Genomic DNA, 56,574 nt, shown 5'->3' with positions numbered 1-56,574 from the left:
CCAGAGCTGGCGCGAGATGCACCAGTCGTGCATGTTGTCGACCCAGTCGAAGTACCGCTTCGACATGTCCTCGGGGTGGATCTTGACCCGGCCGTCGCGGACGGCGTCACCGGCGGCCTTCGCCAGCGGCTCGACCTTGACCCACCACTGCATCGACAGGCGCGGCTCGATGGTGGTCTTGCAGCGCGAGCAGTGGCCGACGGAGTGGACGTACGGGCGCTTCTCGGCGACGATCCGGCCCTGCGAGCGCAGCGCGCCGACGACGGCGCTGCGCGCCTCGTACCGGTCCAGGCCCTGGAAGGGGCCGTGGACGGTGATGACACCGCGCTCGTCCATGATCGTCATGGACTCCAGGCCGTGGCGCTGGCCGATCGCGAAGTCGTTCGGGTCGTGGGCGGGGGTCACCTTGACGGCGCCGGTGCCGAACTCGGGGTCGACGTGCGTGTCGGCGACGACGGGGATGGTGCGGTCGGTCAGCGGCAGCTTGATGCGCTTGCCGACGAGGTGCTTGTACCGCTCGTCGTCCGGGTGGACGGCGACCGCGGTGTCACCGAGCATCGTCTCGGCGCGGGTGGTGGCGACGACGAGGGTCTCGTCGCCCTCGCCGTACTTGATGGAGACGAGCTCGCCGTCGTCCTCCTGGTACTCCACCTCGATGTCCGAGATGGCGGTGAGGCAGCGCGGGCACCAGTTGATGATGCGCTCGGCGCGGTAGATCAGCTCGTCGTCGTAGAGCCGCTTGAAGATGGTCTGGACGGCCTTGGACAGGCCCTCGTCCATGGTGAACCGCTCACGCGACCAGTCGACGCCGTCGCCGAGGCGGCGCATCTGGCCGAGGATCTTGCCGCCGTACTCTTCCTTCCACTGCCAGACGCGCTCGACGAACTCCTCGCGGCCCAGGTCGTGGCGGGACTTGCCCTCCTCGGCGAGCTGCTGCTCGACCTTGTTCTGGGTGGCGATACCGGCGTGGTCCATGCCGGGCAGCCACAGCGCCTCGTACCCCTGCATCCGCTTGCGGCGGGTGAGGGCGTCCATGAGCGTGTGCTGGAAGGCATGGCCCAGGTGGAGGCTGCCGGTGACGTTCGGCGGCGGGATGACGATGGTGTACGGGGGCTTGTCGCTCTTCGCGTCGGCCGTGAAGTAACCGCGCTCTACCCAGCGCTCGTACAGCTTCCCCTCTACCTCGGCCGGCGCGTACTGGGTCGGCAGTTCGGGAACGGATGCTGGCTGCTGCTGAGTGTTCTCGGTCACGGGCCCAGTTTAGAGGTGTCACAGGCCCGTACTGAAACGGGAATGTTCGGTAACGGTGTGACCCCCGCCGTCCCGCCACAACAGGGTTTCGGCCAGGATGTGAGGAACGCATAAGCATTCGGAGGGGGACCCCCTTAATGAGTTACAACCAGCCGGGCCCGTACGGCGGACAGCCCCAGCAGCCCGGACCGTACGGTCAGCCGGGCCCTTACGGTCAGCAGCCCCAGGCGCCCCAGCCCGGCTACGGCTACCCCCAGCAGGCCCCGCCCCCGCAAGCGCCCTATGGCCAGCCCCAGCAGCCGGGCCCCTACGGCCAGCCCCCGCAGCAGGCCCCCTACGGCGCCGGCCCCGGCGCCTACCCCCCGCCCCCGCCGCCGGCCCCGAAGAAGAAGACGGGCCTCGTCATCGGCGCGGTCGCGGTGGTCGCGGCGATCGGCGTGGGCGCGTACTTCGTGTTCGGCGGCGGCACGGGCGGCAACGGTGCCGTCGGGGACGACACCAAGGGGTACAAGCTGACGGCGCCGGCGTCCGTCGGTGAGTACAAGAAGGATGAGTCGTCGGACGGTTCGAGTTCGATGACCGACAAGGAGAAGAAGGAAGCCGAGGCCCTCGGGATCAAGAACCCGCAGGACGTCAGCGCCCAGTACAAGTCCGGCGACGAGAGCCAGCCGCTGGCGGCGAAGATGCTCAGCTTCGGCGGCGCCTGGGGCGAGATCTCCGACCCGGAGAAGGCGCTCGACGGTTACTTCACCATGATGGAGAAGGACAGCGCCGACGACGAGGACGTCGAGGTCCAGTTCACCGGTCCGGCCGAAGAGGTCAAGCCCGCCGGTTTCGAGGGCGCCCTCATGAAGTGCCGTCAGGCCAAGATGAGCTTCAAGGGGGACTCGGGCGGCGCCACGCCGAAGCCGTTCGAGCTGCCCGTCTGCATGTGGGCCGACTACAGCACCATGGGCACGGTCTCCCTGATCAGCATGCAGCAGGCGCTGGGCGGCACCGGTGCCGCCCCGTCGAAGGACGAGGTCGCCAAGCTCGCGGCCGAGCTCTACAAGACGGCGCGCACCAAGGCCTGACCCGCTGACACACAAGGGCGCCCGCCCGGTTCCTGGAACCGGGCGGGCGCCTTGTCGTTTCAACCCAGGTTCAGCGGCGATCCCTCACAGCCGCGCCGCCCCTGAATGTGCGGTCAAGGCAGACATGCAGCGGTCGCGTCTGTTGCCCTGACACCGACCGCCAGCAGCTTCGCCTGGCAGATCACATGGCTGCCAAGCCTGGAGTAGCTGCACCCATTCTTGATCCGCGGCCCGATCACGTAACGACCGGTGCTCTGCAGGTAGCTCTCGCATGAAGCAGGGCTGGCCTGCGCGGGCACGGCTGTCGCTATGGGGAGGAAGCCCGCCGCCACAGTGACACACGCCGCCATCAGAATTCGCCTCGTTCTCACGTGCTCCGCCCTCGGTTTCCACGGATTGATCTACAGCACGTCAGTCGAACACACGAACCGGGACGACTCCATAGGAGGTGATGGGAATGGCTTGATCCCATCCGATATTGGAAGGAACCAACACAAGGGCGCCCGGCCGGTTCTCGGAACCGGCCGGGCGCCCTTGTGCTGCGTGCGTACCGCTACGCGGACTTCTCGTGGCGGCCCGGGTCCTTGACGACGCGGGGGACCAGCGTGGGGTTGACGTTGTTGTGGACGACGTCCTCGGTGATGACGACGCGGGCCACGTCCTTGCGGGACGGGACCTCGTACATCACGGACATGAGGACCTCTTCCATGATGGCGCGCAGGCCACGCGCGCCCGTGCCGCGGAGGATCGCCTGGTCGGCGATGGCTTCCAGGGCGGGGCGATCGAAGTCCAGCTCCACACCGTCGAGTTCGAAGAGGCGCTGGTACTGCTTCACCAGCGCGTTGCGGGGCTCGACGAGGATCTTCAGCAGCGCCTCGCGGTCCAGGTTGTGGACCGAGGTGATGACCGGGAGGCGGCCGATGAACTCGGGGATCATCCCGAACTTCACCAGGTCCTCCGGCATGACCTCCTGGAACTGGTCGCTCGCCTCGATCTCGCGCTTGGAGCGGATCGTCGCGCCGAAGCCGATGCCCTTGGCGCCCGCCCGCGACTCGATGATCTTCTCCAGGCCGGCGAAGGCACCGCCCACGATGAACAGCACGTTCGTCGTGTCGATCTGGATGAACTCCTGGTGCGGGTGCTTGCGGCCGCCCTGGGGCGGGACCGAAGCCGTCGTGCCCTCCAGGATTTTGAGCAGGGCCTGCTGGACGCCCTCGCCCGACACGTCCCGGGTGATCGACGGGTTTTCGCTCTTACGGGCGACCTTGTCGATCTCGTCGATGTAGATGATGCCCGTCTCGGCCTTCTTGACGTCGTAGTCGGCGGCCTGGATGAGCTTCAGCAGGATGTTCTCGACGTCCTCGCCCACATACCCCGCCTCCGTGAGCGCCGTCGCGTCGGCGATGGCGAACGGGACGTTGAGCATACGGGCCAGGGTCTGGGCCAGCAGCGTCTTGCCGGAGCCGGTGGGGCCCAGCAACAGGATGTTGGACTTGGCGAGTTCGATCGCGTCGTCCCGGCCCTGCGCGCCGCCGTTCTCGCCGGCCTGGACGCGCTTGTAGTGGTTGTACACCGCGACGGAGAGGGCCTTCTTCGCGGGCTCCTGCCCGACGACGTACCCCTCCAGGAACTCGTAGATCTCGCGGGGCTTGGGGAGTTCCTCCCAGCGGACCTCGCTCGTCTCCGCGAGCTCCTCTTCGATGATCTCGTTGCAGAGGTCGATGCACTCGTCGCAGATGTACACACCGGGGCCTGCGATGAGCTTCTTCACCTGCTTCTGGCTCTTTCCGCAGAACGAGCACTTGAGCAGGTCGCCGCCATCACCGATGCGTGCCACGAGGTGCTTCCCCTTCGCCTGGGAGCGGCTTGGTTCAGCCGGCTCCTGGTGCCTCATATCCGACGGTACCTTGCCGGGCCCCTCGTTCGGGCCCCCCTTGGCACGGTTCACACCGTGCCAAGGGAAGGTCGGTCCGTCAGGCTGCCGCCGCTGCGGTGCTCTTGCGGGTGGAGACGATCTGGTCCACCAGGCCGTACGCCAGGGCGTCCTCGGCCGTGAGGATCTTGTCGCGCTCGATGTCGTCGCGGATCTTCTCGATCGGCTGCGTGGAGTGCTTGGCCAGCATCTCCTCGAGCTGCGTCCGCATGCGCAGGATCTCGTTGGCCGCGATCTCCAGGTCGGAGAGCTGCTCGCGGCCCGTACCGCCGGACGGCTGGTGGATCAGCACGCGGGCGTTGGGCAGGGCCATCCGCTTGCCGGGGGTGCCGGCGGCCAGCAGCACGGCCGCGGCGGAGGCCGCCTGGCCCATGCAGACCGTCTGGATGTCCGGCTTCACGAACTGCATCGTGTCGTAGATGGCGGTCAGCGCGGTGAAGGAGCCACCGGGGCTGTTGATGTAGATGGAGATGTCGCGGTCCGGGTCCATCGACTCCAGGCACAGGAGCTGTGCCATGACGTCGTTGGCGGAGGCGTCGTCGATCTGCACGCCGAGGAAGATCACGCGCTCCTCGAAGAGCTTCGCGTACGGGTCGTACTCGCGCACGCCCTGGGAGGTGCGCTCGACGAAGCGCGGGACGACGTACCTGTTGTCCACCTGCGGGCCGGTGTAGAGGCCGCTCGCGGAGAAGTTGCTCATGTGGGTGTTCACCATCCTGGTGGCGTTCGGCGGGCTGGGAGGCGAGGGGCGGGCAGGGGCGCTCAGGCGCCGGTGCCGCCACCGCCCGGAACGCCCGCGGCGGCAGACATGATGTCGTCGATCAGGCCGTACTCCTTGGCCTCCTCGGCGGTGAACCAGCGGTCGCGGTCACCGTCGCGGATGATCGTCTCCACGGTCTGGCCGGAGTGGCGCGCGGTGATCTCGGCCATGCGCTTCTTGGTGCGGAGGAGGTACTCGGCCTGGATCTTGATGTCCGAGGCGGTACCGCCGATGCCGGCGGAGCCCTGGTGCATCAGGATGTCGGTGTTCGGCAGCGCGAAACGCTTGCCGGCGGTGCCGCCGGTGAGCAGGAACTGGCCCATGGAGGCCGCCATGCCCATACCGATGGTGACGACGTCGTTCGGGATGTACTGCATGGTGTCGTAGATCGCCATGCCTGCCGTCACCGAGCCACCCGGGCTGTTGATGTACAGGTAAATGTCCTTGTCCGGGTCAGCGGCAAGGAGCAGCATCTGCGAGGTGATCTTGTTCGCGATCTCGTCGTCGACCTGCTGGCCGAGGAAGATGATCCGCTCGCCGAGCAGCCGGTTGTAGACATGGTCGCCGAGGCCACCACCGATGGACGGCTCACCCGCGGCGTAAGGCATCAGATTCGTCACGTATCCACCTGCTCGTCTCTGACGGCTCCGGCCGTCTCAGCGTCTTACGTACTGGGGGCGGGTACTCCCCTGCCCTCGTATTCATGGACCCTAACGCGCAGGTCGGACAACGCCATCCCGGTTCCCGAACTGTTCGCTGGGAGCGCAAGGTAGTTGGGCCGGGGAGGGACGATGCGGGCCGGCGAGGGCCGGGCCGGGCCCGTACGGCGACGGGCCCGACCGCACGCGGGTGCGGATCGGGCCCGTCGGACCGTTCATGCCGGGGCCGGGGCTCAGGCCTCGGTCTTGTCCTCGGCCTTGTCCTCGGACTCCTCGGCGGAGGCCTCGACCGTCTCGGCGGTCTCGTCCTCGTCGTCGTCGAGCTCGACCGGCTCACCGTTGGTGTCGACGACCTTGGCGGCCTCGACGACGACCGCGAGGGCCTTGCCGCGGGCGACCTCGCCGACGAGCATCGGCACCTGGCCACCCTCGACGACGGCCTTGGCGAACTGGTCGGGGCTCATGCCGGAGGAGGCGGCGCGCCGCATGAGGTGCTCGGTGAGCTCCTCCTGGTTGACGTTGAGCTTCTCCTTGTTGACCAGCTCGTCCAGGATGAACTGGGTCTTGATGCCCTTGATCGCCTGCTCGCGGGTCTCGGCGTCGAACTCCTCGACCGTCTTGCCCTGGAGCTCCAGGTACTTCTCCAGGGTCAGCCCCATCTGGCCGAGCTGGTGGTGCTCCAGGTTGTGCTTGCGGGTGTTGACCTCGTCCTCGAGGAGCTTCTCGGGGATCGGCACCTCGGCCAGCTTCAGCAGCTCGTCCAGGACGCGCTCCTGGGCCTGGGTGGCCTGGTCGTACTGCTTCATGTTCTCGAGGCGCTTGCGGCTGTCGGCCTTCAGCTCCTCCAGGGTGTCGAACTCGGACGCCATCTGGGCGAAGTCGTCGTCGAGCTCGGGGAGCTCACGGGCGGCGACCTGGGTGACCTTGACGGTGACCTCGGCCTCCTTGCCCTCGGCGGAGCCGCCCTTCAGCTCGGAGGTGAAGGTGGCCTCGCCACCGGCCTCCAGGCCGGTCACGGCCTCGTCGATGCCGTCGAGGAGCTCACCGGAGCCGATCGTGTACTGCACGCCGCTCGCGACACCGTCCGGGAGGACCTCGCCGTCGACCTTGGCCTCCAGGTCGATCGTCACGACGTCGCCCTCGGCGGCGGCGCGCTCGACCGGGTTGGTGGAGGCGAAGCGGTCGCGGAGCTGCTCCACGGACTTCTCGACGTCCTCGTCGGTGACCTCGACGGCGTCGACGGTGACCTCGATGCCGGAGTAGTCCGGGATCTCGATCGTCGGGCGGATGTCGACCTCGGCGGTGAAGGCCAGCAGCTCGCCGTCCTTCAGCTCGGTGATGTCGACCTCGGGCTGGCCCAGCGGGTTGACCTCGGCCTCGTTGACGGCCTCGGTGTAGAACTTCGGGAGGGCGTCGTTGACGGCCTCCTCCAGCACCGCACCACGGCCGAACCGCTGGTCGATGACACGAGCCGGGATCTTGCCCTTGCGGAAGCCCTTGACCGTGACCTGCTGGTTGATCTTCTTGTACGCCGCGTCGAGGCTGTCCTTGAGCTCCTCGAAGGGCACCTCGACAGTGAGCCGAACCCGGGTCGGGTTCAGGGTCTCCACGGCGCTCTTCACGGTTCGGTCTCCTTGGTGGCTGATTCTTGGATTCTGCCGGGCCGCTGGTCGGCGGTTCCGGCGGATTCGGCCCGGTCAGAGAGACACACGGGCACGCAGCTTGCATAGTAACCGCAAGCGGGATGAGGCCCACAATGTGATCTTGGTTGCGCACGTGGTCCGGCGCGTCTGGTGTGGTCGGGGTGGCGGGATTTGAACCCACGGCCTTCCGCTCCCAAAGCGGACGCGCTACCAAGCTGCGCCACACCCCGTCGGTGCGACACGTAGGGTACATGCCCCACGGCGGTGCGTCGGCACCTTTAAGGGGTGTGCGACGACCCGGCCCGACCCGCTAACATGACGTTGCGTTCGTGCCGCGGTCCTGTGACCCGCGGTGCGTTGCTTGCGGGCGTAGCTCAATGGTAGAGCCCTAGTCTTCCAAACTAGCTACGCGGGTTCGATTCCCGTCGCCCGCTCCATCCGGCCACGGCCCGGGCGAGAGGTCCCTCTCCCCGGGCCGTGTCGCGTTCTCGGCCCATGGCCGCCCCGACTCTCCCGCACCCGCGCTCCACACCGTCGCCCTCGACGAGGCTCAGAAACTGATCTGGTTGATCGTGGCCGCGATCGAGTCGAGGAAGCGCTGTATGGACGGCGCCATTCCGGACGAGGCGAGGAAGAAGCCGAAAAGCACGGCGACCACCGCGGGGCCCGCCTTGAGGGAGCCACCGCGGATCAACACCACGAGGATGATCGCCAACAGCAGCACCACGGACAGTGAAATGGCCACAACTGATCACACACCCTCGGTCGGTCCGCCTTGCCGGCCCGGGGGTGCGCGGCCCGGCGCCCCCCGTTCGCTCCATCGTGCCACCAACATCCCCACGATTGAGGCCCGCTGACACATCGTTCACACCACCGTCGCCGCACGGTACGTGGGAGCCGTGCGCCGGGTGGGCGGCGGACCGAAAAACACACTTCGAATTCAATGTGATTGGTTTCGGGCCGCACACATGTTGGTCACAGGAAATTCGCAGCGTGCCCGGTGAGTAATTCTCTGTGGCGGAAAGCGTAACGATATGCCCCATTTAAGGGGGATTAATTGGGGCATAGGGTGCGGTTGCGGGTGGTGTCAGATACGAATGTGCGGGTCTTCCAGCGGGTTTTACGAATTGGCGGAGGCGTGGTTAGGGTGCCTCAAATGTTCCAGGCTTCGCATGGAAATCAGCAGGCCCTGCTCCCGCCGGTGCGGGAGCCCGAGACCACCGCGAGCGCCCCCGCACCGGCGGCGGACAGACCGGGCCGGGACGCGTTCTTCGACAACGCCAAGTACCTGGCGATCGTGCTCGTGGCCATGGCGCACGCGTGGGAGCCCGTCATGGACGGCAGCCGGGCGACCAGGGCGCTCTACATGTTCGTCTACACGTTCCACATGCCGGCGTTCATCCTGATCTCCGGCTACTTCTCGCGGAGCTTCACCGGGCGGCCCCACCAGCTCAAGCGCCTGGTCACCGGGCTGGTCGTGCCGTACCTCGTCTTCGAGGTGGCCTACTCGCTCTACCGGCGCTGGGCGGGCGGCACCCCGGACCAGGCCATCAGCCTGACCGACCCGATCTACCTCACCTGGTTCCTGATCGCGCTGTTCGTCTGGCGGCTGACCACGCCCCTGTGGCGCACCATCCGCCACCCGCTGCCCGTCGCCCTGGTCATCGCCGCGCTCGGCTCGCTCACCCCCGGCATCGGCCAGGACCTGGACCTCCAGCGGATCCTCCAGTTCCTGCCGTTCTTCGTCCTGGGCCTGTCGCTGAGGCCCGAGCACTTCGAGCTGGTGCGCCGCCGCTCGGCCCGGCTGCTGGCCGTGCCCGTCGCCCTGGGCGCCCTGGCCTTCACGTACTGGATCGCACCCGACATCCGGATGAGCTGGTTCTACCGCTCCACCAGCGCCGAGGAGCTGGACGCGCCCTGGTGGGCGGGGCCGGTCATGACCTTCGCGCTGTTCGGCTGCGCCCTGGTGCTCACCGCGGCCTTCCTCGCCTGGGTGCCGCGCCGGCGGACCTGGTTCACCGTCCTCGGGGCGGGGACCATCTGCGGGTACCTGCTGCACGGGTTCCTGGTGAAGGCCATGGAGTACTGGGCGCTCGTCCCGGCGTACGACCTGGACACGCCCCTCGGCCGGGTGGTCGTCACGCTGGTGGCCGCCGTCGCGGTGACCGCGATGTGCACCCCGCCGGTGCGGCGGGCGCTGCGGTGGGTGACCGAGCCGAAGATGGAGTGGGCCTTCCGGCGGGACGCGACCGAGCGGCTCAGTCGCCGCTGAGGCCCAGCAGGGCGCGCGTCCTCGCGTACTTGGCGGTCAGCCGGGCCCGGGTCGCCTCGTCCAGGACGGCGAGGCGGTCCGGGTCGGCGTTGTGCGCGAGGTCGGCCTCCTTGACCAGGCGGGCGCCCGGCACGGCCAGGACGCGGGCGGTGTACGCCGCGAGGTCCTCGCCCGGCCGCTTGCTGAGCGCCAGCACCATGTCCTTCACCGCCCGCGGGAGCGCGGCGCCCCGGAGCCACTCCTCGGACAGCCGGTCGTCCTCGACGGCGTCGTGCAGCCAGGCCGCGGCGATCTGCTCGTCGCTGCCGCCCCGGGCGCGTACTCCGTCCGCCACCGCCTGGAGGTGCTCGGCGTACGGGCGGCCCGCCTTGTCGGTCTGGCCGGCATGGGCCTTCCGGGCGATGGCCTCGACCTCATCGAGCGTCAGATACGTCACGATTCCCCTTACGCGTCCCGAGTGATCAGCAACAGCGCCCGGTCGTCGTTGACGTCCTTCGCGCACGCCTCGATCAGGTGCCACGCCGAGCCCTGGAAGCCGGACGCCACATAGCGGTCGGCCTCGCCCGTCAGGCGGTCGATGCCCTCGGCGATGTCCCGGTCCGCCGCCTCCACCAGGCCGTCGGTGAACAGCATCAGGACGTCCCCGGGCCGCAGCGAACCCTTGACCGGATGGAATTCGGCCCCGTCGTACACGCCCAGCAGGGGGCCCTCGCCCGCCTTCTCCTCCCACCGGCCGCTGCCCGCGTGGAGCTGGAGCGCCGGGAGGTGGCCCGCCGACAGCAGCTCGTAGTCGCCGGACTCCAGGTCCAGCACCAGGTGGATCGAGGTCGCGAAGCCCTCGTCCCAGTCCTGCCGCAGCAGGTAGCCGTTGGCCGCCGGCAGGAAGCCGTGCGGCGGCAGCGAACCGAGCAGCCCGCCGAACGCGCCGGACAGCAGCAGGGCACGGGAGCCCGCGTCCATGCCCTTGCCGGACACGTCCGTCAGGACGACCTCCAGGGTGCGGCCGCCGTTGGTGCGGGCCGCGACCACGAAGTCGCCCGAGAAGGACTGACCGCCCGCCGGGCGCAGCGCCATCTCGTGGTGCCAGCCCTTCGGCAGCCTGGGCAGGGCGCTCTGGACCCGGATGCGTTCGCGCAGGTCGAACAGCATCGTTCCGCCGCGCCGCCACGGCACGCCGACCCGGGCCCGGAACTGGGCGATCAGCAGCCCGAACAGCCCGCAGGCGGCCACCACGAGCACCGTGCCGGGCGTGACCCGGGCCGCGCCCTCGGTGTAGGGGCCGAGCACGGCGGACTCGACGATCAGGGCGCCCGCGGCCGCCGCGTACAGGCCCAGCAGGCTCGCCGGGCGCAGCAGCAGGCCGCCGGCGACGATCGGCAGGACGAGCGCGGCGGGCGCCGCCCACACGGGGGTGGCGATGGTCAGCAGCGTGATCGCCGGGATGGTGAGCAGCAGCCCCGCCAGGGCGATCCAGTCGGAGCCGTCGCCGCGGAAGTAGTCCACGCCGGATTTGCGCAGCGCGACTTTGACCCGGCGCGCGGACTTCCGCATCCGGGCCAGGTACGCGTCCACTCGTGCGCTACGGGCCATTGGCCTGGACCCTATCCACCCGGTGGGGCCCCGTGCAGGGGGACCCCTGTGACATTGCGTTCGAAATTGGGTCGCCGCGGTGGCATGGCCCTGGTACCCATGGCATATGACGACAGACTTACGCGTGCTCCGGCCGGCCGAATGGGACCACTGGTACGGGCAGTTGGAGCTCGCCTTCGGCGGCGTGGCGGAGGCCCCGCAGGAGCGGGAGCTGTGGGAGGCGCTCACCGAGTACGACCGCTCGATCGGCGTCTGGGACGGGGACGTGTGCGTCGGTACGGCCGGGGCGTTCACGTTCCGGCTGTCGGTGCCGGGGGGCGGGCTGGTGCCCGCGGCGGGCGTGACGATGGTGAGCGTGGCGTCGACGCACCGGCGGCGCGGCATCCTCACGTCGATGATGCGGCGCCAGCTCGACGACGTATTCGCCTGGGGTGAGCCGCTGGCCGTGCTGACGGCGTCGGAACCCGCCATTTACGGTCGGTTCGGGTACGGCATCGCCACCGGGCAGTTGCGCGCGGAGATCGACACGAATCGGGTGCGTCTGTCCGTTCCGCCGGGGACGGATGACGTAGCGCTGCGGATCGTCGCGCCCGCGGAGGCGAGCGCCGCGTGCGAGGCCGTGTACGCGCGGCTGGTCCCGGAGCGGCCGGGCATGCTCGCCCGCCGCCCCGGCTGGGAGCGGCTCCCGCTGATCGACCCGCCCGGGGACCGGGGCGGCGGGTCGCCGCTCCAGTGCGTGCTGGCGGAGCGGAACGGCGAAGTCGTCGGCTTCGCGCTGTACAGCACCAAGCCGGACTGGGAGGCGGCGGGGCCGAAGGGGACGGTGCGGCTGCGGCACATGGGCGCGCTGGACGCGGCGGCGTACGCGGCGGTGTGGCGGTTCCTGTGCGGGATCGACCTGATGTCGACGGTGCAGGTGCACAACCGTCCGGTGGACGACCCGTGGCAGCACCTGGTCTCCGACGTCCGGCGCTGCGCGGTCCGCGTGCAGGACGGGCTGCACCTACGCCTGGTGAACCTGCCCGTGGCTCTGGAGGCGCGGACGTACCAGGCGCCGGTGGACGTGGTCCTGGAGGTGGACGACGCCTTCTGCCCGTGGAACACCGGGCGGTGGCGGCTGTCGGGCGACCCCAAGGGCGCGACGTGCTCCCGCACGGACGACGCGCCGGACCTCTCCTTGTCGGTACGGGAGCTGGGCGCGGCGTACCTGGGCGGTGCGTCCCTGACGTCCCTGGCCGGCGCCGGCCTGGTGCGCGAGCTGCGCCAGGGCGCCCTGGCCGAGGCCTCCCTCGCCTTCGGCTCGCCGGTCGCGCCCTGGCTGCCTCACGGCTTCTGACAGGTGGGGCACCAGAAGAGGTTGCGGGCGGCGAGACCGGCGGTGCGGATCTCGCCGCCACAGATGTGGCAGGGCATGTTGGCCCGGCGGTAGACGTACACCTCGCCGCCGTGGTCGTCCACGCGGGGCGGGCGGCCCATGGCCTCCGGGGTGTGCTCGGGCCGTACGGTGTCGATGCGGTTGTTCCGCACGCCCTCGCGCATCAGCACCACGAGGTCGTCCCAGATGGCGTTCCACTCTCCCCGGGTGAGGTCCTTGCCCGCGCGATAGGGGTCGATGCCGTGCCGGAAGAGGACCTCGGCGCGGTAGACGTTGCCGACGCCCGCGATGACCTTCTGGTCCATCAGCAGGGCGGCGATGGTGGTGCGGCTCCTGGAGATCCGCCGCCACGCCTTCTCGGGGTCGTCGCCGTTCCGCAGCGGGTCCGGCCCGAGCCGCTCGTGTATCGCCGCCTTCTCCGGCTCGGTGATCAGGGCGCAGGTGGTGGGCCCGCGCAGGTCCGCGTAGTGCGCGTGGTTGACCAGGCGCAGCCGTACGGTCTCGGTGGGCGGCGGCGCGGGGGTGGTACCGAAGCCGAGCTTGCCGAAGAGCCCGAGGTGGATGTGGACCCAGCCGGTGTCCTTGAACCCGAGGAACAGGTGCTTGCCGTGGGCGTCGACGCCGTCCAGTACGCGGCCGTCGAGGAGGGCGGCGCTGTCGGAGAACTTGCCCTGGGGGCTGGTGACGCGGACGTCCCACCCGGCGAAGCGGGTGAGGTGGTCCTCGGCGAGGCGGTGGATCGTATGCCCTTCGGGCATGGGTGTGCGTCTCCTACGGTGTTCGTCGGCGAACCGGCCCTTACCCGGCGTCCGGCCGGAGGGGCCGTGCAGGGTCGCCCCCGCAGAGGTTGGCGGCTCCGTAACGGCTCCCTCTACTGGCACCCAAGGCCGCCGGCCTCGAGGAGGCGAGCCCGGAGGGGCCCCGCCCCCACCCACCGGGGGTGGCCGCCCGATCCACCGGGCCCGCACCCGGGGCACCGGGAACAGGCACCGCCCCAGTCCGTTGTGCCCACCCTCCCCCAAGCTCTCGGCTTCGCTCGAGCAGGGGGGACCCCCATCGCCCTGCGGAACGACTGCCCACAACGGAAGCCCGCCGGAGGCACCCCACAACGGAGAGGGAACGCGCACCCCGGCGGGGCGACTGCCCACAGGCGGAGGGGCCGCGCCCCAGCGGCGGACGCGCGTCCCGGCGGCGGAGCCGCGCCCCAGCCGCGGACGCGCGTCCCGGGCGCGGAGGCGCGTCCCGGCGGCGGGGCCGGTGGGTTAGTCCTGCTGGGGGTGGTGCGCGGGGATCGGGGGGAGCTCGCCGGTGGTCTCGTAGGCGGAGAGCATCTCGATGCGGCGCGTGTGACGCTCCTCACCCGAGTACGGGGTGTTGAGGAAGGTCTCCACGAACTTCGTCGACTCCTCCACGGAGTGCATCCGCCCGCCGATCGCCACCACGTTCGCGTTGTTGTGCTCGCGGCCCAGCGCCGCCGTCTGCTCACTCCAGGCCAGCGCCGCCCGCACGCCCTTCACCTTGTTCGCGGCGATCTGCTCGCCGTTGCCCGAGCCGCCGATGACGATGCCCAGGCTGTCCGGGTCGGCGGCGGTCTTCTCCGCGGCGCGCAGGCAGAACGGCGGGTAGTCGTCCTGGGCGTCGTAGATGTGGGGGCCGCAGTCGACGGGCTCGTGGCCGTGGGCCTTGAGCCACTCGACGAGGTGGTTCTTGAGTTCGAAGCCGGCATGGTCGGAACCGAGGTACACGCGCATGGGCACGAGTGTGGCACGTCCCACGTCACGCGCGCCGCCCGGGGCCCTCCGCGCGGGCCCCACCGGGCCGCCGCATCACGATCCGGAATCGGAGGGTTCCGGGCTCTCCCCTCGCCGGGTTTCAATGCACGGGCTCGTGACCCGAGTGCACCCCAGACGTAAGGATTCGTCCATGACCACGCAGTCGACCCTGCATAAGGAAGGCGGAACCACCGGAGAACCCGGTACTCCGCAGTCTTCCGACGGTCTCAAGGCGGGGCTCAAGAACCGCCACCTTTCCATGATCGCCATCGGCGGAGTGATCGGCGCCGGCCTGTTCGTCGGGTCCTCCGGCGGCATCGCCAAGGCCGGTCCCGCCATCCTCATCTCGTACATGCTCGTCGGCGCGATGGTCGTGTTCGTGATGCGGATGCTCGGCGAGATGGCTGCCGCGAGCCCGAACTCCGGCTCCTTCTCGGCGTACGCCGACCGCGCGCTCGGCCGCTGGGCGGGCTTCTCGATCGGCTGGCTGTACTGGTTCTTCTGGGTGGTGGTGCTGGCGGTCGAGGCGACCGCGGGCGCGGTGATCCTGGAGGGCTGGATACCGGCCGTGCCGCAGTGGGCCTGGGCCCTGATCGTGATGGTGGTCCTGACGGCCACGAACCTCGCCTCCGTCTCCTCGTACGGCGAGTTCGAGTTCTGGTTCGCGGGCATCAAGGTCGTCGCCATCGGCGCCTTCGTGGTCATCGGTCTGCTGGCCGTGTTCGGCTTCCTGCCCGGCTCCGACAACCCCGGTGCGGGCCTCGCCCACCTCACGGACGCGGGCGGCTTCTTCCCGAACGGCGCCGGCGCCATCCTCACCGGCGTGCTGATGGTCGTCTTCTCCTTCATGGGCAGCGAGATCGTCACGCTCGCCGCCGGTGAGTCGGAGGACCCGCGCCGCGCGGTCACCAAGGCCACCAACAGCGTGATCTGGCGCATCGCCGTCTTCTACCTGGGCTCCATCTTCGTCGTCCTGACGCTGCTGCCCTGGAACGACAAGTCGATCGTCGAGAAGGGCTCGTACGTCGCCGCCCTGGACTCCATCGGCATCGCGCACGCGGGCCAGATCATGAACGTGATCGTGCTGACGGCCGTGCTGTCCTGCCTGAACTCGGGCCTGTACACCGCCTCCCGCATGGCGTTCTCGCTGGGCGAGCGCGGTGACGCGCCGAAGGCCTTCGCCAAGGCCAACGCCAAGGGCGTGCCGACGGCGGCCATCCTGGCCTCGGTCGCGTTCGGGTTCATCGCCGTGTACTTCAACTACGCGTTCAAGGACACGGTCTTCGACTTCCTGCTGAGCTCCTCCGGCGCCGTCGCCCTGTTCGTCTGGCTGGTGATCTGCTTCACCCAGCTCCGGATGCGCGGCATCCTGCTGCGCGAGGTGCCCGAGAAGGTGACGGTGAAGATGTGGCTCTTCCCGTACCTGACGTGGGCGACCGCCGCGATGATCACCTTCGTGCTGGCCTACATGGTCTACGACAAGGACAACCGCGAGGTCGTGCTGTCCTCGGTCGCCGTCGCGGTCGTCGTCGTGACCATCGGCGTCGTGCTCGACCAGGCCCGCAAGAGGCAGATCAATACCTGACGGGTTCTGTCAGGTATCGGCGAAAGGCTCTCCGCACACCACCGAGTGGACGGAGAGCCTTTCCCATGATCACGTACCGCCCCGGGGACGCGGGGTACGACGCCGAGTCCGCCGGGTTCCAGACCGGCTTCGCCCACCGTCCCGACCTGGTCGTCGCCGCCACGGACGCCGAGGACGTCCGCCGGGCCGTGGCGTACGCCGCCGGGCGCGGCCTGCCGGTCGGCGTCCAGGCCACCGGGCACGGGCTGCCCGGCGGCGCGGAGGGCGGCGTTCTCCTCTCCACGCGCCGCATGGACGGCGTGACGATCGACCCGGCGGCGCGCACCGCCCGGGTCGAGGCGGGCGTCCGCTGGGGGCAGGTCGTCGAGGCGGCCGCGCCGTACGGGCTGGCGCCGCTGAACGGGTCCGCGCCGGGCGTGGGAGCCGTCTCGTACACGCTGGGCGGCGGACTGGGCCTGCTGGCGCGGGAGTTCGGGTACGCCGCCGACCACGTGCGGGCGGTGGAGGTCGTGACGGCCGACGGGCGGCTGCGTCAGGTCACGGCGGAGTCGGAGCCCGAGCTGCTGTGGGCGCTGCTCGGCGGCGGGCACGCCCTGGGCGTCGTCACCGCCATGGAGGTGGGCCTGGTGCCGGTGGCACGCCTGTACGGCGGGTCGCTGATGTTCGAGGGCGGGCTGGTCGGCGAGGCGGTGCGGACGTACCTGGAGTGGACGCGGACCGTGCCGGACACGCTGACCTCCTCCGTGAGCGTCATGGTCTTCCCCGACGCGCCGTTCGTACCGGAGCGTCTGCGCGGCCGCTACACCGCCTCCGTCCGCGTCGCGTACACCGGGAGCGCGGCGGAGGGCGAGCGGCTGGTGGCGCCGCTGCGCGCGATCGGGCCGTCGGTGCAGGACACGCTGCGGGAGATGCCGTACACCGAGTCGGCGACGATCCACAGCGACCCCGAGCAGCCGCACGCGTACTACGGCGACAACGTGATGGCGCGCGAGCTGTCCCCCGCCGACGCCCGGCGCCTGCTGGCGCTCACAGGGCCCGAGTCCCCGGTGTGGACGGTGACGCAGATCCGGCACCTGGGCGGGGCGCTGGCCGAGGAGCGCCCGAACGCGGTGCCCCACCGGGAGGCGCGCTTCCTGGTGCAGGTGCTGTCGGGGCTGGACGGTACGGAGGTGCGGGCGGTGCGTGACCGGTACGAGGAGGTCTTCGCGGCCCTGGCTCACGTGACGACGGGCCGCTCGCTCAACTTCTGCTTCGGCGGCGGCGACCGGCCGGGGCTGTACGGCCCGGAAACGGCGAAGAGGCTCGCCCGGGTCAAGGAGCACTATGACCCGGCGAACCTCTTCAGCAGGAACTACGTCAGTGGCGAGGACTACGTCAGTCCTGGCCCTTCCGGCCGATGACCTTCCACGCCGTGGGCAGCGCGCCCATGGCCAGCGCCGCCTTGAGCGCGTCGCCGATCAGGAACGGCACCAGGCCCGCGGCTACCGCCTGCGGCAGCGACATGCCGGTCGCGAGGGCCAGGTACGGGACGCCGACCGCGTAGATGATCAGGGAGCCGAGCGCCATGGTGCCCGCCATGCGCAGCACCGAGCGGTCGGCGCCGCGCCGCGCGAGGGCGCCGACGACGGTGGCGGCGAGCAGCATGCCGAGGATGTAGCCGAAGGAGGGCATGGCGTACCCGGACGACGCCTGGGCGAACCACGGCATTCCGGCCACGCCCGCCACCGCGTACAACGCGAGGGAGAGGAAGCCGCGCCGGGCGCCGAGGGCGGTGCCGACGAGCAGGGCCGCGAAGGTCTGGCCGGAGACCGGGACGGGCGAGCCGGGGACCGGCACGGAGATCTGGGCGGCGATGCCGGTGAGCACGGCGCCGCCGGCGACGAGCGCGATGTCGCGGACGCGGCTGGACGGCAGGAGGTCGGCCAGGACCACTCCGGTGCGGGCGGGGGCGGCGGCAGTGCTCATCGGGACTCCGGCGGGTGCGGGGGCGGTTCGGGACAGGCTGACCGTAGCCCACGAGTGAACGACCGATCACCGTCCGCCGACCACAAAGCGGTTGACGGGGCGTTGGTGGGGTTCGGACAAAGGACGGGAGGAACACCCCGGTTGGCGTGATGCTCGTCACTTGGGAGGCCGGGCAGAGGGTCCCTTTTGCGTCAGCCATGGGTGACCGGAGAGACTGTGGGGTCCTTCCAAATACCTGAGAGTACGAGCGCCATGCACGACGCCCCGCCCACGCCGCTCGCCCCGGCGCCCGAGCCCCTGTCGCACGGGCTGAAGCAGCGGCACCTGACGATGCTCGGCCTGGGCGGGGTGATCGGCGCCGGGCTGTTCGTCGGCTCGGGCGCCGGGATCGCGGTCGCCGGGCCGGGGATCGTCCTGTCGTACCTGATCGCGGGCGCGCTCGCGATGCTGGTCATGCGGATGCTGGGCGAGATGTCGGCGGCGATGCCCGCGTCGGGCGCCTTCTCGGTGCACGCGGAGCGGGCGCTGGGCCGGTGGGCGGGGTTCTCGGTCGGCTGGCTGTACTGGTTCCTGCTGGTGGTCGTGCTGGCGGTGGAGGCGACGGGCGCGGCGCGGATCGCGAACGGCTGGGTGCCGGGGGTGCCGCAGTGGGCCTGGGTGCTGGTCTTCATGGTGGTGTTCACGGTGGCCAACCTGGCGGCGGTGAAGAACTTCGGTGAGTTCGAGTTCTGGTTCGCCGGGCTGAAGGTCGGCGCGATCGTGCTCTTCCTCGCCCTCGGGGTGCTGGCCATCGTCGGATGGCTGCCGGACACGGACCCGGTGGGACTCGCCAACCTGACCGGGCGGGGCGGCTTCCTGCCCAACGGCTGGGACGGGGTCGTCTCCGGGGTGCTGGCGGTGGTGTTCGCGTTCGGCGGGCTGGAGGTCGTGACGATCGCCGCCGCCGAGTCGGAGGACCCGGCCCGCAACGTGGCGCGGGCGGTGCGCAGCGCGGTGTGGCGCATCCTCTTCTTCTACGTCGGTTCGATGCTGGTCATCGTGACGCTGCTGCCGTGGACGGCGATGGAGCCGGGGCAGAGCCCGTACGTCGCGGTGCTGGACGCGCTCGGGGTGCCGGCCGCCGGGCAGATCATGAACATCGTCGTGTTCGTGGCGCTGCTGTCGGCGCTCAACGCCAATCTGTACGGGTCGTCCCGGATGGTCTTCTCGCTCGCGGAGCGCGGCGAGGCACCGAAGGGGCTGCTCGCGGTGTCGAGCGGAGGGGTGCCGCGCCGGGCGGTGCTGGCGTCGGTGGCGTTCGGCTTCGTCTCCGTACTGCTCAACCTGAAGTGGCCGGAGTCGGTGTTCCTCTACATGCTGAACGCGGTCGGGGCCGTGCTGCTGTTCGTGTGGGGCCTGATCGCGGTGTCGCAGTTGCGGCTGCGGCGGCGTATCGAGCGCGAGGCACCGGAGCGACTGACGCTCCGGATGTGGGCCTTTCCGTGGCTGACGTGGGCCGCGCTGGCGGCGATGGCCGCCGTGCTGGTGCTGATGCTGCTGGACGACGGGTCGCGGCCGCAGGTGCTGTGGTCGGCGGCGGCTACCGGGGCGGTACTGGTGGTGGCATGGGTGCGGGAGTCACGTACGCGACCCGAGTGAAGATTCCGTGCGCGATCCTTCACAATGTGTGAGCACGGTGTCCGTATAGCGGGCGGTTGTTCCCTGTGAGCGGTGCGCCCGCCCAGACTGTGGGCCGCGCCCAGATCCGTGGGCCGCACACGCACCCCGCACCCCGTCTCAGCTACTGAACAGGGCACGCCCATGTCTCGGACCTCCGCGCCCACCGACGCGACGCCGGTCACCCCGGCGCCGGTCGACTCGCCTCCGGGCGACGCTCCGCTCTCGCACGGCCTCAAGCAACGCCATCTGTCGATGATCGCCCTCGGCGGCGTCATCGGCGCCGGGCTGTTCGTCGGCTCCGGCAAGGCCATCGCGGCCGCCGGTCCGTCGATCATTCTCGCCTACGCGATATCCGGCGCCCTCGTCATGCTGGTGATGCGCATGCTGGGCGAGATGGCGGCCGCCAACCCGGCCTCCGGCTCCTTCTCGGTGCACGCCGAGCGCGCCATCGGCCCGTGGGCGGGCTTCACGGCGGGCTGGTCCTTCTGGTTCCTGCTGTGCGTGGCGGTCGGCCTGGAGGGCATGGGCGCAGCGCAGATCATGGTGGGCTGGTTCCCCGACACCGCGGAGTGGGTGTGGGTGGCCCTGTTCATGGCGCTGTTCTGCGTCACGAACCTGGCGGCCGTGAAGAACTTCGGTGAGTTCGAGTTCTGGTTCGCCGCCCTCAAGGTCGGCGCGATCGTCCTCTTCCTGGGCATCGGCGTGCTGGCCATCGCGGGCGTGCTGCCCGGCACCGACTCCCCCGGCGCCACCAACCTCACCGGCCACGGCGGCTTCATGCCCAACGGCACGGAGGGGCTGATCGTCGGCCTGCTCGCCTCCGTCTTCGCGTACGGCGGCCTGGAGACGGTCACCATCGCCGCCGCCGAGTCCGAGCACCCGGTCCAGGGCGTCGCCAAGGCCGTGCGTACGGCGATGTGGCGGATCGCGATCTTCTACGTCGGCTCGATGGCCGTCGTCGTCACCCTGCTGCCCTGGACGCACGAGTCGGTCGCCGAGAAGGGCCCGTACGTCGCCACGCTGGACTTCCTGGGCATCCCGGCCGCCGGCCAGATCATGAACGTGGTCGTGCTGGTCGCCCTGCTCTCGGCGATGAACGCCAACATCTACGGCGCCTCCCGCATGGCGTGCTCCCTGGTGGCGCGCGGGCAGGGCCCGCAACTGCTCGGGAAGATCACCGGCGGCGTGCCGCGCATCGCCGTGCTGACGTCGTCCGTGTTCGGCTTCGTGTGCGTGCTGCTCAGCTACTGGCGGCCCGACGACCTGTTCGCCTGGCTGCTCAACATGATCGGCGCGATCATCCTGGTGGTGTGGTTCTTCATCGCCGTCTCCCAGCTCATGCTGCGCCGCCGGCTGGAGCGCGAGGCGCCGGAGAAGCTCGTCGTGCGGATGTGGCTGTACCCGTACCTGACCTGGGTGGCGCTCGCCGGCATGGCGGCGGTGTTCGTCCTGATGGCCCGCGAGCCCGACACCCGGCTCCAGCTCTACTACACCGGCGGTCTGACGCTGTTCCTGGCCGTCGTCGGGTTCGCCCGGCAGAAGCTCGGGGCGGGCAAGTCCGCCTGATTCACCTCGTGGGGGAGCCCCGGCGCGTCACGCGCCGGGGCTCGCCCTTTTGCGTGGTCCCTGTCGTACGGCAGGTGAAAACCGCCCGCACAGGGCGTGAAGTGACCCGGGCGCACCCTTGCCGTGCGCCTACCGTCCGGGCCCATGAGACGTCGCTCGGTACTCCTCGCGGCGGGCGCGACCGCCGCCGTCACCGCTTCCGTGTCCCCCGCGTCCGCCCGCGCCGCCACGGGCACCCGCGGACCGCTCGTGATCGGCCACCGGGGCGCGGCCGGCTGGCGCCCCGAACACACGGCCGCCTCCTACACGTTCGCCGTCGAGACCGGCGCCGACTGGATCGAGCCCGACCTGGTCGCCACCCGGGACCACCACCTGGTGGTGCGCCACGAGAACGAGATCTCGGGCACCACGGACGTCGCCGCGCGCCCCGAGTTCGCCGGGCGGCGCACCACGAAGACCGTCGACGGCCGGGCCGTCACCGGCTGGTTCACCGAGGACTTCACCCTCGCGGAGCTGAAGACGCTCCGGGCGGTCGAGCGCCTGCCGCTCGTACGGAACAGGAACACCGTCTTCGACGGGCACCAGCGGGTGATGACCTTCCAGGAGGTCGTCGACCTGGCGCGCCGGCTGTCCCGGCGCCACGGCCGGACCGTCACGGTCTTCCCGGAGACCAAGCACCCGGGGTACTTCCGCTCCCTGGGCCTGCCCCTGGAGCCGGTCCTCGCCGACGCCGTGCGCCGCCACCGGCTCGGCCCGCGCGAGTGCGTGATCCAGTCCTTCGAGCCGTCCAGCCTGCTGCGGCTGGCGCGCGAGGAACGGCTGCGCGTCCCGCTCTGGCAGGCCCTGGGCACCCGCGGCGGCCCGTACGGGCACCCGATGACGTACGAGGACATGATGACCCCGGCCGGCCTGCGGGAGATCGCCGCGTACGCCCGGTGGATCGGCCCCGACAAGTCGTCCCTGGTGCCGCCCTCGACGCTCGTCGCGGACGCGCACGCCGCCGGGCTGAAGGTCGGCGCGTACACCTTCCGCGCCGAGAACCGGTACCTGCCCGCCGACCTGCGGCGCGGCACCGACCCGAACGCCTTCGGGGACGCCTTCGCCGAGTACGCCCGCCACTTCGCCCTCGGGGTGGACGCCGTGGTGACCGACTTCCCCGACCTGGCGGTGATCGCTCGGGACGCGCGACGGGAGGCGTGAGGGGACCAGCGGCCTAGGGCGAAGGGCTGATCAACTTCCGGGCCTTCCTGCTGTTAGCCTGCACTTGCACAAGGGTTGCAATAAGCAGCAACACGTAGCAGCAGTCGGAGGGCTCGGACATGGCGATCTACACACTTCCTGAACTTCCGTACGACTACGCGGAGCTCGAGCCGGTCATCAACCCGCAGATCATCGAGCTGCACCACGACAAGCACCACGCCGCCTACGTCAAGGGCGCGAACGACACCCTGGAGCAGCTCGAAGAGGCCCGGGACAAGGAGCAGTGGGGCTCGATCAACGGCCTGGAGAAGAACCTCGCCTTCCACCTCTCCGGCCACATCCTGCACTCCATCTACTGGCACAACATGACCGGCAAGAAGAACGGCGGTGGTGGCGAGCCGCTGGCGGCGGACGGCGTGGGCGAGCTCGCCGACGCGATCGCCGCCTCCTTCGGCTCCTTCGCCAAGTTCAAGACGCAGCTCTCCAAGGCCGCCGCGACCACCCAGGGCTCGGGCTGGGGCGTCCTCGCGTACGAGCCGGTCAGCGGCCGCCTCATCGTCGAGCAGGTCTACGACCACCAGGGCAACGTCGGTCAGGGCTCGGTGCCGATCCTGGTCTTCGACGCCTGGGAGCACGCCTTCTACCTCCAGTACAAGAACCAGAAGGTCGACTTCATCGAGGCGATGTGGGAGGTCGTCAACTGGCAGGACGTGGCCAAGCGTTACGCCCAGGCCAAGGAGCGCACCCCGCTGATCGCGCCCTGACCCCGGGCGCAGCGTCGAAGCGTCCTGCTCGTGATCGTCTTCTCAACCTTCACCGGGCAGGCGGATGAAGGAAGGCCCCCCGCGAGGACGTGACTCGCGGGGGGCCTTCTGTACACCGGGCGGTGCTACAGGTTGCTGAAATCGGGGCCCTGGGTCCGGGTCCGCTTGATCTCGTAGAAACCGGGGATGGACGCCACCATCAGCGTGCCGTCCCACAGCCTGGCCGCCTCCTCGCCCTTGGGGGCGGGGGTGACGACCGGGCCGAAGAAGGCGATCTGCTCGCCGTCCGGACCGGGCACCGCGATGACCGGGGTGCCGACCTCCTGGCCCACCTTGCTGATGCCCTCGTGGTGGGAGGCGCGCAGCTCGGCGTCGTACGTGTCCTTGTCGGCGTACTCGGCGAGCGACACCGGCAGGCCGACGTCCTCCAGCGCCTCGCGGATCGCCGTGTGGGTCGGGCCCTCGCCCTTGTTGTGGAAGCGGGTGCCGAGGGCGGTGTAGAGCTTGCCGACCACCTCGTCGCCGTGGAGCTGCTGGGCGGCGACGACGACCCGGACCGGGCCCCACGCCTGGGTCTCCAGCATCTCGCGGTACTCCGGCGGGACCTCGTCCAGTTTGTCCTCGTTGAGGACGGCGAGGCTCATCACATGCCAGCGCACGTCGACCGGGCGGACCTTCTCCACCTCCAGCATCCAGCGGGAGGTCATCCACGCCCAGGGACACAGGGGGTCGAACCAGAAGTCGGCGGTGGTCCTGCTCTCGGACATGTCTCTCCTCGTGGTCTGCACGGTCTGCGCGGTCCGGGATCGTCCCCGTCACAACACCGGGGTTCGCAAGGGCATTCCCGCATACCGCGTGTCAGTGGTGCGTGGGAGGATCGCTCCTGTCACAACGAGCCACGAAGGAGTGCCGCCCGTGCCCGGTGAGAATCTGTCCCGCGACGAGGCCCGCGAGCGGGCCGAGCTGTTGTCCGTCGACGGGTACGAGGTCGCCCTCGACCTGCGGTCCGCCGTCGGGGAGAGCGAGTCCGAGCGGCGTACGTTCCGTTCGGTGACGACCATCCGGTTCCGCCGCACCGCACCCGGCTCCGCCACCTTCGTCGACCTGATCGCCCCGTCCGTGACCTCGGTCACGCTCAATGGGCGGGAGCTGGACCCGGCGGCCGTGTTCGACGGCTCGCGGATCGCGCTGGACGGCCTCGCGGACGAGAACGTGCTGGTGGTGGACGCCCAGTGCGCCTACAGCCGCACCGGTGAGGGGATGCACCGGTTCGTCGACCCGGAGGACGGCGAGGTCTACCTCTACACGCAGTACGAGCCGGCCGACGCGCGGCGCGTGTTCGCCAACTTCGAGCAGCCCGACCTGAAGGCGCCGTTCCGGTTCGAGGTGACGGCTCCCGAGGGCTGGACGGTGTGGAGCAACGGCACGGAGGAGTCGCGGGAAGGGGGCGTCTGGCGGTTCGCCGAGACGGCGCCGATCTCGACGTACATCACCTGTGTCGTGGCGGGTCCGTACCACTATGTGACGGACACCTACCGGCGCGGCGACCTGGAGATCCCGCTGGGCGCGATGTGCCGCAAGGGGCTGGCGAAGCACTTCGACGCGGACGACGTCTTCCTGATCACCAAGCAGGGCTTCGACTTCTTCCACGACAACTTCGACTACCCCTACCCCTTCGGGAAGTACGACCAGGCGTTCGTGCCCGAGTACAACCTGGGCGCCATGGAGAACCCGGGCATGGTGACCTTCCGCGAGGAGTACATCTACCGGGGCAAGGTCACGCAGGCGGCGTACGAGCGCCGGGCGAACGTCATCCTGCACGAGATGGCGCACATGTGGTTCGGCGACCTGGTCACCATGAAGTGGTGGGACGACCTGTGGCTGAAGGAGTCCTTCGCGGACTTCATGGGCTCCTTCTCGCTGGCCGAGGCGACCCGCTTCACCAATAGCTGGGTGACCTTCGCCAACAACCGCAAGGCGTGGGCGTACCGGGCGGACCAACTCCCCTCCACGCACCCGATCACGGCCGACATCCGTGACCTGGAGGACGCCAAGCTGAACTTCGACGGGATCACCTACGCCAAGGGCGCGGCGGTGCTCAAGCAGCTCGTGGCGTACGCGGGCCGGGACGCGTTCCTGGAGGGCGCCCGCCGGTACTTCAAGCGGCACGCGTACGGCAACACGCGCCTGGGCGACCTGCTGTCGGTGCTGGAGGAGACCTCCGGGCGGGACATGAAGGAGTGGTCCCGCTCCTGGCTGGAGACGTCGGGCGTCAACGCCCTGACGCCGGTGGTCTCGTACGGCGCGGACGGCCGCGTCGCGGAGCTCGCCGTGCTCCAGGAGGGCGGGGAACCGCGGCCGCACCGGGCGGCGGTGGGGCTGTACCGGCTGTCGCCGGACGGCGAGCTGGCGCGGTACGCCCGCGCGGAGGTGGACGTCACCGGGGAGCGGACCGTGGTGGCGGAGCTGGCGGGCCGGGAACGCCCGGCCCTGGTGCTGGTCAACGACGACGACCTCACGTACTGCAAGATCCGGTTCGACGAGGACTCGCTCGCCACGCTGCGGGCGCACCTGGGCGGCCTGAAGGACCCGCTGGCGCGGGCGCTGTGCTGGTCGGCGCTGTGGAACCTGACGCGGGACGCCCTGCTGCCGGCGCGGGACTTCGTGGCCCTGGTGCTGGCGTTCGCGGGGCGCGAGTCGGACATCGGCGTGCTCCAGATGCTGCACGCCTGGGCGCGCTCGGCGCTGGTGCACTACGCGGCGCCGGCGTGGCGCGAGGAGGGCGGCCGGCTGCTGGCCGAGGGCGCGCTGCGGGAGCTGCGGGCCGCCGAGCCGGGCAGTGAGCACCAGTTGACGTGGGCGCGGTTCTTCGCGGCGGCGGCCACGACGGAGGCGGACTTCCAGCTCCTGGAGGGTCTGCTGGCGGGCACGGCGAAGATCGACGGCTTGGACGTGGACCAGGAGCTGCGCTGGACGTTCCTGGGGCCGCTGGCCGCGCACGGCCGCGCGGACGAGGCGGCGATCGGGGCCGAGCTGGCGCGCGACGACACGGCGTCGGGCAAGCGCCACCAGGTGCGCTGCCTGGCGGCCCGCCCGTCGGAGGCGGTCAAGGCGCAGGCGTGGGCGCAGGTCGTCGAGTCGGACGCCCTGTCGAACGCGCTGGTGGAGGCGACGATCGCGGGCTTCGGCCAGCCGTCCCAGCGGGCGCTGATCGCTCCGTACGCGCCGAAGTACTTCGCGGCGATCGAGCGGGTGTGGGCCGAGCGGTCGATCCAGATCGGCATGGACGTGGTGCGGGGCCTGTTCCCGTCCCTCCAGGACGACCCGGCGACCCTGGCGGCCACCGACGCCTGGCTCGCCGCGCACGAGTCGGCCGCGCCCGCGCTGCGCCGACTGGTCCTGGAGTCCCGCGACGACCTGGCCCGCGCGCTGCGCGCCCAGGCGCGGGACGCGGCGGCGGGGTGACGTGTCGGCGCCCGGCCCGGGCCGGGCGCCTGTTCCCCGGACGTACACCGGTCCGAGCGGGGGGCGGCCGGGCTGGTCGGAGGCGTGATCGGGGTTCCTGATCGGCACTCGAACGTCCGTACTTTAGGACGGGGTTGTCCCGGATTGTCGACGGACGTGTAACAGCGGTTAGCCACCGCGCAGTTGGCGGGAAACCCCGGGGCATGACGAACACCCCGCTCTCCCCCCGCCCCCTGTCCCACCTGGCCGACGACCGGCGCCGTGTGCTGTCCGCCGCTCAGTTGCGGGCGCACGGCGTGTCCGCCGCCCAGGCCGCCGCCCAGTGCCGGGCCGGTGGCCCCTGGCAGCAGTTCCTGCCGGGCGTGTACCTGCTGCATCCCGGACCGCCCACCAGCGAGGAGCGGCTGCACGGCGCCCTGCTGTACGCCGACCGGCAGCCGGAGCGGCGGCCGCCCGAGGCGATGATCACCGGGCTCGCCGCGCTGGCGCTGTACCGGTTCGCGGCCGCTCCGCCGCTGCCGTCGCTGGACCGCATCGACGTCCTGGTGTCGCGCACCCGGCGGCTGCGGTCCACCGGCTGCGTAAGGATCCTGCGCGCGCAGGAGCTGCCGAAGCCGCTGGAGATCACCGGCGTACCGGTCGCCCCGGTGGCCCGCGCGCTGGCGGACGCGATCGCGCGGATCGGCGACGCCCACACCGTACGTCGGCTGCTGACGGAGGCCGTGCGCGACGGGCACTGCGAACCGGCCGCCGTGGTGCGGGAGCTGAACCGGTCCCGGCTGCTGACCCGGCCGCACGTCGTGGACGCCGTGGACTCACTGCTCGCCGAGGGGCGGGCGCTGGCCGAGGACCGGCTGTACGAGATGGTGCGCGCCCACGGCCTGCCGGAGCCCCTGTGGAACGTCGACCTCCGGCTGCCGGGCGGCCCGCACCTCGGCGGGGTGGACGCGTACTGGCCCGACCACGCCGTCGCGGTCGAGCTGGACACCCGCTCGCCGCGCCAGGACGACGACACGCTGTGGACGGAGTACACCCGCAAGCGCGAGCACATGGAGCGGCTCGGCATCAGCGTCGTCCACATCACGCCCCGCAAGCTCCGGGACGCCCTGGAGCAGCAGGCGATCGTGGTGCGTACGGCGCTGATGGCGGCCGGGGACCGCGCCCCGGCCGCCTACGTGGTCGTCCTGCCGCGCTAGTCGGCCGGTCAGCCCGCGAGCCGGTCAGCGGCAGAACTCCGCCTCGACGACCGTCCGCGGGTCGCCCGCCCAGTCGCCGTTGACGTTGAGCGCCAGCGTGTGGCCGCCGTCCCGGGTGGACACCATGTCGGAAGTGGAGCCGTGGATGCCGCCGTTGTGGCCCCAGACCTCCTTCCCGCAGCTCAGCTTCTCCACCATGAGGCCCAGGCCGTAGCGCGCGTTCGGCATGTCCTTCCCGATCGGTACCGTGGTGGTCATCTCCTTGAGTTGCTTCGGCGGCAGCAGCCCGCCCGTCATGAGCGCCCGGACGAAGCGCCGCAGGTCCGCCGAGTTGGAGATCATCTCGCCGGCCGGCCCGGCGATGGACGGGTTCAGCTCGGTGAGGTCATGGATCTCGGCGTCCGGCCCGGCGAACAGCTTCGAGTACGCCCGGCCGCTCGGCTCCGGCATCGTCACGTCCGTGCCCGGGATGCTGGTGGCGCGCAGCTTGAGGGGCTTGATGATGCGGCGCTCGACCTCCTTCCCGTACGGCCGGCCGGTGACCTTCTCGATCACCATCCCGGCGAGCAGGTAGTTGGTGTTGGAGTAGCTCCAGTCGGTGCCGGGCGCGAAGTCGGGGCGGTGGGTCATCGCGATGGCCACCATCCGGCGCGGTGTCCAGGTGTCGTAGCGGTGCCGGAGGAACGCGGGGCTGAAGATCTTCTCCCGGTAGCCGGGGTCCGAGGTGACGTCGTAGATCCCGCTGGTGTGGTTCAGGAGCCGTCGCAGGGTGACCTTCCGCCCGTCGTGGCCGTTGCCGCGGACGACGCCCGGCAGCCACCGTTCGACGGTGTCGTCGAGGTCGAGGCGGCCCTCCGCCTCCAGTTGCAGCAGGACGGTCGCGACGAACGGCTTGGTGATGGAGCCGACGCGGTAGCGGTCCTGCGGCAGCCGCGGCCGCCCGGTGGTGCGGTCGGCGACGCCGGCGGTGCCGTTCCAGGTGCCGTGGCGGTCCTGCGCCTGGGCCAGGACGCCCGGGACACCGGCCCGGACGAGGGCGTCGACCGCGGCCTGGGTCTGCCGGTGACCGCCACCCGTTCCGCCGGTCCGCTCGTCGGCCGTGGCGGGTGCGGTGAAGGCGGTGGCGGCGAGCGCGGCCGCCACCACCGCCGCGGGCAGTGCCTTGCGTACCTGCATGTCGGACGTCCCCTCTGCGCGACGTGTGGTCACCGAGCAGGACTCCGGCAGTGCGCGGGGCGTTGCCTGCTTCGCTTGAGTTGAGTGTGTTTCAGCCGTTGTGGGCGAGACGCCCGGCGGCGGGCCGTTCACGCCACAGCCGCAGCCCGACGTCGACGACTCCGACGCGTACGAGCGAGGGGACGGCGTCCAGCGGGTGCCAGGCGGCCAGGTCGGTGGAGCCACCCGTCTCGGGGCGCAGGTCGCCGCCGGTGATCCGGCCCTCGTAGAGGATGCGTAGGCGCTGGAAGTCGGTGACGCGGCCGAGTCGGCGGGTGTAGCGGCTGCGTATGGAGTGGACGCCCAGGAGGGCGGTGATCTCGGCGAGGTAGCCCGTCTCCTCCTCAACCTCACGTACGACCGTGTCGAAGGGGTCCTCTCCATGGTCCATGCCGCCGCCGGGCAGGGTCCACTCCTTGGTGCCGTCGTCGGCGGTGCCTCTGGCCAGCAGGATGCGCTCGTCCCGTACGCACACGGCGTAGGCCGCGACTCGCAATCTCCGGTTCATGCACCGAGGTTAGACGGGTGCGCGACCGCCAAAAGGCTGAACGCTCAACTACATATGGGGCTTTGCGCCCGGTTCGTTCCTCATGGCGTACATCCCGCACTGGCGGATGTGCGCCATGTCCGCATTCCGCACTCCGGCAACCCTCCACAAAGCCCTGTCATTTACGAAAGGGTGAGCGGTCATCCGGCACCGAATTCCGGACTGTCTCTTTCACTTACAGGGATGCTGATGACCACCCTCGAATCCCAGGGCTCCATATCGGGGAGCCCGACCCCCGGGCACAGACGGGCGGCCCGCGTGGCCGCGGCCGCCGGCCTGGTGGCCGCGCTCGTCGCGGCCGGTACCGCCCCCGTCTTCGCCGCCGGGACCCCGGCGGACCCCGCACCCCCCAAGCCCGCCCCCTCGTCCGCCACCGCGGACAAGCTGGGCTCGGCCGATCATGAACGACTGGCCGAGGCGGAGGCCACGGGCCGGAAGACCGTCACCGTGATGGTGGCCACCGCGCCCGGCCAGACCGAGCAGGTCGCCGAGCAGCTCGACGGCGTCGCGGGCGCCACGGTCGGCACGACGTACGACAAGCTCGGCTACGTCCGCGCCACCCTGCCGACCGCGAAGGCGGAGTCCGCGCTCACCGAGGCCGCGGGACTGCCGTCCGTCAAGGGCATCGACCTCCAGTACGAGATCGAACTGGACGACCCGTCGCCCGACGCGGGCGGCTCCGCCGCCCGGGACGCGGCCACGGCCGGTACGACGACCACGTACCCGGGCCCGGGCGCCAAGACCCCGGCGAAGAACCCGTACAACCCGTCCTTCGAGACGGGCGCGGTGGACTTCGTGAAGAAGTACCCGAAGGCCGACGGCCGGGGCGTCACCATCGGCATCCTGGACTCCGGTGTGGACCTGGACCACCCGGCGCTCCAGAAGACCACGACCGGTGAGCGCAAGATCACCGACTGGGTGACCGCCACCGACCCGGTCGCGGACGGGGACGGCACCTGGCGCCGCATGAACGTCGCCGTGGAGGGGCCGACGTTCACCGCGGGCGGGCGCACGTTCACCGCACCGGCCGGCACCTACGCCTACAGCCGGTTCGCCGAGGCCGTCACGCGCGGCGGCGACATGGCCGGTGACCTCAACCGGGACGGCGACACCACCGACGCGTGGGGCGTGCTGTACGACGCGGCCGCCGGCACGGTCCGGGTCGACCTGAACGACAACGCCGACTTCACCGACGACGTGGCGATGAAGCCGTACAAGGACGGCTTCCAGATCGGCCACTTCGGCAAGGACGACCCGGCGACCGAGGTCGCCGAGCGCATCCCGTTCGTGGTGGAGATCCGCAAGGACGTCGTCTACAACGCGAACGGCGACAAGGCCGACTACGTCAACATCGGCATCGTCAACTCCGACCACGGCTCGCACGTGGCCGGCATCACCGCCGCCAACGGGCTGTTCGGCGGGAAGATGAACGGCGCCGCCCCCGGCGCGAAGCTCGTCTCCTCGCGCGCCTGCACCTGGTCCGGCGGCTGCACCAACACCGCGCTGACCGAGGGCATGGCCGACCTCGTCATCAACCGTGGCGTGGACATCGTCAACATGTCCATCGGCGGGCTCCCGGCGCTCAACTCGGGCGACAACGCGCGCGCCGAGCTGTACGGCCGGCTCATCGACACCTACGGCGTCCAGCTCGTCATCTCGGCCGGCAACGAGGGCCCGGGCATCAACACCATCGGCGACCCCGGCCTGGCCGACAAGGTCGTCTCGGTCGGCGCGGCCATCTCCAAGGAGACGTGGGCGGCCAACTACGCCTCGGTCGTCGAGAAGAAGTACGCCATGTTCCCCTTCTCCTCGCGCGGCCCGCGTGAGGACGGCGGCTTCACCCCGACGATCTCGGCGCCCGGCTCGGCGGTCAACACCATCCCGCTGTGGATGGCGGGCGCGGGGGTGCCCGAGACCAGCTACAAGCTCCCCGCCGGTTACGGGATGCTCAACGGCACCTCGATGTCCTCGCCGCAGGCGGCGGGCGCGAGCGCGCTGCTGATCTCGGCCGCCAAGCAGAAGAAGATCGAGCTGTCGCCGCTGACCCTGCGCACCGCGCTGACCAGCACCGCGAACCGCATCTCCGGTGTCGCCGCGCACGAGCAGGGCTCCGGCCTGATCGACGTCGTGGACGCCTGGGAGTCGATCGAGGACGGCGCGACCGCGCACGACTACAAGGTCGCCGCGCCCGTCGACACCGCGCTGGACCAGCACCTGAGGAAGCCCGGCACCGGTATCTACGACCGTGAGGGCGGCCTGAAGGTCGGCCAGAAGAAGGTGTACGACGTCACCATCACGCGCACGACCGGCCCCGACCGGCCGATCGAGCACGAGCTGGACCTGAAGTACAACGACGGCACCTTCCGCATCCTCGGCGACGACGAGGTGGACCTGCCGCTGAACAAGCCGGTCACCGTCAAGGTGCAGGCCAAGCCGGGCTCCGCGGGCGTGCACAGCGCGATCGTGGAGGCGGACGACGAGGACACCGAGGGCGTCGACAAGCAGATCCTCGCCACCGTCGTCGTGTCCCAGGACCTGGCGAAGGCCCCGTACACCTTCTCGGCGAGCGGCAGCGTGCAGCGCAACAGCCACAAGTCGTACTTCGTGACCGTGCCCGAGGGCGCCAAGGCGCTGGAGGTCGCGATCGGCGGGCTGAAGGAGAAGAGCCAGACCCGGTTCATCTCCATCCACCCGTACGGCGTGGCCGTCGAGGACACCGCGTCCAACCGGTGCTACCCGCACTACAACCCGGCCAACACCTGCCGCCCGGACGTGCGCTCGTACGCCGACCCGGCGCCGGGCGTCTGGGAGATCGAGGTCGAGTCGCGGCGTACGTCGCCGGACCTGGACAACCCCTACAAGCTGGACGTGACCCTGCTGGGCGCGGCCTTCGACCCGGCCGTGAAGACGGTCCCGGAGGCCAAGGTCGGCACGCCGGCGGCGGTGGACTGGAAGGTCACCAACACCTTCGCGGCGATCGACGGCAAGCTGAAGGGCGGCTCGCTCGGTTCCGCGAAGGTCGCCGCGCCGACGATCAAGAACCACGAGTCGCAGACCAGCACGGTGACGGTCGGCGAGGGCGTCGAGCGCCTCGACGTCGTGATCGGCAACACCTCCGACAAGGGCGCCGACCTGGACCTGACCGTCCTGAAGGACGGCAAGGTCGTCGGTCAGTCGGCGGACGGTGACTCGGAGGAGTCGGTCTCGGTGGCCAAGCCGGAGCCGGGCACGTACACGATCGTCGTGGACGGGTACGCGGTGCCGGCCGGGACGACCACGTACGACTACAAGGACGTGTACTTCTCGTCCGCGCTCGGCACGCTGAAGGTCGACGAGTCCAAGCCGGTCACCCTGGCGAGCGGCGCGTCGGCGCAGGTCACGGCGGAGGTGCTGGTGAACGGCGCGGCCCCCGAGGGCCGGCAGTTCTTCGGCGAGGTGTCGCTGCTGACGGCGCGCGGCACGGCCGCGGGCACGGGCAGCGTCGTGATCGAGAAGGTCACCCCGTAACGCCGTACGTACGGTGAGTGAGGGCGGGCGTCCGGACCGGGCGCCCGCCCTTCGCCGTCCCCGGCGTGCTGCTTCTCACGTCCCGGACAATGAATTGGACAAGCCGGGCCAGGTGATACGCATCATGGGTGCGGCACCCAGGCCGCCAGGCCCGCAAGCACGTACGGAGGAGTCCCCGTGAAGGTCGGAATCGTCGGAGCCACCGGTCAGGTCGGCACGGTCATGCGCAAGATCCTTGCCGAGCGGAACTTTCCGGTCGACGAGCTTCGGCTGTTCGCCTCCGCCCGCTCGGCGGGCACCGTCCTGGACGGCGTGACCGTCGAGGACGCCTCCACGGCCGACTACACGGGCCTGGACATCGTGCTCTTCTCGGCCGGTGGCGCCACCTCCAAGGCGCTCGCCGAGAAGGTCGCCTCGCAGGGTGCCGTGGTGATCGACAACTCCTCCGCCTGGCGCCGGGACCCCGAGGTGCCGCTGGTCGTCTCCGAGGTGAACCCCCACGCGGTCAAGGACCGCCCGAAGGGGATCATCGCCAACCCGAACTGCACCACCATGGCCGCCATGCCGGTGCTGAAGCCGCTGCACCAGGAGGCGGGCCTGACCGCCCTGGTCGCCACCACCTACCAGGCCGTGTCCGGCTCGGGCCTCGCGGGCGTCGCGGAGCTGGACGGCCAGGTCAAGGCCGTCGCCGAGCGCGCCGCCGAGCTCACCCACGACGGTGAGGCCGTGGCGTACCCGGAGCCCGGCGTCTACAAGCGCCCGATCGCCTTCAACGTGCTGCCGCTGGCCGGCGCGATCGCCGACGACGGTTCCTTCGAGACCGACGAGGAGCAGAAGCTCCGCAACGAGTCCCGCAAGATCCTGGAGATCCCGGACCTGAAGGTGTCCGGCACGTGCGTGCGCGTCCCGGTCTTCTCCGGCCACTCCCTCCAGGTCAACGCCCGCTTCGAGCGTCCGATCAGCGTGGAGCGCGCGTACGAGCTGCTGAAGGACGCCGAGGGCGTGGAGCTCTCCGAGATCCCCACCCCGCTCCAGGCGGCCGGCAAGGACGCCTCCTACGTGGGCCGCATCCGCGTCGACGAGACCGTCGACAACGGCCTGGCGCTGTTCCTGTCGGGCGACAACCTCCGCAAGGGCGCGGCGCTGAACGCCGTGCAGATCGCGGAGCTGGTGGCGGCGGAGCTCAAGGGCGCCTGACCTCGTAGTGGAAGCAGCCGTACTCGACGGCCCTGACGTGGACCAGGGCGACGGCCGGGTCGGCGAAGGCTTCCGCGAACGCCTGATCGAACGCTTCGGTGGCCGCCTCCGGGATCTCCAGGAGGCGGCCACCGGCGATTCGGCCCTCGGCGTCGTACCGGCGCAGCACGCGCAGGGCGCCGGGGCGCGCGAAGGGGTATCCCTCACCCGAAGGGCCCTGGCACTCCTCGGCGTGGATGAAGACCGGCCCCTGCTCGTCGTACGCGCCCGGCCTGGCCCAGGTCTCGGCGGCCCAGCGGCGCAGCGGAGCGTAGGAGACGAGCGCGATGCGCTCCCCCGGCTTTGAGAGCCGCAGGCAGCAGCGCAGCGGGGCGTCGCCCTCCTCGTCGGTGTGCGGGAGGGGGGCGCGGCCCGCGTCGTCGGCCGTGCGCAGCTCCGCGAGGGTGGCGGGGGCGATGGGGCGTGCGGTGTACGTGGTCGTCATGCGACCAGGGTCCGGCGGCGGGACCGGCGGTGCTGGCGGAAATCGGTCATCGCGTTCCATGGTCGGCGTGGAAGGATGACCGGAAACGTCACACAACGAGGAGATGACCGGGTGCCTGGCACGAACCTGACCCGTGAAGAGGCCCAGCGGCGGGCGGAGCTGCTGACCGTGGACTCGTACGAGATCGACCTCGATCTCAGTGGCGCGCAGGAGGGCGGCACCTACCGGTCCGTGACCACCGTGCGCTTCGACTCCGCCGAGGACGGCGCGGAGAGCTTCATCGACCTGGTGGCGCCTGCCGTCCACAAGGTCACCCTGAACGGTCACGCGCTGGACGTCGCCGCCGTGTTCCGGGACTCGCGGATCAAGCTGAAGCACCTGAAGCAGGGGCGCAACGAGCTGACGGTCGTCGCGGACTGCGCGTACACGAACACCGGCGAGGGCCTGCACAAGTTCGTCGACCCGGTCGACGACCAGGCGTACCTCTACACCCAGTTCGAGGTGCCGGACGCGCGGCGGGTGTTCGCGAGCTTCGAGCAGCCGGACCTGAAGGCGACGTTCCAGTTCACCGTGAAGGCACCGTCCGGCTGGACCGTCATCTCGAACAGCCCGACCCCGGAGCCCAAAGACGACGTCTGGACATTCGAGCCGACGCCGCGCATCTCGACGTACGTCACGGCCCTGATCGTCGGCCCGTACCACGCGGTGCACAGCGCCTACGAGGGCCCGGACGGGCAGGTCGTGCCGCTGGGCATCTACTGCCGCCCGTCGCTCGCCGAGTTCCTGGACGCGGACGCGATCTTCGAGGTGACGCGGCAGGGCTTCGACTGGTTCCAGGAGAAGTTCGACTACGCGTACCCGTTCGCCAAGTACGACCAGCTCTTCGTGCCGGAGTTCAACGCGGGCGCGATGGAGAACGCGGGCGCGGTGACCATCCGCGACCAGTACGTGTTCCGGTCGAAGGTGACGGACGCGGCGTACGAGGTGCGGGCCGAGACCATCCTGCACGAGCTGGCGCACATGTGGTTCGGCGACCTGGTCACCATGGAGTGGTGGAACGACCTGTGGCTGAACGAGTCGTTCGCCACCTACACCTCGATCGCCTGCCAGGCGGCGGCCCCCGGCTCGCGGTGGCCGCACTCGTGGACGACGTTCGCGAACTCGATGAAGACCTGGGCGTACCGGCAGGACCAGCTCCCGTCCACGCACCCGATCATGGCCGAGATCCGCGACCTGGACGACGTCCTGGTCAACTTCGACGGCATCACCTACGCCAAGGGCGCCTCCGTGCTGAAGCAGCTCGTGGCGTACGTCGGCGAGGACGCGTTCTTCCGGGGCGTGCAGGCGTACTTCAAGCAGCACGCGTACGGCAACACCCGCCTGTCGGACCTGCTGGGCGCGCTGGAGGAGACCTCCGGGCGCGACCTGAGGACCTGGTCGAAGGCCTGGCTGGAAACCGCCGGTATCAACATCCTGCGCCCGGAGATCGAGGTCGACGGGGACGGGGTCATCACCTCGTTCGCGGTGCGGCAGGAGGCCCCGGCGCTCCCCGCCGGCGCGAAGGGTGAGCCGGTGCTGCGGCCGCACCGGATCGCGATCGGTCTGTACGACCTCGACGACTCCGGCCACCTGGTCCGCGTGGACCGCGTGGAGCTGGACGTCACGGCGACCGAGCGGACCGAGGTGCCGCAGCTCGTGGGCAAGGCCCGCCCGGCGGTCGTCCTGCTCAACGACGACGACCTGTCGTACGCCAAGGTCCGCCTGGACGAGGTGTCGCTGGAGAACGTCACCGAGCACCTGGGCGACTTCACCGAGTCGCTGCCGCGCGCGCTGTGCTGGGCGTCGGCCTGGGACATGACGCGGGACGCCGAACTGGCCACGCACGCGTACCTGGAGCTGGTGCTCTCCGGCATCGCGAAGGAGTCCGACATCGGCGTGGTCCAGTCGCTGCACCGGCAGGTGAAGCTGGCGCTGGACCTGTACGCGGCGCCCGAGCGGCGCGAGGCGGCGCTGGCGCGCTGGACGGAGGCGACGCTGGCCCACCTGCGTACCGCCGAGCCGGGCAGCGACCACCAGCTCGCGTGGGCGCGGGCGTTCGCGGCGACCGCGCGTACGCCGCAGCAGCTCGACCTGCTGACCGGCCTGCTGGAGGGCACGGAGACGATCGAGGGCCTGGCCGTGGACACGGAGCTGCGCTGGGCGTTCGTCGAGCGGCTGGCGGCCACGGGGGTGTACGGCGAGGAGGAGATCGCGGCCGAGTACGAGCGGGACAGGACGGCGGCGGGCGAGCGGCACGCGGCGACCGCGCGGGCGGCCCGGCCGACCGAGGAGGCCAAGGCCGAGGCGTGGGCGTCGGTCGTGGAATCGGACAAGCTCCCGAACGCCGTGCAGGAGGCGGTGATCGGCGGCTTCGTCCAGACCGACCAGCGTGAGCTGCTGGCCCCGTACACGGAGAAGTACTTCGCGGCGGTCAAGGGCGTGTGGGAGTCCCGCTCGCACGAGATGGCCCAGCAGATCGCGGTCGGGCTGTACCCGGCGCTCCAGGTGTCGCGGGAGACGCTGGACGCGACGGACGCCTGGCTGGCGAGCGCGGAGCCGAACGCGGCGCTGCGGCGGCTGGTTTCGGAGTCCCGCGCGGGCATCGAGCGCGCGCTGAAGGCGCAGGCCGCGGACGCGTAGCGAGGCTGCCGGGTCACCGGCGGAAGGCGCCTCGGACCGGCTGGTCCGGGGCGTCTTTCGTTGGTAACTCGGCGGTCACGTCCACATCATGACCCGTTGTCAAGGCTCATGCACGGAACCGATAAGCTTTCGGGCCGTTGCGTCCTTGTCATTTGATCTTTCGCTTTCGATCGTTTGAGGGTTTTGATGGTTCGACTTGGATCGTCGCCCGGAAGTCCAGGGCCCGCCTCACCCGCCCTATGGGCGTTGCCCGCCATCGTCATCGCAGCGGGCACCACCGTCGCCGTGGCCGTGGTCTCCGCGCCGGCCCGTACCCCGGTCGCCTGGCTCGGAGCCGCCGCGTTCGTCGCGGTCGCGCTCGCCTGCGGTGCGGCCGCCCGGCGCGGCAGGGAGCTGGCGAGCCTCCGGGCGACGGTGGCCGAGCAGCGGACGGCCCTCGCACGGCAGGAGGCGGAAACGGTACGGCTCGCCGACACGCTGCTGCCGGACGTCGTGGGGCGGCTGCGCAAGGGCGAGTTCCCCGAGGACGTCCTCGCCTCGCTGGAGGCCGCCGACGCCTACGGGCCCGGGCTGACTCCGGAGTTCCGGGCCGCCCACCTCGCGGTGCTGCGCTCGGTGCTGGACGCCGTGGTCGCCGAGGAGGACCTGCGCGAGTCGGCGCAGCGGGCGTTCGTGAACATCGCCCGGCGCGTCCAGGCCATCGTGCACCAACAGGCCCAGGAACTGCGGGACATGGAGGACCAGCACGGGCAGAGCCCGAGCGTCTTCGGTGACCTGCTGCGGCTCGACCACGGCACCGCGCTCATCGGCCGGCTCGCCGACTCCATCGCCGTGCTCGGCGGTGCGCGGCCGGGCCGCCAGTGGAGCAAGGCCGTGCCCCTGTACAGCGTGCTGCGCGGCGCGATGTCGCGGATCATCGACTACCAGCGCGTCGAACTGCACTCGGTCTCCGAGGTCGCCGTCGTCGGCCCCGCCGTCGAGCCCCTCATCCACGCGCTGGCCGAACTGCTGGACAACGCCACCCGCTACTCGCCGCCGCAGACCAAGGTCCACCTGACCGCGGTGGACGTGAACGCGGGCATCGCCATCGAGATCGAGGACGGCGGCGTGAGCATGAGCGAGGAGGCCCGGGGCAGGGCCGAGCGCATGCTCCGCCAGGCCCAGCAGGGCATCGACCTCAACGACCTGGGCGAGACGCCGCGCCTGGGCCTCGCCGTGGTCGGCCGGCTGTCGCAGGCGTACGACTTCCAGGTCTCGCTGCGCTCGTCCGCGTACGGCGGTGTCCGCGCCGTCCTCGTCGTGCCGCAGGACCTGATCACCACCGCCTCCTCCGCGACGGGCCTCGCCCACGGCATCGGCACCTCCTCCGGGCCCCGGGGCGCCCTGGCACCGGCCGCACGGGAGGCGGCCGGACAGCCCGCCGGCCCGGCCCGCCAGGTCACCGGCCCGTCCACGGCCGGGCCCGACGCGCCCGTCGTCACCGAGCGGACCCCGAGCGGCCTGCCCCAGCGGCGCCGCAAGACCCGGGTGACGGCGGAGCCCGCCGCGACGACCGCCACGGCCACGGCCACGGCGGAGACCACCGCCACGGCGGACACCGCCGCGACCACCACGACCACCCGGACCGCCACGACCGAACCGGAACCCGCACCCCAGGTGCAGCCCGGGATGTGGCTGGCCGCCTTCCAGAGCGGCCTGTCCGGTGAACGCCAGACCGGCGCAGACCAGAACAGCGACGCCTCGCCGGCCCCGGCGAGCAAGGGGGAACAGCCATGAGTCAGCAGCGGCCCGATATGGACTGGATGCTCAAGGACCTGGCCGAGAGCGTTCCGCAGACCCGCCACGTCATCGTCCTCTCCGCCGACGGTCTGCGGATGGCGCAGTACGGCGCCGAGACCGACACCGCCGACCGGCTGGCCGCCGCCTGCGCCGGGCTCCAGAGCCTCGCGGGCGCGGTCGCGGCCGAACTCCCGCACAGCGAGGGCCGGATGCGGCTGGTCGTGATCGAGATGGACGGCGGGTTCTTCTACCTGATGGCGGCCGGCGCCGGCGCCTACCTCGCCGTCCTGGCCGACGAGGGCGTCGACGCCGGACTGATGGGTCAGCGGATGCGCGACCTGGTGGCACGGATCGGAGAGCACCTCAGCAGCCCGCCCCGCCGCGACGGGCAGCCCGCGTGAGCGACCCGGATCACCCGCGCGGTGAGGGCCACGACTGGGAGGACCACAGCCCCGAGCGGCTGTACGTGATCACCGGTGGCCGTAGCGGCTCATTAGGGTCCGCCCCCCTCGACCTGGTCACCCTGATCGTGGCCAGGTCGGGGCCCAGGCCCGGTATGCAGCCGGAGCACTCGGCGATCATGCGGATGTGCCAGGCCCCGCTGTCGGTGGCCGAGATCTCCGCGTACCTCGCCCTGCCCGTGAGCGTGGTGACCGTCCTGGTCGGTGACCTGCTCACCGCCGGAGACGTCCTGGCGCGCGCGCCCGTCGCCCGCGCCGAACTCCCCGACCTCGCATTGATTGAGGCAGTGATCGATGGACTTCAGAAGCTCTGAGCCACCCGCCGGGCCGCGCCACGAGGACGCCCTGCCGGCGACGGCCACCGCCGCGGTCAAGGTGGTGATCGTCGGCGGCTTCGGGGTGGGCAAGACGACCCTGGTGGGCTCGGTGAGCGAGATCCGGCCATTGACCACCGAGGAGACGATGACCCAGGCCGGGGTCGGCGTCGACGACACGGCGGGCGTGGAGCGGACCAAGAAATCCACCACCGTGGCCATGGACTTCGGCCGGATCAGCATCAACGAGGAACTGGTGCTGTACCTCTTCGGCACCCCCGGCCAGGAGCGCTTCTGGTTCCTGTGGCGCGGCCTGTTCGAAGGCGCGCTGGGCGCGGTGGTCCTGGTCGACACCCGTCGGCTGGAGGTCAGCTTCGACGTGATCGGCAGGCTGGAGGAGCGCGGAGTCCCCTTCGTGGTCGCCGTCAACTCCTTCCCGGACGCGCCCCAGTACCCCCTGGAAGAGCTGCGGGCCGCCCTGGACCTGCCCGAGTCCGTCCCGATCGTCCCGTGCGACGCCCGGCGCCGCGACTCCAGCCGGGACGTCCTGATGACACTGATGCGCTACCTGCACTCCCTCGCCGTGACCCCGGAGGCATTGTGACCACCCCACCGTCCCCCGCCGCCCCGCCACCGGGCTGCCCCGCGCACCGGCTGTACGGCCCCGAGGCCGAGGCCGACCCGATGGCCCTGTACGAAAAGCTGCGCGCCGAACACGGCAGTGTCGCCCCCGTCCTCGTCCACGGGGACCTGCCGGCCTGGCTGGTGCTGGGCCACCGGGAGAACCTGGACGTGGCGCGTACGCCGTCGCGGTTCTCGCGGGACTCCCGGCTGTGGCGCGCCATGCAGGAGGGCAAGGTCGCGGCGGACCATCCGCTGGCGCCGATCGCCGCGTGGCAGCCGGTGTGCAACTTCCAGGACGGTCCGGAGCACAAGCGGCTGCGCAGCGCGGTGACCGAGTCCTTGGAGCGCTTCGACCGGCGGGGTGTGCGCCGCTATGTGAAGCGGTTCGCCGACCAGCTCATCGACGGGTTCGCGGAGACCAGCCGCGCGGATCTCGTCACGGACTTCGCCGAGCCGCTGCCGATGCTGGTGATGACCCAGCTCGTCGGCGCTCCGGACTCGTACGGTCCACGGCTCGTGGAGGCCGCCCGCGACATGATCAAGGGCACCGAGACGGCCGTGGCCAGCAACGCCTACGTCACGGAGGTGCTGCGGCAACTGCTCGCACGCAAGCGGGAGGTGCCGGGCCGGGACTTCACCTCCTGGCTGCTGGAGCACTCCTCGGCGCTCTCCGACGACGAGATCGTCGAGCATCTGCGCCTGGTCCTGATCGCGGCCTTCTCCACGACCGCCAACCTGATCGCCAACACCCTGCGCCTGGTGCTCACCGACCGCCGCTTCCGCGCGAACCTCTCCGGCGGCCATATGACGCTGCCCGACGCCCTGGAGCAGGTGCTGTGGGACGAGCCGCCGCTCACCACGATCCTGGGGCGGTGGGCCACCGGGGACACCCAGTTGGGCGGCCGCCGGATCAAGGCCGGTGACATGCTGCTGCTGGGGCTCGCCGCCGCCAACGTCGACCCGGCGATCAGGCCGGACCTCACGGTCCCGGTGCACGGCAACCGTTCGCACCTGGCGTTCAGCGGCGGTCCGCACGAGTGCCCGGGCCAGGACATCGGCCGGGCGATCGCGGACACCGGGATCGACGTCCTGCTGTCCCGGCTCCCCGATGTGGAGCTGGCGGTGGCGGAGAGCGAGCTGCGCTGGGAGGCGTCGCTGATGTCGCGGCAGCTCGTGGCCCTTCCCGTGACGTTCACACCCCGCGGGTCCACGGTCACGACGGCCGCGCCCCTGTCGGGCGCGTCCGGGGCCGGCAAGGCGCAGCCGCTGCCCGAGGCGGTGCCGGCACCCGCCGCTTCCGTGGCGGTGGAGACCGGCGCCCCGGGCAGGACGACATGGTGGAGCCGTCTGCTGGGCCGGAGGTGAGCCCGGCCCGGCCCGTCAACGTTCGAGCTGCCGCCACCACCAGGCGATCGCGGGGAGCGGTGGCGGTTCGGGGCTCGGGTCGCTCGGGGTGTCCCGCCAGGTGATGTCGTACGAGGCACCCTCGACCGGCAGTGTGTTCCGGTTGCGGGGGCTGGCGTAGCGCGGCGCCAGGTTCTGCCACGCGATGCAGCCCGCCACGTAGTGGGCGAGTGAGTCGAGATAGCGGCGGAGCGCTTCGTCCGCGTCCCGGGCGAGCCGGTCGCGCAGCCGGACGAAGAGCGTCATCGCGCGGTCCCGCAGCGCGACCGCCGGGGCGAACGCCTCCCGCGGGGTGCAGCCGTGGTGCCGGGCGACGACGTTGAGCAGGTTCTGCTCCCAGGGCTCCTGGTGGTCCTCCTTGTTGTAGGAGAAGAGGTCGTTGTCGCAGGAGACGATGAACCCGGCGGCGTCGGTCAGCGCCTGGACGGGGGCCGAGTAGAGCACGTCGGCCGGTAGGTGGATGCCATTGGCCGCGTCGCACCAGGTGAGCGTGAAACGGGTGCCGTTGACGGACATCCGCATGGCGGCGAACTCGTTGAGGGACGGCATGACACCGCGCTCGGCGTTGGCGGTCTGCCAGCCCGCGCCGAACAGCCAGTCGCGCGTCCCCTCGGTGAACCTGCGCAGTTGGAAGGGCGTGAGCATCGCCCTGGTCCGGGTGATCAGGTCGTCCAGGGCCTCGGTGAGCGGCCCCGGGGGCAGCAGCGCGGAGCCCGGAGCCTCGATGGCGCGGACCAAGCGGGCGCTGTGGTCGGCGATGTCGGCCGTCCGCGTGGCGGTGGACCCGGAGTCCTGCCAGTCGTCGACGGCGTTGGCCCAGTAGTTCCACTCGATGAAGAGCAGGATCGGCTCGGTGTCGCCGTACGGGATGATCCGGCTGGTGAAGTCCGCGCTGTGGGTGGCCAGTCCCCAGGCGCGCTCGGTGGCGTCCGGGTACAGCCCGTAGGCGTCGATCCAGGCGATGGCCCGCTCCTCGAGCTCGACGGCCTTGGGGTGGATCAGGCCCCGCTCGAAGGGGCAGTAGAACGGTGGCAGTCGCCAGCCGATCCGTGAGGGGGGAGCGTCCTTCGCATACACGGGCGGCATCGTCAGTTGCCCCCGCCCAGGCGGAAGAGGAGCAGCCGCGTCTCCATGGCGTGGTCCCGCCAGATCCGGAACAGTTTGCCGTGCGTGATGGTGGACTCCTGGAGCCGCTCACGGGACCAGGCGGTCCGACCGTCGGCGGCGCCCTCCCGGCCGGCGTCGCGCTCGACGCGCTCAAGCTCGGCGGTGTTCCAGGCCATGGACTGGACCCAGAACTCGGCGACGCGGTCGGTGACGTCCTCGTCCTGTTCGAGCTCGAAGCCGGCCGCTTCGGCGGCGAGGATATACTCGGTGAGGGTGCCGAGCCGGGTCTTGTAGTAGCCGTCGATGAACTCGGTCCATTCGGGGCGGCGGATGAAGTGTTCCTGGAGCCCGAACCAGCCACCCGGCTTCAGGGCCTTGGCGACCACCTGGAAGAGCCGCTCGCGGTCCATGTAGCCGGAGCTCTCGTTGGCGTACGCGGCGTCGTACTTGCGCTTGGTGGTGAAGTCGTGGATGTCGCCGAGCACCGGGGTGACCCGGCCTGCGACGCCGGCCTGGCGGGCGAAGTCCTCGATCAGCGGGATGTGTTCACCGGTGACGGTGATGCCGGTGACCTTGGCACCGTGTTCCTGCGCCCAGTACAGCGAGCCGCCGCCCACGCCGCAGCCGATGTCCAGGAGCTTGCCGGGCGGGGTGGTGTACGCGCCCCAGGTGCGCGCCGCGTGCGCGACGATCGCCTCCTGGGACTCGACTATGCGGCGCTTGAGGGCCCGCTGGGAGACGGTGGTGTTGGGCGCGGCGCCCGGGGCGAACAGCCCTACGTGGAAGTGGACGCGGGGGCCGGGCCCGTACTTGTGGAGAATGTCCGCGGTTTTGCGGCTGTAGTAGAGCGGGACTTGCGCCTGGTCGAATGCCTGGCCATCAGTGGTCGGCTGGATGGCGAGGTTGCTGTCCATCGGTTCTCCGGTCCTGCGGTCATGTGGGGGTGTTGGTCGGCCGCCCCACCCTGCCCAAAACTGACTGAAAAAAGTCCTCAGTCACACAGTGTTTGAGCATAGTCACGTGCAAAAGTGGCCCTTTCTGCGCGAGTTGACCACAACAGACAGCACGAGGGGCGCCCTCCCCCGGAGGGCGCCCCTCGTGACTGAAAAGTGATGAAACCCGCCCGGCGGGTGGGCGATCGGTGCGCGGCCGCCCGCCGGGCGGAGGCCGGTCAGCCGTTCAGCTCGGCCCAGCGGGAGCGGAGGGCGGCCGCGCCCTCGTCGGTGAGTGAGCCGTGCAGGCGCATCCGGGCGATGCCGCCGTCGGGGAAGGCGTCGAGCCGGACGTGGGTGGCGACGGCCGCCTCGGGCAGGACGAACCGGTGCAGGGTGTCGGGCTGGAGGCGGGTGCGCGGGATGATCTCGAACCAGTCACCGCTCTCGCCGTCGCGGCCCTGGAGGGCTATCCAGCCCGCGGAGTTGCCCTTGAGGTACGCGGTGTCGATCTCGACGGCCCGGACGGCGCCCTGGGCGGCGAGCCGGAAGCGCACCCAGTCGTTGGTGCCGCGCACCCGGCGGCGGCGGTTCTCCCAGCCGTCGTCCATCTTGCGGGACGTACCGGGCAGGATGATCTGCGTGGGCGACGAGTAGAACTTGTCCGACGCGTCCTCGTACGCACCGCCGTTGAGTACGGAGACGAGGTCGATCGTGCCGAGCAGCTCCAGCCACTCGGGGTCGGCCACCACCTCGCCGTGGACGCGCAGGCGGGCGATGCCGCCGTCGGGGTGCTGGCACAGGCGCAGGTGGGTGAAGCGGCGCTCGGCGCCGATCTCGAAGCCGTTGGCGGCGTGGCCGCGTACGGGGGTGGGCGGGACGAGCTCCTCCCACTTCACGTCGTCGCCGAGCAACTGCTCCGGGCTGGGCGAGCCGGCGACGGAGGTGGCCTGGATGGACACGCGCTGCGGGTAGTTGCCGCGGAAGTGGGCGGTGTCGACGACGATGCCGCGGATGACGCCGGGTGCGCCCAGGCGGATGATCGCCCAGTCGTGGTCCTCAGGGGCGGGGAAGGGGCTGTCGCCGTCGGTGCCGCGCCGCCGGCGGGTCTCCCAGCCGTCCATGATCTTGCCCTTGTGCCCGAAGTGCTCCGGGTCGAAGACGGCCCGCTCACGCACGAGGAGGTTCTCGCGCTCGGCGAAGAACTCGTCGTTGGCGGCGACGACCCCGGCGCCGAGGCGCCGGTCGGCCAGGTCGACCAGCTCGGTGAACGGGAAGTCACCGGCGCGGTAGTCGGCGTAGGGGTCACCGCCGCCGTAGGGCGCGGCGTCGTTGGCGTGCGGGTCCTGGTCCGGGCCGGTGAGGTTGGCGTCGAAGGTCATGCACCGACCTTCCCGCCGCCGGACCCGTCAGGTCCAGCGCAAGTTTCTTCACTGGCTGTTAAGCCCCGCTGAAAGGAGCCGGGCGGTGATGCCGGCCAGCCGCCGGCCCTGGTAGCGGGCGGCGTTGAGCACCTCGTCACCGGGGGCACCGGCGGAGGAGGGGTGGGCCGTGCCGTAGGGGTTGCCGCCCGCCGCGTACACCGCCGGGTCGGTGAAGCCGGGCGAGACGATGAGCGAACCCCAGTAGTGGAAGGTGTTGTAGAGCGCGAGCAGCGTGGACTCGTTGCCCCCGTGGGTGTTGGCCGCGCTGACGAAGCCGGTGGCGGGCTTGTCGACGAAGGTGCCCTGCTGCCACAGCCCACCGGTGGTGTCGAGGAACTGCTTGAGCTGCGAGGACACATTGCCGTACCGGGTGGGCGTGCCGAAGGCGTAGGCGTCGGCCCAGGAGAGGTCGTCGAGGGCGGCCACCTCCACGTGCCGGGTGGCCTCGACGTGTTCGCGCCACGCGGGCAGCGAGTCGATGGCCGCCTCGGGGGCGAGCTCGGGGACCCGGCGCAGCCGGACCTCGGCACCGGCCTTCTCGGCCCCCTCGGCGACGGCCTCGGCGAGGGTGTGGACGTTGCCGGTGGCCGAGTAGTAGATGACGGCGATCTTGGGTGACATGGCGTGGACCCTTCGGGAGCGTGAAGCGGATTGTTATCCGCTTGCCGACATCGACGAGTTAACCGGATAGGAATCCGCTTGGCAAGAGGCCCCCGGGAGAAGCGGATACTTTTCCGGTACGAGGTCTATGCTGGAAGCATGAACGAGCCGCAGCGCCCCCACCTCCCGCTCGCGGGCGGGCCCACCGGCGAGGACGTGGAGCGTGCGGGACGGGTGAAACGCGCCGCGCGCTCGGAGCGGGCCGACGCCGCCGGCAACCGGCGCCGCATCCTGGAGGCGGCCGCGCGGATCGTCGCCGAGAAGGGCCCGGGCGCACTGACGATGAACGCGGTCGCGCACGAGACGGGCATCGGCGTGGGCACGGTCTACCGCCGCTTCGGGGACGTCGCCCAACTGCTGTTCGCGCTGCTCGACGAACGCGAGAAGCAGTTCCAGGAGGCGTTCATGACCGGCCCGCCGCCGCTGGGCCCCGACGCCCCGCCCTTGGAGCGGCTGCGCGCCTTCCTGCACGCGCTCGCCGACCGCGTCAACGACCAGCTCGACATGATGCTCGCGGCGGAGGCGGCCGCACCGAGCGCCCGTTACAACAGTGGCGCGTACGCGACCATGCACACGCACGTGACCGTGCTCGTCACCCGCGTCCACCCGGAGGCCGACGCCTCCCTGCTGGCCCACATGCTGCTCGCGCCGTTCATGCCGAGCCTGCTGCACCATCTGACCCGGGACGCCGCGCGGACACCCGACGAGATCAAAGCCGCCGCCGACACCCTCCTCCTGGGCCTCGCCCACCCCCGCTGACCGCCGGGGCCACCGGACCGCCGGGGTCCCGGGCCTCCCGGGCCACCGGACCGGGGCCACCGGGCCACCGGACCGCCAGGATCACCGGACCGGGGCCACCGGGCCGCCGGCCGCCGGAGCCACCGAGCCGCCGGGGTCACCGGACCGCCAGGATCACCGGACCGCCAGGATCACCGGGCCGGGGTCACCGGGCCGCCGGACGCCGGAGCCACCCGGCCGCCGGAGCCACCCGACCGCCCGGGCCACCGGACCGCCGCCGGGGTCACCCGGCCTTCGGCGTCACCGGTGGGCCGCCACCTCGCGGAGCGCGGTGAGCAGGCGTGAGACGGCGGGGGCCGACTCCGCGCCACGGCGGACCGCCGCGATCACGTGGCGGCGCGGCTGGTCGGCCTCCAGGACCCGCATCACCACGCCCGACGCGCGTTCGGCGGCCGCCATGCGGGGCACCAGCGCGATGCCCATCCCCGCCTCCACCATCGCCAGGATCGCCGTCCACCCGGCGGCCGAATGCGCCTGCTCCGGCACGAAACCGGCCGCCTCGCACGCCGCCCTGGTGATCTCCGACCACGGCCCGCTGCCACCGAAGATCCACCGCTCCCCCGACAGGTCCGCCAGCCGCAGCCCCGGCGCCGCGGCCAGCGCGTGGCCCGCCGGGAGGGCCACGTCCAGGGGGTCGGCCAGCAGCGGCACGCGGCTGAACTTGGGGTCGCGGGCCGTCGGCGCGTGCGCCGCCAGGGACAGCGCCAGGTCCACCTGCCCGGCCGACAGCAGCTCGTACGCCTCGGCCGCCTCGGCCTCCCGCACCCGGACCTCCAGGCCCGGGTGCGCGGCGCGCAGCCGCAGCACGGCGGGCACGACCAGCGCGGGCACGGCGGTGGAGAACGCCCCCACCCGGACCTCCCCCGCCTCCCCCTGGAGGTACCCGGCCAACTCGGCGTCCGCCCGCTCCAACTGCGCGAACACCGCCTCGGCGTGACGCAGCACGAGGTGCGCCGCGTCGGTGAGCCGGACCCGCCGCCCGTGGGCCTCGAGGAGACGCACGCCGAGCTGCTTGGAGAGGTTGGTGAGCTGCTGCGACACGGCCGAAGGGGTCATCAGCAAGGCCTCCGCGGTGGCGGTCACCGTCCCCCGGTCGCGCAGGGTGCGGAGGATCTGGAGCTTCTTGATGTCCCACTCGGTCATGCCCCGCAACCTACACAAGGAGATTTCCGGCCTTCCTCCCCCAATAAGGGCCTTTGGCGTCTCCAGGACATGAGACCCGATACCGGTTGCCGCGCACCATCCCGGACTTGGAGACTCCTTGGCGTGCCCGGCGCACGAGCACGGGCATCCGGCCCGGAACTCCGTAGGGGGACATCCGCATGGCACTGCGCAAGTCGACCGCCGCGCTGGTCGCGGCCCTGGCTCTTCTCGCCACGACACTCGGACTCACCACCACGGCCACCGCCGCGCCCGGCGGCGGCACCCACCACGACGTCACCGTCCAGACCGCGACGACGGACCCGGACGACCCCGACAGCGGTAGCGACAGCGGAAGCGACACCTGCGACGACGGCAACGGCGACGACGGCAACGGGCACGGGCACGGCACCCCCGCCGGCCACGCCCACTGACGCGCACGTCGCCGCGACGCTCGTGAGGGCCTCGTCCACCGCCCGGCCACCGGCAGTACGAGGCCCTCACGCCGGCTCACCTCGGCCTGGCCGTCCCCAGGAGCACACCGCCCAGGATCAGCCCCATGCACAGGAACTGCGACGGGCCCATCGACTCGCCGATCAGCGCCCAGGACAGTAGCGCCACGCACACCGGCTGGAGGTAGTACACGACGCCCGCCCGGGCCGCCCCGATCAGTGCGATCGCCTTGTTCCAGGCGAAGAAGGCGAGGGCGGAGGAGAAGACGCCGACGTACACCAGCGGCCCCACCGTGCCGGCCGTGGGCTCGAAGCCGCCCTGCACGGCGAGGCTCACGCCGTACGCGGGCAGCAGCATCAGGGCGCCGAGCACGAAGGTGGCGAAGAGGAAGACCGGTCCGCCCAGTTCGGCCGGCCGGCGCTTGAGCAGGGCGCTGTACGAGGCGAAGCACACCGCGGCGGCCACGATCCACAGGTCACCGGCGGCCAGGCCGGGCACGAGGGACCCCTTGCCGACCAGGAGCAGCACGCCCGCGCAGGCGGTCAGCATGCCGGTCAGGCGGCGCGGGCCCAGCCGGGCGCCGCCGAGCCTCTCGTACAGCGCCATCAGGACCGGTGAGGCGGCCATGACCATGCCCATGGTGCCGGCGGACGTGGTGAGCCCGGCCTGGTTGACCAGGGTGTTGTACACGGTGACGCCGAGCAGGGACGCGAGAGTGACGAACCCCAGGTGACGGCGGATCATCTTCCGCTCGCGCCACGCCTGGCGGGCGGCGAAGGGGGCGACGGCGAGGATCGCCACGACCCAGCGCCAGAAGGCGGCCTGCACGGGCGGGACGGAGTCGTGGAGGGCCCGGGAGGTGACGAAGCTGCCCGACCAGACGACCGTCGCGACGGCGGCGAGGAGGAGCCCGAGGCCGGAGGCCCCGGCGACCACACCCCTCCCGGTCGTCGACCCAGCGATGCGGACGCGGTCCAGGACTGCCACGGTTACCCCCTTGCCTCTCTCCCCACGGAGGGGATCTCGGTTGCGGGATCTACCGTCGCAGCGCGGCACCACTTAGGTCCATCGAAACTTTTTCATCTGTCTATTCAGCAAATCTGAACGGTGTGGGCATAGCTGAGCCCGGGCGGTACGGGGTACCACCCGGGCGGGTCGGCGAGTGAGCCGAAGTCAGACCTTCTTGGACTTGTCGAGCACCATGACCAGGCCCGCGATCACCGCGAACAGCACGATCGGGGCGGCGACGTACAGGCCGAGGGTCTCGGCCACGCTCAGGCCGGAACCCGGGTCGTCACCGTCGTCGCGGGTGAGCGCGAGCGCGGGGGACGACATGAGCAGCATCATCAGCGTCGTACCGGCCGCGACGGCGCCGGCGCGCAGGGCGTTCTTCTTGTCCACGGTGCAAACGTAGCGAACGCCTAAAGACCCCGCGCGTCCGGGGGTGCCGTAGCCGGGCGCAGGACGTCCATCAGGGCGTGCAGGCGCGGCGAGACGGACAGGTCCTCCAGGGTGACGGGGCGGCCCTCCGCGTCGGCGATCGGCAGTCGCCAGTTCGGGTACTGGTCCCAGGTGCCGGGCAGGTTCTGCGGGCGGCGGTCGCCCACCGCGTCCGGGAGCCAGACCCCGGCCATCCGGGCGGGCGTGCGGCGCAGGAAGCGGTACACCGCGCGGATCTCGGCCTCCTCGTCGCGCGGGCCCTCCTCCAGCAGGCCCAGCTCCCGCAGGTACGCCAGCCACTCGGCGACCTCCTCGGCGTCCTCGGCCCGCTCCTCGTCCAGCGGGCGGGTGAGCAGCCCGAGCCGGTGGCGCAGCTCGACGTGCTCGCCGGTCAGCCGGGCAGCGGTGGAGGGCAGGTCGTGCGTGGTGGCGGTGGCCACGCAGTCCGCCCGCCAGGCCCCGGGCGGCAGCGGCCGCCGCGTACCCTCCCAGTCCCGCTCGAACCACAGCACGGACGTGCCGAGCACCCCGCGCCGCTGGAGGGACTCCCGTACGCCGGGCTCGACCGTGCCGAGGTCCTCGCCGATCACGACGGCGCCCGCGCGGTGGGCCTCCAGGGCGAGGATGGCGAGCATGGCGTCGGCGTCGTACCGGACGTACGTGCCCTCCGTGGGCGGCCGGCCCTCGGGCACCCACCAGAGCCGGAACAGCCCCATGACGTGGTCGATGCGCAGGGCGCCCGCGTGCCGCAGCAGCCCGCGCAGCAGCTCCCGGTAGGGGGCGTAGCCGGAGGCGGCCAGCGCGTCGGGGCGCCAGGGCGGCAGGCCCCAGTCCTGGCCGCGCGCGTTGAACGCGTCCGGCGGGGCACCGACCGACATTCCGGCGGCGAACGCGTCTGTTTGCGCCCACGCGTCGGCGCCGTCCGGGTGCACGCCGACCGCGAGGTCGTGGACGATCCCGACGGACATGCCCGCCTCCCGGGCGGTCCGCGCCGCGGCGGCGAGCTGCTCGTCGGTGAGCCAGGCGAGCCGGCAGTGGAAGTCGACCCGGTCGGCCAGCTCGTCGCGCTCGCGCGCGGTGGCGGCCGAGCGCGGGTCCCGCAGGCCCTCGGGCCACTGCCGCCGGTCGGCGCCGTACCGCTCGACGAGCGCGCACCAGGTGGCGTGGTCCAGCAGCGCCTGGCCCTGGGCGGCGCGGAACTCCCGCAGGGCGGCCTGCCGCCCGGGGCCGAGCGGCACGCGCCGCAGCAGCTCCAGGGCCTGCCGCTTGAGCACCCACACCGCGTCGCGGTCGATCAACTCGCCCTTGCGCAGCACCCCTTCGCGCAGCTCCGCCGCGCGCCCGGTGAGCGCGTCCAGCTCGGCGCGCTCCTCGCCGCCGAGATGGCCGCGCACGTACGCGTACTCGGGGATGTCCTCGATCCGCAGGTGGACCGGGTCCGGGAAGCGCCGCGAGGAGGGGCGGTACGGGGAGGGGTCCGTGGGCGTGCCCGGAACGGCCGCGTGCAGGGGGTTGACCTGCACGAACCCGGCTCCCAGCACCCGCCCCGCCCAGTCGGCCAGCTCGCGGAGGTCGCCGAGGTCGCCCATGCCCCAGGACCGGGTGGACAGCAGCGAGTAGAGCTGGACCAGCACGCCGTACCCGCCCCCGGAGGGCTGGGGCACGCGCGCGGGCGCCACGACGAGCGTGCTGTGCGCGGTGCGCCCGTCCCGTGCCCGGGCCCACAGCCGGTGCACGCCCAGCGGGAGGCGGGCCCAGCGGGGCGTACCGGAGATCTCGTCGCCGTGCTCGGTGGTGATCCGCACGTCGGTGCCCGGAGGGAGCGCCGCGAGCGGCCGGGGCAGCTCGGGCGGGCGCCCCTGGGGGGCCGCGTCCTCGCGGGGGCCGTCCTGCCACAGGACCAGCACCGGGGGGAGCAGCCGGGCGTCCCTGGCCGCCTCGGTGGCGGCCAGGGACGCGCGCAGCGCCCCCGGCGTGGCGGCGTCGACGTCCAGGGCGGCGAGGACCTCCACCACCGTGGCGTCGGGGACCGGGACGGTGACGCCCGCGGACGGGGAGTACGCGGTGGCGACACCGTGCAGCGCGGCGAGCCGGGCAAGGGTCATTCAGGCTCCTGGGGACTCCGGTCCGCCGGCCGTGCGGTGCGCGGTCGGCTCGCTGGTCAGGGGGGTGAAGTCGGTGAGTGCGGGTTCGCTGGTGAGGGGGGTGGCGTCGGGGAGCGGCGGCTCGCTGGTCAGCGGGGTGTCGGCGGCGGGCAGGTCCGCCGGAAAGGCCGGGCCCGGGACCCGTTCGAGGGCCTGGCCGGTGGCCTGTTCGGGGACCTGTTTGGAGAGGGCGGTGAGCAGGAGCTGGGCGGAAGCGGCCACGGTGGCCTCCCTGTGAAGGTGACGGTGGGACACAGCAGCCCTACCCAGTGGGCGGCCACACATCCGTCCAACGTGGCGTCGGTCACATGGCGTTCCCGTGACGGGAAGGGGACCGCCTCCCGTACCCCGGAAGTGCCCCGGTAGTGCCCCGGTAGGCAAATACGACACAACGGCCACGCACATTGACACCTTCGGCGAGTCGGTGGTGGGCTCGAAACCGACCGGTTCAGCCACCGGTCGGGCCACCGGCAAAGCTACTCGCAGAACAACGAAAGACGAGGGGAGACGCGCGTGCAGTTCGGGCGCTTCGGCCGCGGGAAGCGGACCGCGACGGCCGTCGCCGTCGCCGTGATCGGCGGGCTGCTGAGCGGCGCTCCCGGCGCGGTCGCCGCGCCCGGCGGGCCGGGCTCCCCCACCACGACCGTGCCCGAGCGGGACGACGCCGCGCTGCCCCCGGTGTGGCCGCGCCCGCAGTCCCTCCGGGCGGCCGGCACGGCGGTGCCGCTGGGCGACGAGGTGACGCTCCTGGCGGGCGAGGGCGCCGACCCGTACGCCGTGAGCACGCTCCGGGACGTCCTGCGCGGCGCCGGTGTGCGCACCGTCCACACCGGGCCGGACGGACGCGGGCCGGTTGTGCTGTTGGGCGGCACCGGCGCGCAGAGCGCCTTGCGCGCCCTGCGCGCGCCCGAGCGCGGTGACCTCCCGTCGGGCGGGTACCGCATCGCGACCGGCCGGTACGAGGGCCGTGACACGGTCGCCGTGGACGGTGTCGGCACGGACGGGCTGTTCCACGCCGTCCAGACGCTGCGCCAGCTCATAGCCGCGGACCGGGCGGTGCCCGGCGTCCACGTGCGCGACTGGCCCGGTACCGCCGTGCGCGGCCTGACGGAAGGTTTCTACGGCCGCCCCTGGAGCCACCAACAGCGGCTCGCGCAGCTCGACTTCATGGGCCGCACCAAGCAGAACCGGTACCTCTACGCGCCCGGTGACGACCCGTACCGCCAGACCCAGTGGCGCGAGCCCTATCCGGCCGCCCAGCGGGCCGAGTTCCGGGAGCTGGCCGAGCGGGCCCGGCGCAACCACGTGACGCTGGCCTGGGCGGTGGCGCCCGCCCAGGCGATGTGCCTGGCCTCGGAGAAGGACCTGTCGGCGCTCAAGCGCAAGGTCGACGCCATGTACGCGCTCGGGGTGCGCGCCTTCCAGGTGCAGTTCCAGGACGCCTCCTACGACGAGTGGCACTGCTCCAGGGACGCGGACACCTTCGGCGCCGGCCCCGCGTCGGCGGCCCGGGCGCACGCGCGCGTGGCGACGGAACTGGCGCGGCACCTGGCCGGCCGGTACCCGGACGCCGAGCCGCTGACGCTGATGCCGACCGAGTACTACCAGGACGGCGCCACCGAGTACCGCACGGCGCTCGCCGCCGAGCTGGACGACCGGGTGCAGGTGGCGTGGACGGGCGTCGGCGTGGTCCCGCGTACGATCACCGGCCGCGAACTGGCGGGCGCCCGTGACGTGTTCGGGCACCCGCTGGTCACCATGGACAACTATCCGGTCAACGACTACGCGCAGGACCGTATCTTCCTGGGCCCCTACATGGGCCGCGAGCCGGCCGTGGCGGCCGGTTCCGCCGCCCTGCTGGCCAACGCGATGGAGCAGGCGGCCGCGTCCCGCATCCCCGTCTTCACCGCCGCCGACTACGCCTGGAACCCCAAGGGCTACCGCCCGGCGGAGTCCTGGCACGCCGCGCTGAACGACCTGGCGGGCGGCGACCCCAAGGCCCGGGAGGCGCTGCACGCCCTCGCCGGCAACGACGCCTCCTCCATCCTCAGCCGCACCGAGTCGGCGTACCTCCGCCCGCTGCTGGCCGACTTCTGGCGCACCCGTGCGAGTACGACGGCCGACGCGGCGGCCCGGGACCGGGCGGCGCGCGAGCTGCGGGCGGCGTTCACGGTGATGCGCGAGGCTCCCGAGCGGCTGGCCGGCACGGCGGACGGGCTGCTGGACGACGAGGTGCGGCCGTGGCTGGAGCAGCTCTCGCGGTACGGACGCGCGGGCGAGGCGGCCGTGGACATGCTCCAGGCGCAGTCGCGGGGCGACGGCGCGGCGGCGTGGCGGGCCTCGCTGGAGCTGGAGCCGCTGCGCGAGGAGCTGGCGGCGAGCCCGGTCACGGTCGGCGACGGCGTGCTGGACCCGTTCCTGTCGCGGGCCGTCAAGGAGGCGGCGCGCTGGACGGGCGCGGCGCGCCGGGCGGGCACGGTCACCCGCGAGGACGGGACGTACACCGTGCGCCTGGACCGGGCGCGCCCGCTGGACACGGTCACCGCGATGACGGCGCCCGGGGCGCACCCCGCGAACGGTTCCGTCGAGGCGCACGTGCCCGGCCAGGGGTGGCGGCGGCTGGGCGGGCTGTCGGCGAGCGGCTGGACCCAGGCGGCCGTGCGGGGCGTGGCCGCCGACGCCGTACGGATCAGTTGGAGCGGGCGGTCCCCGGGCGTGCGGGCCCTGGTCCCGTGGTTCGCGGACGAGCCGCAGGCCCGCCTGGAGCTGCCGCACACCGAGGCGGACGCGGTGATCGGCGGCGCCCCGAGCCGGGTGAACGCGGTGCTGGCCGCCCAGCGGCCCGGCGAGGTGCACGGCGCGCTCACGGCGAAGGCCCCGAAGGGCCTGAAGGTCACCGTCCCGAAGCAGACCACCGTCCCGCGGGGCACGGCCGCCACCGTCCCGGTCGACATCACCGTCCCGGCGGACACCCCGGCGGGTGACTACCGGGTGCCGCTGTCCTTCGCCGGCCAGGAGCGCACGCTGACCGTCCGGGCGTACCCGGCGACGGGCGGCCCCGATCTGGCCCGTACCGCGACGGCCTCCTCGTCGGGCGACGAGACCCCCGACTTCCCCGCCCCGGCCGCGATCGACGGCGACCCGGACACCCGCTGGTCGTCCCCGGCCGAGGACGGCGCCTGGTGGCAGATGGAGCTGGCCCAGCCGGTGCGGCTCGGCCAGGTGGTGCTGCACTGGCAGGACGCGTACGCGAGCCGGTACCGCGTCCAGGTGTCGGCGGACGGCCGCGTCTGGCGCACGGCGGCGACCGTGCAGGACGGGAAGGGGGGCCGCGAGGCGGTCCGCATGGACGCGCCGGGCACCCGCTTCGTCCGCGTCCAGGGCGACGCGCGGGCGACCGAGTACGGCTACTCGCTGTTCTCGGTCGAGGCCTACGCGGTGACGGCCCCGGCTCCCCCGGGGGCACCCGCCGGGGCGCCTGGCGAGTGAGGCGAAGGGGCGCGGCGGGTGTCGAAAGGAAGAACGCGCGGAGGCTGTGAGGAACGAGCAGCCGAGCACGATCGACCGGCGACACACGCTTGAGCGCCCCGGAGCCGAACCGAGCCCCTAAGAAACGCGATCGATCCGGGCCATCGCGTCGTCCGCGCCGTACGGCTGGAGGTACGGCAGCCAGCGCGGGTCCCTGTGCCCGGTGCCGATGATGCGCCAGGCCAGGCCGGTCGGCGGGGCGGGTTGCTGGTGGAGCCGCCAGCCCAGCTCCCGGAGGTGCCGGTCGGCCTTGACGTGGTTGCAGCGGCGGCAGGCCGCCACGACGTTCTCCCAGGCGTGCTGTCCGCCGCGACTGCGCGGCACGACGTGGTCGACGCTGGTTGCGACGCCACCGCAGTACATACAGCGCCCGCCGTCGCGGGCGAAGAGGGCTTTGCGGGTCAGAGGAACGGGCCCCCGGTAGGGGACCCGTACGAACCGCTTCAGGCGGACCACACTGGGTGCGGCGATGACACGGGTCGCGCTGTGCATGAAGGCGCCGGATTCCTCGAGGCAGATGGCCTTGTTCTCCAGGACGAGGACGAGCGCGCGGCGGAGCGGTACGACGCCGAGGGGCTCGTACGACGCGTTGAGGACCAGGACATGCGGCACGGATGCCTCCTATTACGCCGGCGGCGCGTGGCTCGCGCCGGGACGATCTGCTCTCAGTCTCTCCTCATGCCAGGTCGAAGCGCCACCACGTACCGGTAACGGGCCCGAAGTGTTTTCGACCACACCCGGATCATCCCCAGGTGAGACGCAGCTCTCCCTCGAACATGGCAACGAACCACCCTCGATGAGCCGTTAAATGTAATTGGTCCGCTTGTCCATCCTGGAGGTTCCCGCCGTGCTCTGGTCCGCCGTTCCGGCTGCCGACCCCACCCCCGCGCCGGTGTCGCTCGACGAAGCCGCCAAGCAGGCCGGTGAGGCCGCCGGCTGGGTGGAACAGAACTGGTCCACCTGGTTGAGCACCGGTCTGCGCATCCTGCTGATCCTGGCCGTGGCCGTG

At 71.5% G+C, this 56,574-nt stretch carries 48 protein-coding genes and 2 tRNA genes (2 of these 50 running past the window's edge); 24 read left to right on the top strand and 26 right to left on the bottom strand.

The genetic code is table 11. The features are described 5' to 3' along the window. Positions 1 to 1,251 carry the beginning of a valine--tRNA ligase gene (locus tag ACZ46W_RS28680; protein ID WP_468343381.1) on the bottom strand. 1,371 nt of this gene lie to the left of the window's left edge, so only the first 1,251 of its 2,622 coding nucleotides appear in the window; its start codon is at positions 1,249 to 1,251; its stop codon lies beyond the left edge, outside the window. A gap of 137 nt (positions 1,252 to 1,388) precedes the next feature. On the opposite strand from ACZ46W_RS28680, the gene ACZ46W_RS28675 reads away from it, so the two are divergent. Continuing rightward, positions 1,389 to 2,324 carry a hypothetical protein gene (locus ACZ46W_RS28675; protein ID WP_468343378.1) on the top strand — a complete coding sequence of 312 codons (936 nt, stop codon included), beginning with the start codon at positions 1,389 to 1,391 and terminating at the stop codon, positions 2,322 to 2,324. A 553-nt stretch (positions 2,325 to 2,877) separates the two neighbouring features. Here the strand turns inward: ACZ46W_RS28675 and clpX are convergent. The 5 genes from clpX to ACZ46W_RS28650 form a co-directional block, all read right to left on the bottom strand. Beyond that, on the bottom strand, positions 2,878 to 4,161 hold the full coding sequence (gene clpX, locus ACZ46W_RS28670) for an ATP-dependent Clp protease ATP-binding subunit ClpX (protein WP_031070473.1): 1,284 nt from the start codon (positions 4,159 to 4,161) through the stop codon (positions 2,878 to 2,880). 136 nt (positions 4,162 to 4,297) lie between these two features. After that, the gene (locus ACZ46W_RS28665; RefSeq protein ID WP_031070475.1) at positions 4,298 to 4,972 is read right to left on the bottom strand and encodes an ATP-dependent Clp protease proteolytic subunit; all 675 of its coding nucleotides are present in this window, start codon (positions 4,970 to 4,972) and stop codon (positions 4,298 to 4,300) included. 47 nt (positions 4,973 to 5,019) lie between these two features. Continuing rightward, entirely contained in the window at positions 5,020 to 5,637 is a 618-nt protein-coding gene (locus ACZ46W_RS28660; RefSeq protein WP_126886886.1) for an ATP-dependent Clp protease proteolytic subunit, read from the bottom strand. A 272-nt stretch (positions 5,638 to 5,909) separates the two neighbouring features. Beyond that, positions 5,910 to 7,298, bottom strand: coding sequence for a trigger factor (gene tig, locus ACZ46W_RS28655; RefSeq protein WP_468343373.1), 1,389 nt, complete (start codon positions 7,296 to 7,298; stop codon positions 5,910 to 5,912). Between the two features lie 174 nt (positions 7,299 to 7,472). Then, a tRNA-Pro gene (locus ACZ46W_RS28650) sits at positions 7,473 to 7,549 on the bottom strand. 133 nt (positions 7,550 to 7,682) lie between these two features. Here ACZ46W_RS28650 and ACZ46W_RS28645 point away from each other — a divergent pair. Continuing rightward, positions 7,683 to 7,756: transfer RNA gene (locus tag ACZ46W_RS28645), tRNA-Gly, on the top strand. A gap of 113 nt (positions 7,757 to 7,869) precedes the next feature. Here ACZ46W_RS28645 and ACZ46W_RS28640 read toward each other — a convergent pair. Next, entirely contained in the window at positions 7,870 to 8,064 is a 195-nt protein-coding gene (locus ACZ46W_RS28640; protein ID WP_468343370.1) for a hypothetical protein, read from the bottom strand. A 411-nt stretch (positions 8,065 to 8,475) separates the two neighbouring features. On the opposite strand from ACZ46W_RS28640, the gene ACZ46W_RS28635 reads away from it, so the two are divergent. Continuing rightward, a complete protein-coding gene (locus tag ACZ46W_RS28635; RefSeq protein WP_468343367.1) occupies positions 8,476 to 9,591 on the top strand; it encodes an acyltransferase family protein in 1,116 nt (371 codons plus the stop codon). Here the strand turns inward: ACZ46W_RS28635 and ACZ46W_RS28630 are convergent. Then, positions 9,578 to 10,027 carry an HD domain-containing protein gene (locus ACZ46W_RS28630; protein ID WP_468343364.1) on the bottom strand — a complete coding sequence of 150 codons (450 nt, stop codon included), beginning with the start codon at positions 10,025 to 10,027 and terminating at the stop codon, positions 9,578 to 9,580. The two genes, ACZ46W_RS28635 and ACZ46W_RS28630, sit on opposite strands and share 14 nt — an antisense overlap. Positions 10,028 to 10,035: 8 nt before the next feature. After that, complete coding sequence (locus tag ACZ46W_RS28625; protein ID WP_366131291.1) at positions 10,036 to 11,181, bottom strand: PP2C family protein-serine/threonine phosphatase; 1,146 nt, start codon at positions 11,179 to 11,181, stop codon at positions 10,036 to 10,038. A gap of 106 nt (positions 11,182 to 11,287) precedes the next feature. On the opposite strand from ACZ46W_RS28625, the gene ACZ46W_RS28620 reads away from it, so the two are divergent. Then, positions 11,288 to 12,517, top strand: a complete 1,230-nt coding sequence (locus tag ACZ46W_RS28620; RefSeq protein WP_468343360.1) for a GNAT family N-acetyltransferase — start codon at positions 11,288 to 11,290, stop codon at positions 12,515 to 12,517. Here the strand turns inward: ACZ46W_RS28620 and ACZ46W_RS28615 are convergent. Both ACZ46W_RS28615 and ACZ46W_RS28610 read right to left on the bottom strand, forming a co-directional pair. Then, positions 12,505 to 13,314 (bottom strand): Fpg/Nei family DNA glycosylase, encoded by an 810-nt coding sequence (locus tag ACZ46W_RS28615; RefSeq protein WP_468343357.1) that lies wholly within the window; start codon positions 13,312 to 13,314, stop codon positions 12,505 to 12,507. The two genes, ACZ46W_RS28620 and ACZ46W_RS28615, sit on opposite strands and share 13 nt — an antisense overlap. A gap of 504 nt (positions 13,315 to 13,818) precedes the next feature. Next, entirely contained in the window at positions 13,819 to 14,307 is a 489-nt protein-coding gene (locus ACZ46W_RS28610; protein WP_351808314.1) for a ribose-5-phosphate isomerase, read from the bottom strand. 172 nt (positions 14,308 to 14,479) lie between these two features. Here ACZ46W_RS28610 and ACZ46W_RS28605 point away from each other — a divergent pair, with 172 nt between their 5' ends. Both ACZ46W_RS28605 and ACZ46W_RS28600 read left to right on the top strand, forming a co-directional pair. Beyond that, the gene (locus tag ACZ46W_RS28605) at positions 14,480 to 15,913 is read left to right on the top strand and encodes an amino acid permease (protein ID WP_468343353.1); all 1,434 of its coding nucleotides are present in this window, start codon (positions 14,480 to 14,482) and stop codon (positions 15,911 to 15,913) included. A gap of 65 nt (positions 15,914 to 15,978) precedes the next feature. Next, positions 15,979 to 17,313: an FAD-binding oxidoreductase gene (locus tag ACZ46W_RS28600; RefSeq protein ID WP_468343350.1), complete on the top strand. Its 1,335-nt coding sequence runs from the start codon at positions 15,979 to 15,981 to the stop codon at positions 17,311 to 17,313. Here the strand turns inward: ACZ46W_RS28600 and ACZ46W_RS28595 are convergent. Beyond that, positions 17,288 to 17,878 carry a biotin transporter BioY gene (locus ACZ46W_RS28595; RefSeq protein ID WP_468343347.1) on the bottom strand — a complete coding sequence of 197 codons (591 nt, stop codon included), beginning with the start codon at positions 17,876 to 17,878 and terminating at the stop codon, positions 17,288 to 17,290. The two genes, ACZ46W_RS28600 and ACZ46W_RS28595, sit on opposite strands and share 26 nt — an antisense overlap. Before the next feature lie 252 nt (positions 17,879 to 18,130). On the opposite strand from ACZ46W_RS28595, the gene ACZ46W_RS28590 reads away from it, so the two are divergent. The 4 genes from ACZ46W_RS28590 (at position 18,131) to ACZ46W_RS28575 (ending at position 23,067) form a co-directional block, all read left to right on the top strand. Then, entirely contained in the window at positions 18,131 to 19,516 is a 1,386-nt protein-coding gene (locus ACZ46W_RS28590; RefSeq protein ID WP_468343344.1) for an amino acid permease, read from the top strand. Between the two features lie 162 nt (positions 19,517 to 19,678). Continuing rightward, positions 19,679 to 21,103, top strand: coding sequence for an amino acid permease (locus tag ACZ46W_RS28585; protein WP_468343341.1), 1,425 nt, complete (start codon positions 19,679 to 19,681; stop codon positions 21,101 to 21,103). A 144-nt stretch (positions 21,104 to 21,247) separates the two neighbouring features. Beyond that, complete coding sequence (locus tag ACZ46W_RS28580; protein WP_468343338.1) at positions 21,248 to 22,303, top strand: glycerophosphodiester phosphodiesterase family protein; 1,056 nt, start codon at positions 21,248 to 21,250, stop codon at positions 22,301 to 22,303. Between the two features lie 119 nt (positions 22,304 to 22,422). Continuing rightward, complete coding sequence (locus ACZ46W_RS28575; protein WP_361415110.1) at positions 22,423 to 23,067, top strand: superoxide dismutase; 645 nt, start codon at positions 22,423 to 22,425, stop codon at positions 23,065 to 23,067. A 125-nt stretch (positions 23,068 to 23,192) separates the two neighbouring features. On the opposite strand, the gene ACZ46W_RS28570 is transcribed toward ACZ46W_RS28575, so the two are convergent. Continuing rightward, a complete protein-coding gene (locus ACZ46W_RS28570) occupies positions 23,193 to 23,834 on the bottom strand; it encodes a mycothiol-dependent nitroreductase Rv2466c family protein (protein ID WP_468343335.1) in 642 nt (213 codons plus the stop codon). Between the two features lie 148 nt (positions 23,835 to 23,982). Here ACZ46W_RS28570 and pepN (ACZ46W_RS28565) point away from each other — a divergent pair, with 148 nt between their 5' ends. Continuing rightward, positions 23,983 to 26,532, top strand: a complete 2,550-nt coding sequence (pepN, locus tag ACZ46W_RS28565) for an aminopeptidase N (RefSeq protein ID WP_468343332.1) — start codon at positions 23,983 to 23,985, stop codon at positions 26,530 to 26,532. A 203-nt stretch (positions 26,533 to 26,735) separates the two neighbouring features. Further along, positions 26,736 to 27,728, top strand: coding sequence for a hypothetical protein (locus tag ACZ46W_RS28560; protein WP_468343329.1), 993 nt, complete (start codon positions 26,736 to 26,738; stop codon positions 27,726 to 27,728). Between the two features lie 24 nt (positions 27,729 to 27,752). Here ACZ46W_RS28560 and ACZ46W_RS28555 read toward each other — a convergent pair whose 3' ends face one another. Both ACZ46W_RS28555 and ACZ46W_RS28550 read right to left on the bottom strand, forming a co-directional pair. Next, on the bottom strand, positions 27,753 to 28,904 hold the full coding sequence (locus ACZ46W_RS28555; RefSeq protein ID WP_468343326.1) for a serine hydrolase domain-containing protein: 1,152 nt from the start codon (positions 28,902 to 28,904) through the stop codon (positions 27,753 to 27,755). 91 nt (positions 28,905 to 28,995) lie between these two features. Continuing rightward, complete coding sequence (locus ACZ46W_RS28550) at positions 28,996 to 29,451, bottom strand: NUDIX hydrolase (RefSeq protein ID WP_468343323.1); 456 nt, start codon at positions 29,449 to 29,451, stop codon at positions 28,996 to 28,998. A gap of 228 nt (positions 29,452 to 29,679) precedes the next feature. Here ACZ46W_RS28550 and ACZ46W_RS28545 point away from each other — a divergent pair, with 228 nt between their 5' ends. Beyond that, positions 29,680 to 32,997: a S8 family serine peptidase gene (locus tag ACZ46W_RS28545; RefSeq protein ID WP_468343320.1), complete on the top strand. Its 3,318-nt coding sequence runs from the start codon at positions 29,680 to 29,682 to the stop codon at positions 32,995 to 32,997. Between the two features lie 177 nt (positions 32,998 to 33,174). Further along, the gene (locus ACZ46W_RS28540; protein WP_468343317.1) at positions 33,175 to 34,194 is read left to right on the top strand and encodes an aspartate-semialdehyde dehydrogenase; all 1,020 of its coding nucleotides are present in this window, start codon (positions 33,175 to 33,177) and stop codon (positions 34,192 to 34,194) included. Here the strand turns inward: ACZ46W_RS28540 and ACZ46W_RS28535 are convergent. Continuing rightward, a complete protein-coding gene (locus ACZ46W_RS28535; RefSeq protein ID WP_468343315.1) occupies positions 34,181 to 34,678 on the bottom strand; it encodes a DUF1203 domain-containing protein in 498 nt (165 codons plus the stop codon). The genes ACZ46W_RS28540 and ACZ46W_RS28535 overlap by 14 nt on opposite strands. A gap of 111 nt (positions 34,679 to 34,789) precedes the next feature. On the opposite strand from ACZ46W_RS28535, the gene pepN (ACZ46W_RS28530) reads away from it, so the two are divergent. The 6 genes from pepN (ACZ46W_RS28530) to ACZ46W_RS28505 all read left to right on the top strand — a co-directional run bounded on the left by pepN (ACZ46W_RS28530) (position 34,790) and on the right by ACZ46W_RS28505 (position 41,900). Continuing rightward, on the top strand, positions 34,790 to 37,357 hold the full coding sequence (gene pepN / locus ACZ46W_RS28530; RefSeq protein ID WP_468343312.1) for an aminopeptidase N: 2,568 nt from the start codon (positions 34,790 to 34,792) through the stop codon (positions 37,355 to 37,357). Between the two features lie 186 nt (positions 37,358 to 37,543). Then, positions 37,544 to 39,133 carry a sensor histidine kinase gene (locus ACZ46W_RS28525; protein ID WP_468343309.1) on the top strand — a complete coding sequence of 530 codons (1,590 nt, stop codon included), beginning with the start codon at positions 37,544 to 37,546 and terminating at the stop codon, positions 39,131 to 39,133. Beyond that, a complete protein-coding gene (locus ACZ46W_RS28520) occupies positions 39,130 to 39,537 on the top strand; it encodes a roadblock/LC7 domain-containing protein (RefSeq protein ID WP_073751149.1) in 408 nt (135 codons plus the stop codon). The genes ACZ46W_RS28525 and ACZ46W_RS28520 overlap by 4 nt, the downstream gene beginning before the upstream one ends. Beyond that, positions 39,534 to 39,911: a DUF742 domain-containing protein gene (locus tag ACZ46W_RS28515; RefSeq protein WP_468343305.1), complete on the top strand. Its 378-nt coding sequence runs from the start codon at positions 39,534 to 39,536 to the stop codon at positions 39,909 to 39,911. The genes ACZ46W_RS28520 and ACZ46W_RS28515 overlap by 4 nt, the downstream gene beginning before the upstream one ends. After that, complete coding sequence (locus tag ACZ46W_RS28510; RefSeq protein WP_468343302.1) at positions 39,892 to 40,515, top strand: GTP-binding protein; 624 nt, start codon at positions 39,892 to 39,894, stop codon at positions 40,513 to 40,515. Before ACZ46W_RS28515 ends, ACZ46W_RS28510 begins: the two co-directional genes overlap by 20 nt. Further along, positions 40,512 to 41,900 (top strand): cytochrome P450, encoded by a 1,389-nt coding sequence (locus ACZ46W_RS28505; protein WP_468343299.1) that lies wholly within the window; start codon positions 40,512 to 40,514, stop codon positions 41,898 to 41,900. The genes ACZ46W_RS28510 and ACZ46W_RS28505 overlap by 4 nt, the downstream gene beginning before the upstream one ends. 15 nt (positions 41,901 to 41,915) lie before the next feature. Here the strand turns inward: ACZ46W_RS28505 and ACZ46W_RS28500 are convergent, their stop codons facing one another. From ACZ46W_RS28500 to wrbA, 4 genes are all read right to left on the bottom strand, one after another. Then, complete coding sequence (locus ACZ46W_RS28500; RefSeq protein WP_468343296.1) at positions 41,916 to 43,025, bottom strand: terpene synthase family protein; 1,110 nt, start codon at positions 43,023 to 43,025, stop codon at positions 41,916 to 41,918. Between the two features lie 2 nt (positions 43,026 to 43,027). Then, positions 43,028 to 43,960, bottom strand: coding sequence for an SAM-dependent methyltransferase (locus ACZ46W_RS28495; RefSeq protein WP_468343293.1), 933 nt, complete (start codon positions 43,958 to 43,960; stop codon positions 43,028 to 43,030). 257 nt (positions 43,961 to 44,217) lie between these two features. Beyond that, positions 44,218 to 45,360 carry an allantoicase gene (alc, locus tag ACZ46W_RS28490; RefSeq protein WP_468343290.1) on the bottom strand — a complete coding sequence of 381 codons (1,143 nt, stop codon included), beginning with the start codon at positions 45,358 to 45,360 and terminating at the stop codon, positions 44,218 to 44,220. A 48-nt stretch (positions 45,361 to 45,408) separates the two neighbouring features. Continuing rightward, positions 45,409 to 46,023, bottom strand: a complete 615-nt coding sequence (gene wrbA, locus ACZ46W_RS28485; protein ID WP_468343287.1) for an NAD(P)H:quinone oxidoreductase — start codon at positions 46,021 to 46,023, stop codon at positions 45,409 to 45,411. 138 nt (positions 46,024 to 46,161) lie between these two features. On the opposite strand from wrbA, the gene ACZ46W_RS28480 reads away from it, so the two are divergent. Continuing rightward, complete coding sequence (locus tag ACZ46W_RS28480) at positions 46,162 to 46,821, top strand: TetR/AcrR family transcriptional regulator (RefSeq protein WP_468343284.1); 660 nt, start codon at positions 46,162 to 46,164, stop codon at positions 46,819 to 46,821. A 279-nt stretch (positions 46,822 to 47,100) separates the two neighbouring features. Here ACZ46W_RS28480 and ACZ46W_RS28475 read toward each other — a convergent pair whose 3' ends face one another. Then, positions 47,101 to 48,003: a LysR family transcriptional regulator gene (locus ACZ46W_RS28475; RefSeq protein ID WP_468343281.1), complete on the bottom strand. Its 903-nt coding sequence runs from the start codon at positions 48,001 to 48,003 to the stop codon at positions 47,101 to 47,103. A 179-nt stretch (positions 48,004 to 48,182) separates the two neighbouring features. On the opposite strand from ACZ46W_RS28475, the gene ACZ46W_RS28470 reads away from it, so the two are divergent. Beyond that, positions 48,183 to 48,434, top strand: coding sequence for a hypothetical protein (locus ACZ46W_RS28470; RefSeq protein ID WP_468343278.1), 252 nt, complete (start codon positions 48,183 to 48,185; stop codon positions 48,432 to 48,434). A 76-nt stretch (positions 48,435 to 48,510) separates the two neighbouring features. Here the strand turns inward: ACZ46W_RS28470 and ACZ46W_RS28465 are convergent, their stop codons facing one another. The 4 genes from ACZ46W_RS28465 to ACZ46W_RS28450 form a co-directional block, all read right to left on the bottom strand. Next, the gene (locus ACZ46W_RS28465; protein WP_468343445.1) at positions 48,511 to 49,416 is read right to left on the bottom strand and encodes a DMT family transporter; all 906 of its coding nucleotides are present in this window, start codon (positions 49,414 to 49,416) and stop codon (positions 48,511 to 48,513) included. Positions 49,417 to 49,626: 210 nt separating this feature from the next. Continuing rightward, positions 49,627 to 49,854 carry a hypothetical protein gene (locus tag ACZ46W_RS28460; RefSeq protein ID WP_366131322.1) on the bottom strand — a complete coding sequence of 76 codons (228 nt, stop codon included), beginning with the start codon at positions 49,852 to 49,854 and terminating at the stop codon, positions 49,627 to 49,629. 20 nt (positions 49,855 to 49,874) lie between these two features. Beyond that, the gene (malQ, locus tag ACZ46W_RS28455) at positions 49,875 to 51,998 is read right to left on the bottom strand and encodes a 4-alpha-glucanotransferase (protein WP_468343275.1); all 2,124 of its coding nucleotides are present in this window, start codon (positions 51,996 to 51,998) and stop codon (positions 49,875 to 49,877) included. After that, positions 51,999 to 52,259, bottom strand: a complete 261-nt coding sequence (locus ACZ46W_RS28450) for a hypothetical protein (protein WP_468343272.1) — start codon at positions 52,257 to 52,259, stop codon at positions 51,999 to 52,001. A gap of 291 nt (positions 52,260 to 52,550) precedes the next feature. Here ACZ46W_RS28450 and ACZ46W_RS28445 point away from each other — a divergent pair, with 291 nt between their 5' ends. Beyond that, positions 52,551 to 55,526 (top strand): beta-N-acetylglucosaminidase domain-containing protein, encoded by a 2,976-nt coding sequence (locus tag ACZ46W_RS28445; protein ID WP_468343269.1) that lies wholly within the window; start codon positions 52,551 to 52,553, stop codon positions 55,524 to 55,526. Positions 55,527 to 55,643: 117 nt separating this feature from the next. On the opposite strand, the gene ACZ46W_RS28440 is transcribed toward ACZ46W_RS28445, so the two are convergent. Further along, positions 55,644 to 56,177 (bottom strand): HNH endonuclease, encoded by a 534-nt coding sequence (locus tag ACZ46W_RS28440; protein WP_468343266.1) that lies wholly within the window; start codon positions 56,175 to 56,177, stop codon positions 55,644 to 55,646. Positions 56,178 to 56,412: 235 nt separating this feature from the next. Here ACZ46W_RS28440 and ACZ46W_RS28435 point away from each other — a divergent pair, with 235 nt between their 5' ends. Next, positions 56,413 to 56,574 carry the start of a mechanosensitive ion channel family protein gene (locus ACZ46W_RS28435; RefSeq protein WP_468343442.1) on the top strand. Its footprint extends 903 nt past the window's final position, so only the first 162 of its 1,065 coding nucleotides appear in the window; the start codon lies at positions 56,413 to 56,415; its stop codon lies beyond the right edge, outside the window.

The sequence above is a fragment of the Streptomyces sp. NPDC031064 genome, assembly GCF_055570965.1.
Note: the sequence above shows the minus strand (reverse complement) of the source record. Positions and strands in the feature narration are given on the sequence as shown.

What these genes read in the sequence shown, in the direction of transcription:
- ACZ46W_RS28625 (WP_366131291.1), bottom strand. Translation starts at nt 11,181, where the DNA reads ATGGCCCGTAGCGCACGAGTGGACGCGTACCTGGCCCGGATGCGGAAG.
- ACZ46W_RS28675 (WP_468343378.1), top strand. Translation starts at nt 1,389, where the DNA reads ATGAGTTACAACCAGCCGGGCCCGTACGGCGGACAGCCCCAGCAGCCC.
- ACZ46W_RS28575 (WP_361415110.1), top strand. Translation starts at nt 22,423, where the DNA reads ATGGCGATCTACACACTTCCTGAACTTCCGTACGACTACGCGGAGCTC.
- ACZ46W_RS28480 (WP_468343284.1), top strand. Translation starts at nt 46,162, where the DNA reads ATGAACGAGCCGCAGCGCCCCCACCTCCCGCTCGCGGGCGGGCCCACC.
- ACZ46W_RS28595 (WP_468343347.1), bottom strand. Translation starts at nt 17,878, where the DNA reads ATGAGCACTGCCGCCGCCCCCGCCCGCACCGGAGTGGTCCTGGCCGAC.
- ACZ46W_RS28495 (WP_468343293.1), bottom strand. Translation starts at nt 43,960, where the DNA reads ATGGACAGCAACCTCGCCATCCAGCCGACCACTGATGGCCAGGCATTC.
- ACZ46W_RS28600 (WP_468343350.1), top strand. Translation starts at nt 15,979, where the DNA reads ATGATCACGTACCGCCCCGGGGACGCGGGGTACGACGCCGAGTCCGCC.
- ACZ46W_RS28635 (WP_468343367.1), top strand. Translation starts at nt 8,476, where the DNA reads ATGTTCCAGGCTTCGCATGGAAATCAGCAGGCCCTGCTCCCGCCGGTG.
- ACZ46W_RS28615 (WP_468343357.1), bottom strand. Translation starts at nt 13,314, where the DNA reads ATGCCCGAAGGGCATACGATCCACCGCCTCGCCGAGGACCACCTCACC.
- ACZ46W_RS28555 (WP_468343326.1), bottom strand. Translation starts at nt 28,904, where the DNA reads ATGCAGGTACGCAAGGCACTGCCCGCGGCGGTGGTGGCGGCCGCGCTC.
- ACZ46W_RS28525 (WP_468343309.1), top strand. Translation starts at nt 37,544, where the DNA reads ATGGTTCGACTTGGATCGTCGCCCGGAAGTCCAGGGCCCGCCTCACCC.
- malQ (WP_468343275.1), bottom strand. Translation starts at nt 51,998, where the DNA reads ATGACCCTTGCCCGGCTCGCCGCGCTGCACGGTGTCGCCACCGCGTAC.
- alc (WP_468343290.1), bottom strand. Translation starts at nt 45,360, where the DNA reads ATGACCTTCGACGCCAACCTCACCGGCCCGGACCAGGACCCGCACGCC.
- ACZ46W_RS28665 (WP_031070475.1), bottom strand. Translation starts at nt 4,972, where the DNA reads ATGGTGAACACCCACATGAGCAACTTCTCCGCGAGCGGCCTCTACACC.
- ACZ46W_RS28580 (WP_468343338.1), top strand. Translation starts at nt 21,248, where the DNA reads ATGAGACGTCGCTCGGTACTCCTCGCGGCGGGCGCGACCGCCGCCGTC.
- ACZ46W_RS28560 (WP_468343329.1), top strand. Translation starts at nt 26,736, where the DNA reads ATGACGAACACCCCGCTCTCCCCCCGCCCCCTGTCCCACCTGGCCGAC.
- ACZ46W_RS28585 (WP_468343341.1), top strand. Translation starts at nt 19,679, where the DNA reads ATGTCTCGGACCTCCGCGCCCACCGACGCGACGCCGGTCACCCCGGCG.
- ACZ46W_RS28475 (WP_468343281.1), bottom strand. Translation starts at nt 48,003, where the DNA reads ATGACCGAGTGGGACATCAAGAAGCTCCAGATCCTCCGCACCCTGCGC.
- ACZ46W_RS28605 (WP_468343353.1), top strand. Translation starts at nt 14,480, where the DNA reads ATGACCACGCAGTCGACCCTGCATAAGGAAGGCGGAACCACCGGAGAA.
- ACZ46W_RS28535 (WP_468343315.1), bottom strand. Translation starts at nt 34,678, where the DNA reads ATGACGACCACGTACACCGCACGCCCCATCGCCCCCGCCACCCTCGCG.
- ACZ46W_RS28550 (WP_468343323.1), bottom strand. Translation starts at nt 29,451, where the DNA reads ATGAACCGGAGATTGCGAGTCGCGGCCTACGCCGTGTGCGTACGGGAC.
- ACZ46W_RS28510 (WP_468343302.1), top strand. Translation starts at nt 39,892, where the DNA reads ATGGACTTCAGAAGCTCTGAGCCACCCGCCGGGCCGCGCCACGAGGAC.
- ACZ46W_RS28620 (WP_468343360.1), top strand. Translation starts at nt 11,288, where the DNA reads ATGACGACAGACTTACGCGTGCTCCGGCCGGCCGAATGGGACCACTGG.
- ACZ46W_RS28520 (WP_073751149.1), top strand. Translation starts at nt 39,130, where the DNA reads ATGAGTCAGCAGCGGCCCGATATGGACTGGATGCTCAAGGACCTGGCC.
- ACZ46W_RS28590 (WP_468343344.1), top strand. Translation starts at nt 18,131, where the DNA reads ATGCACGACGCCCCGCCCACGCCGCTCGCCCCGGCGCCCGAGCCCCTG.
- ACZ46W_RS28545 (WP_468343320.1), top strand. Translation starts at nt 29,680, where the DNA reads ATGACCACCCTCGAATCCCAGGGCTCCATATCGGGGAGCCCGACCCCC.
- ACZ46W_RS28610 (WP_351808314.1), bottom strand. Translation starts at nt 14,307, where the DNA reads ATGCGCGTGTACCTCGGTTCCGACCATGCCGGCTTCGAACTCAAGAAC.
- ACZ46W_RS28570 (WP_468343335.1), bottom strand. Translation starts at nt 23,834, where the DNA reads ATGTCCGAGAGCAGGACCACCGCCGACTTCTGGTTCGACCCCCTGTGT.
- wrbA (WP_468343287.1), bottom strand. Translation starts at nt 46,023, where the DNA reads ATGTCACCCAAGATCGCCGTCATCTACTACTCGGCCACCGGCAACGTC.
- ACZ46W_RS28500 (WP_468343296.1), bottom strand. Translation starts at nt 43,025, where the DNA reads ATGCCGCCCGTGTATGCGAAGGACGCTCCCCCCTCACGGATCGGCTGG.
- ACZ46W_RS28470 (WP_468343278.1), top strand. Translation starts at nt 48,183, where the DNA reads ATGGCACTGCGCAAGTCGACCGCCGCGCTGGTCGCGGCCCTGGCTCTT.